The 51,534-nt window shown below is 44.0% G+C and carries 44 protein-coding genes, 1 tRNA gene, 1 rRNA gene and 1 other RNA gene; 32 read left to right on the forward strand and 15 right to left on the reverse strand.

Annotated elements, in window-relative coordinates; all coding sequences use genetic code 11:
* Positions 1-85 precede the first annotated feature (85 nt).
* Both A1QO_RS10115 and rrf read left to right on the forward strand, forming a co-directional pair.
* A tRNA-Thr gene (locus tag A1QO_RS10115) sits at positions 86-162 on the forward strand.
* 39 nt (positions 163-201) lie between these two features.
* Positions 202-317, forward strand: a 5S ribosomal RNA gene (rrf, locus tag A1QO_RS10120).
* A 98-nt stretch (positions 318-415) separates the two neighbouring features.
* Here rrf and A1QO_RS10125 read toward each other — a convergent pair.
* From A1QO_RS10125 to leuA, 5 genes are all read right to left on the reverse strand, one after another.
* Positions 416-1,195: a DUF547 domain-containing protein gene (locus A1QO_RS10125; RefSeq protein WP_017039221.1), complete on the reverse strand. Its 780-nt coding sequence runs from the start codon at positions 1,193-1,195 to the stop codon at positions 416-418.
* A gap of 126 nt (positions 1,196-1,321) precedes the next feature.
* Positions 1,322-1,924, reverse strand: coding sequence for a 3-isopropylmalate dehydratase small subunit (gene leuD, locus A1QO_RS10130; RefSeq protein ID WP_017036545.1), 603 nt, complete (start codon positions 1,922-1,924; stop codon positions 1,322-1,324).
* Positions 1,925-1,936: 12 nt separating this feature from the next.
* Positions 1,937-3,334 carry a 3-isopropylmalate dehydratase large subunit gene (gene leuC, locus A1QO_RS10135; RefSeq protein WP_017038111.1) on the reverse strand — a complete coding sequence of 466 codons (1,398 nt, stop codon included), beginning with the start codon at positions 3,332-3,334 and terminating at the stop codon, positions 1,937-1,939.
* A 105-nt stretch (positions 3,335-3,439) separates the two neighbouring features.
* Entirely contained in the window at positions 3,440-4,531 is a 1,092-nt protein-coding gene (gene leuB, locus A1QO_RS10140) for a 3-isopropylmalate dehydrogenase (protein WP_017039222.1), read from the reverse strand.
* A gap of 86 nt (positions 4,532-4,617) precedes the next feature.
* Positions 4,618-6,165, reverse strand: coding sequence for a 2-isopropylmalate synthase (leuA, locus tag A1QO_RS10145; protein WP_017036548.1), 1,548 nt, complete (start codon positions 6,163-6,165; stop codon positions 4,618-4,620).
* A 431-nt stretch (positions 6,166-6,596) separates the two neighbouring features.
* Here leuA and A1QO_RS10150 point away from each other — a divergent pair, with 431 nt between their 5' ends.
* From A1QO_RS10150 to ilvN, 9 genes are all read left to right on the forward strand, one after another.
* Positions 6,597-7,241: a TetR/AcrR family transcriptional regulator gene (locus tag A1QO_RS10150; protein ID WP_017039223.1), complete on the forward strand. Its 645-nt coding sequence runs from the start codon at positions 6,597-6,599 to the stop codon at positions 7,239-7,241.
* Positions 7,242-7,251: 10 nt separating this feature from the next.
* Positions 7,252-8,580, forward strand: a complete 1,329-nt coding sequence (locus A1QO_RS10155) for an efflux RND transporter periplasmic adaptor subunit (protein ID WP_017036550.1) — start codon at positions 7,252-7,254, stop codon at positions 8,578-8,580.
* The gene (locus A1QO_RS10160; RefSeq protein WP_017038109.1) at positions 8,577-11,684 is read left to right on the forward strand and encodes an efflux RND transporter permease subunit; all 3,108 of its coding nucleotides are present in this window, start codon (positions 8,577-8,579) and stop codon (positions 11,682-11,684) included. Before A1QO_RS10155 ends, A1QO_RS10160 begins: the two co-directional genes overlap by 4 nt.
* A gap of 263 nt (positions 11,685-11,947) precedes the next feature.
* The gene (locus tag A1QO_RS10165) at positions 11,948-12,475 is read left to right on the forward strand and encodes a phosphatase PAP2 family protein (protein ID WP_017036552.1); all 528 of its coding nucleotides are present in this window, start codon (positions 11,948-11,950) and stop codon (positions 12,473-12,475) included.
* A gap of 3 nt (positions 12,476-12,478) precedes the next feature.
* Positions 12,479-13,525, forward strand: a complete 1,047-nt coding sequence (locus tag A1QO_RS10170) for an MJ1255/VC2487 family glycosyltransferase (protein ID WP_017038108.1) — start codon at positions 12,479-12,481, stop codon at positions 13,523-13,525.
* A gap of 352 nt (positions 13,526-13,877) precedes the next feature.
* Positions 13,878-14,837, forward strand: coding sequence for a transcriptional regulator LeuO (leuO, locus tag A1QO_RS10175; RefSeq protein WP_017039224.1), 960 nt, complete (start codon positions 13,878-13,880; stop codon positions 14,835-14,837).
* A 163-nt stretch (positions 14,838-15,000) separates the two neighbouring features.
* Positions 15,001-16,809 (forward strand): AMP-dependent synthetase/ligase, encoded by a 1,809-nt coding sequence (locus A1QO_RS10180; RefSeq protein ID WP_017036555.1) that lies wholly within the window; start codon positions 15,001-15,003, stop codon positions 16,807-16,809.
* A gap of 423 nt (positions 16,810-17,232) precedes the next feature.
* Positions 17,233-18,954 carry an acetolactate synthase 3 large subunit gene (locus tag A1QO_RS10185; RefSeq protein WP_017036556.1) on the forward strand — a complete coding sequence of 574 codons (1,722 nt, stop codon included), beginning with the start codon at positions 17,233-17,235 and terminating at the stop codon, positions 18,952-18,954.
* Between the two features lies 1 nt (position 18,955).
* Entirely contained in the window at positions 18,956-19,450 is a 495-nt protein-coding gene (ilvN, locus tag A1QO_RS10190) for an acetolactate synthase small subunit (protein WP_026026635.1), read from the forward strand.
* Between the two features lie 108 nt (positions 19,451-19,558).
* Here ilvN and serA read toward each other — a convergent pair whose 3' ends face one another.
* From serA to zapA, 5 genes are all read right to left on the reverse strand, one after another.
* Positions 19,559-20,788: a phosphoglycerate dehydrogenase gene (gene serA / locus A1QO_RS10195; RefSeq protein ID WP_017039225.1), complete on the reverse strand. Its 1,230-nt coding sequence runs from the start codon at positions 20,786-20,788 to the stop codon at positions 19,559-19,561.
* A 259-nt stretch (positions 20,789-21,047) separates the two neighbouring features.
* Entirely contained in the window at positions 21,048-21,704 is a 657-nt protein-coding gene (gene rpiA / locus A1QO_RS10200; protein WP_017036559.1) for a ribose-5-phosphate isomerase RpiA, read from the reverse strand.
* A gap of 121 nt (positions 21,705-21,825) precedes the next feature.
* Complete coding sequence (locus A1QO_RS10205) at positions 21,826-22,416, reverse strand: 5-formyltetrahydrofolate cyclo-ligase (RefSeq protein ID WP_017038105.1); 591 nt, start codon at positions 22,414-22,416, stop codon at positions 21,826-21,828.
* A 32-nt stretch (positions 22,417-22,448) separates the two neighbouring features.
* Positions 22,449-22,633: non-coding RNA, 6S RNA (gene ssrS, locus A1QO_RS10210), on the reverse strand.
* 56 nt (positions 22,634-22,689) lie between these two features.
* Positions 22,690-22,998, reverse strand: a complete 309-nt coding sequence (gene zapA, locus A1QO_RS10215) for a cell division protein ZapA (RefSeq protein ID WP_017036561.1) — start codon at positions 22,996-22,998, stop codon at positions 22,690-22,692.
* Between the two features lie 275 nt (positions 22,999-23,273).
* Here zapA and A1QO_RS10225 point away from each other — a divergent pair, with 275 nt between their 5' ends.
* The 3 genes from A1QO_RS10225 (at position 23,274) to A1QO_RS10235 (ending at position 26,415) form a co-directional block, all read left to right on the forward strand.
* Positions 23,274-23,852 carry a YecA family protein gene (locus tag A1QO_RS10225; protein WP_017039226.1) on the forward strand — a complete coding sequence of 193 codons (579 nt, stop codon included), beginning with the start codon at positions 23,274-23,276 and terminating at the stop codon, positions 23,850-23,852.
* A gap of 136 nt (positions 23,853-23,988) precedes the next feature.
* Positions 23,989-25,167, forward strand: coding sequence for a 2-octaprenyl-6-methoxyphenyl hydroxylase (gene ubiH / locus A1QO_RS10230; RefSeq protein WP_017036564.1), 1,179 nt, complete (start codon positions 23,989-23,991; stop codon positions 25,165-25,167).
* Positions 25,168-25,188: 21 nt separating this feature from the next.
* Entirely contained in the window at positions 25,189-26,415 is a 1,227-nt protein-coding gene (locus tag A1QO_RS10235; RefSeq protein ID WP_017036565.1) for an FAD-dependent 2-octaprenylphenol hydroxylase, read from the forward strand.
* Positions 26,416-26,494: 79 nt separating this feature from the next.
* Here A1QO_RS10235 and A1QO_RS10240 read toward each other — a convergent pair whose 3' ends face one another.
* The 3 genes from A1QO_RS10240 to ygfZ all read right to left on the reverse strand — a co-directional run bounded on the left by A1QO_RS10240 (position 26,495) and on the right by ygfZ (position 28,709).
* Positions 26,495-26,701, reverse strand: coding sequence for a DUF1107 domain-containing protein (locus A1QO_RS10240; RefSeq protein ID WP_017036566.1), 207 nt, complete (start codon positions 26,699-26,701; stop codon positions 26,495-26,497).
* Positions 26,702-27,265: 564 nt separating this feature from the next.
* Positions 27,266-27,745, reverse strand: coding sequence for an aminoacyl-tRNA deacylase (locus tag A1QO_RS10245; protein ID WP_017036567.1), 480 nt, complete (start codon positions 27,743-27,745; stop codon positions 27,266-27,268).
* Positions 27,738-28,709: a tRNA-modifying protein YgfZ gene (gene ygfZ / locus A1QO_RS10250; protein WP_017038103.1), complete on the reverse strand. Its 972-nt coding sequence runs from the start codon at positions 28,707-28,709 to the stop codon at positions 27,738-27,740. Before ygfZ ends, A1QO_RS10245 begins: the two co-directional genes overlap by 8 nt.
* 232 nt (positions 28,710-28,941) lie before the next feature.
* On the opposite strand from ygfZ, the gene A1QO_RS10255 reads away from it, so the two are divergent.
* Together A1QO_RS10255 and A1QO_RS10260 are read left to right on the forward strand one after the other, a co-directional pair.
* The gene (locus A1QO_RS10255; RefSeq protein ID WP_017036569.1) at positions 28,942-29,202 is read left to right on the forward strand and encodes a succinate dehydrogenase assembly factor 2; all 261 of its coding nucleotides are present in this window, start codon (positions 28,942-28,944) and stop codon (positions 29,200-29,202) included.
* A gap of 55 nt (positions 29,203-29,257) precedes the next feature.
* Positions 29,258-29,575: a protein YgfX gene (locus A1QO_RS10260; RefSeq protein WP_426570594.1), complete on the forward strand. Its 318-nt coding sequence runs from the start codon at positions 29,258-29,260 to the stop codon at positions 29,573-29,575.
* A gap of 53 nt (positions 29,576-29,628) precedes the next feature.
* On the opposite strand, the gene nadB is transcribed toward A1QO_RS10260, so the two are convergent.
* Positions 29,629-31,248 (reverse strand): L-aspartate oxidase, encoded by a 1,620-nt coding sequence (nadB, locus tag A1QO_RS10265; protein WP_017036571.1) that lies wholly within the window; start codon positions 31,246-31,248, stop codon positions 29,629-29,631.
* Between the two features lie 344 nt (positions 31,249-31,592).
* Here nadB and rpoE point away from each other — a divergent pair, with 344 nt between their 5' ends.
* The 11 genes from rpoE to acpS all read left to right on the forward strand — a co-directional run bounded on the left by rpoE (position 31,593) and on the right by acpS (position 40,733).
* Positions 31,593-32,171: an RNA polymerase sigma factor RpoE gene (rpoE, locus tag A1QO_RS10270; protein WP_017036572.1), complete on the forward strand. Its 579-nt coding sequence runs from the start codon at positions 31,593-31,595 to the stop codon at positions 32,169-32,171.
* A 25-nt stretch (positions 32,172-32,196) separates the two neighbouring features.
* A complete protein-coding gene (locus A1QO_RS10275) occupies positions 32,197-32,802 on the forward strand; it encodes an RseA family anti-sigma factor (RefSeq protein WP_017036573.1) in 606 nt (201 codons plus the stop codon).
* Complete coding sequence (gene rseB / locus A1QO_RS10280; RefSeq protein WP_017036574.1) at positions 32,799-33,764, forward strand: sigma-E factor regulatory protein RseB; 966 nt, start codon at positions 32,799-32,801, stop codon at positions 33,762-33,764. The genes A1QO_RS10275 and rseB overlap by 4 nt, the downstream gene beginning before the upstream one ends.
* A complete protein-coding gene (locus A1QO_RS10285) occupies positions 33,761-34,255 on the forward strand; it encodes a SoxR reducing system RseC family protein (RefSeq protein WP_017038102.1) in 495 nt (164 codons plus the stop codon). Before rseB ends, A1QO_RS10285 begins: the two co-directional genes overlap by 4 nt.
* A 97-nt stretch (positions 34,256-34,352) precedes the next feature.
* Positions 34,353-36,146, forward strand: a complete 1,794-nt coding sequence (gene lepA, locus A1QO_RS10290) for a translation elongation factor 4 (protein WP_017036576.1) — start codon at positions 34,353-34,355, stop codon at positions 36,144-36,146.
* Positions 36,147-36,234: 88 nt separating this feature from the next.
* Positions 36,235-37,131 (forward strand): signal peptidase I, encoded by an 897-nt coding sequence (lepB, locus tag A1QO_RS10295; protein WP_017036577.1) that lies wholly within the window; start codon positions 36,235-36,237, stop codon positions 37,129-37,131.
* Positions 37,132-37,167: 36 nt separating this feature from the next.
* On the forward strand, positions 37,168-37,845 hold the full coding sequence (rnc, locus tag A1QO_RS10300; RefSeq protein WP_017036578.1) for a ribonuclease III: 678 nt from the start codon (positions 37,168-37,170) through the stop codon (positions 37,843-37,845).
* A complete protein-coding gene (gene era / locus A1QO_RS10305) occupies positions 37,838-38,800 on the forward strand; it encodes a GTPase Era (protein ID WP_017036579.1) in 963 nt (320 codons plus the stop codon). Before rnc ends, era begins: the two co-directional genes overlap by 8 nt.
* A 90-nt stretch (positions 38,801-38,890) precedes the next feature.
* Positions 38,891-39,619, forward strand: a complete 729-nt coding sequence (recO, locus tag A1QO_RS10310) for a DNA repair protein RecO (protein WP_017036580.1) — start codon at positions 38,891-38,893, stop codon at positions 39,617-39,619.
* Complete coding sequence (pdxJ, locus tag A1QO_RS10315) at positions 39,616-40,347, forward strand: pyridoxine 5'-phosphate synthase (protein ID WP_017041009.1); 732 nt, start codon at positions 39,616-39,618, stop codon at positions 40,345-40,347. Before recO ends, pdxJ begins: the two co-directional genes overlap by 4 nt.
* A gap of 5 nt (positions 40,348-40,352) precedes the next feature.
* Positions 40,353-40,733: a holo-ACP synthase gene (acpS, locus tag A1QO_RS10320; protein ID WP_017036582.1), complete on the forward strand. Its 381-nt coding sequence runs from the start codon at positions 40,353-40,355 to the stop codon at positions 40,731-40,733.
* On the opposite strand, the gene barA is transcribed toward acpS, so the two are convergent.
* The gene (gene barA / locus A1QO_RS10325) at positions 40,730-43,540 is read right to left on the reverse strand and encodes a two-component sensor histidine kinase BarA (RefSeq protein WP_017041010.1); all 2,811 of its coding nucleotides are present in this window, start codon (positions 43,538-43,540) and stop codon (positions 40,730-40,732) included. The two genes, acpS and barA, sit on opposite strands and share 4 nt — an antisense overlap.
* Before the next feature lie 167 nt (positions 43,541-43,707).
* Here barA and rlmD point away from each other — a divergent pair, with 167 nt between their 5' ends.
* The 5 genes from rlmD to eno form a co-directional block, all read left to right on the forward strand.
* The gene (gene rlmD / locus A1QO_RS10330) at positions 43,708-45,024 is read left to right on the forward strand and encodes a 23S rRNA (uracil(1939)-C(5))-methyltransferase RlmD (protein WP_017041011.1); all 1,317 of its coding nucleotides are present in this window, start codon (positions 43,708-43,710) and stop codon (positions 45,022-45,024) included.
* A gap of 69 nt (positions 45,025-45,093) precedes the next feature.
* Positions 45,094-47,316 (forward strand): GTP diphosphokinase, encoded by a 2,223-nt coding sequence (gene relA, locus A1QO_RS10335; protein WP_017036585.1) that lies wholly within the window; start codon positions 45,094-45,096, stop codon positions 47,314-47,316.
* Positions 47,317-47,495: 179 nt separating this feature from the next.
* On the forward strand, positions 47,496-48,344 hold the full coding sequence (gene mazG, locus A1QO_RS10340; RefSeq protein ID WP_017041012.1) for a nucleoside triphosphate pyrophosphohydrolase: 849 nt from the start codon (positions 47,496-47,498) through the stop codon (positions 48,342-48,344).
* Between the two features lie 207 nt (positions 48,345-48,551).
* Positions 48,552-50,192, forward strand: a complete 1,641-nt coding sequence (locus tag A1QO_RS10345; protein ID WP_017036587.1) for a CTP synthase — start codon at positions 48,552-48,554, stop codon at positions 50,190-50,192.
* A 92-nt stretch (positions 50,193-50,284) separates the two neighbouring features.
* On the forward strand, positions 50,285-51,534 hold a 1,250-nt coding region (eno, locus tag A1QO_RS10350; protein WP_017041013.1), incomplete at its 3' end, for a phosphopyruvate hydratase.

The following is a 51,534-nucleotide window of genomic DNA, read 5'->3' on the forward strand; positions in this document are numbered from 1 at the left end:
TGAGAGTAGGACATCGCCAGGCTTTAATTTATAAAATAGCCCGTTGTAGAGCGGGCTTTTTTAGTCCTATGGACAAAAAGTTTATGCTGATATAGCTCAGCCCGGTAGAGCGCACCCTTGGTAAGGGTGAGGTCCCCAGTTCGAGTCTGGGTATCAGCACCAGACAAAATGCTAATGTAATAACGTTAGTTAACAGTTTTGTTTGGCGACCATAGCATTGTGGACCCACCTGATTCCATGCCGAACTCAGAAGTGAAACGCAATAGCGCCGATGGTAGTGTGGGGCTTCCCCATGTGAGAGTAGGACATCGCCAGACTTTAATTATTCCTCCGCTTTATAAGCGTTGAGATGAAAAATAAACCTCAGCAGAAATGCTGAGGTTTTTCTATTTAGAACACAGAATATTATCGCCGCCTATTTGCTATTTAGCTGCCAATCGTACTCATAAGTAAGCTTCCCTTTATAGTGGGATAGATCGGGGCGATAGTGACCAAGATGTTTAAATAGTTCCTCTTCAGTACCAAAATCACTTTTAAACCAGTCATAAATCGAAGATAACTGTAGCTTATTTGTTGTTAAGTAAGCGCCTTTGTCGCTATTAATAAATTGATAGGCGGCTTGCTCTAGCAGTACATTGGTGTTGTCAGCTGTTAATGCCATTGGCTGTAGGTTTGGGCATCCTAAACTTGCACAATTTAGCACGTAGTGCGTTCTAGGATCTTGCCAAATCGGCCTAAGGATACGGTGTTCAATGTCATTGAGGGTTAGTTTCTTTCCATCGATAGTGATCACTTCCTGCTCCCAAGGACCAAAGCTAAATAAGCCACCTATCTTGGTTATCGATTTTACTGGGTAATGGTCTAAAACTATATTAGCGGTAATCGCGTTATACAGGTTTACCCAATAGGCATATTGTTCATTTTTAGAGTATTGCTGAGGAGTGACAGATGAGAGTTTCTCAAGGTAGGATTCGAGCTTTTCTTTATCTTCTTTTGATATTGTCGAGTACTTAAAGAGATTGTGTTGTCCTTCGGAAACAACGTATGTATTTAGCAAATCATCCCATTCAGTATGTGTGATTGTTTGATTACTATTTTCATTACTCTTGTTCCAATGTGGCCAAAGCTCTGACTTTGGTGCAGCACTTACGCCAAAAGCTAAAGTGAGTGAAAGTAAGGTGATTATTATTTTCATGTTTTACATCCAGTTAGATTTAGTAATAAGACCTCTATTCGATGAGATTCCTTTCATAAAAAAGGCTGGTTCATGACGACCAGCCTTTGACGATATAGATTCAAGATAATTGGAATGAATTTTTCGTTATTTTAAGAAGCTTGGAATATTCGCTTCATAAGCCGAAATTTTATCTTCATGCTGCAGTGTTAAGCCGATATTATCTAAACCGTTCAGCAGGCAGTGACGACGAAATTCGTCAATTTCAAAATCGTATTCTTTTTCGTTAGCTCTGACTTTCATCGCTTCTAAATCAACTTCGACTTGAGCCCCTTCGTTGGCTTCAACAAATTGAAATATTTCATCGACTTCTTGCTCTGTTAAGCGCACGGGAACCATTTGATTATTGATTGAATTACCGTAGAAAATATCGGCAAAGCTTGGAGCAATCATGGCTTGAATTCCATAGTCAGCCAGTGCCCAAGGCGCGTGTTCACGAGATGAACCACAGCCGAAGTTTTCACGAGCTAATAGAATAGAAGCGCCTTGATAGCGTGGTGCATTCATCACAAACTCTGGGTTTGGTTGCTCACCAGCGTCATCCAAGAATCTCCAATCATGGAAAAGGTTTTTACCAAATCCTAGGCGAGAAACTCTTTGCAAAAACTGTTTTGGGATAATGGCATCAGTATCGATGTTTGCCGTATCTAAAGGAACGACTAAACCTGTATGCTGCTTGAAACCTGACATAAAACTTGCCTCCTAAAGTTCGCGAATATCGATAAAGTGACCAGCGACTGCCGCTGCCGCTGCCATCGCTGGGCTAACTAGGTGAGTACGTCCATCACGACCCTGACGGCCCTCAAAATTACGGTTTGATGTTGATGCACAGCGCTCATGTGGACCTAAGCGGTCATTGTTCATTGCTAGGCACATAGAGCACCCAGGTAAACGCCACTCAAAGCCTGCTTCAATGAATATTTTGTCTAGACCTTCAGCTTCAGCTTGCGCTTTAACTTGTTCTGAACCTGGTACGATAAGCGCCTGGACATGTGAAGCGACTTTGCGGCCTTTTGCAACTTCTGCTGCCGCACGCATGTCTTCGATACGAGAGTTTGTGCAAGAGCCAACGAATACTTTATCAACGTTATAATCAGACAGTGCTTTACCTGCTTCCAGTCCCATATAGGCTAGTGCCTTTTCAGCCGAGGCTCTCTCTACAGGATCTGAAAAACTTTCTGGTGAAGGAATTGGAGTGTCTACTGAAATAACTTGTCCAGGGTTTGTGCCCCAAGTAACTTGTGGCTTGATGTCCGCAGCGTCTAATGTCACAACAGCGTCAAACTGTGCATCTGTATCGGTAGTGAGTGTTTTCCAGTACTCAACAGCCGCATCAAACTCGGCACCTTGTGGTGAGAACTTACGTCCTTTAATGTATTCAAACGTGGTGTCATCCGGCGCGATAAGGCCCGCTTTGGCCCCCAATTCGATAGCCATGTTACACACGGTCATTCGACCTTCCATAGAAAGATCGGTGATCGCTTCACCACAGAATTCAACTACATAGCCTGTACCGCCTGCTGCGGTTGTTTTTCCGATGATAGCGAGAACAATATCTTTAGCCGTAATCCCCGCCGCTACTTTGCCTTTTACTTCGATTTTCATCGTTTTAGCACGAGCTTGCTTTAACGTTTGAGTTGCGAGAACGTGCTCTACTTCAGAGGTGCCGATACCAAATGCTAGTGAACCAAATGCGCCGTGAGTAGCAGTATGCGAGTCACCACAAACAATCGTCATGCCAGGTAGAGTAATGCCTAGCTCAGGCCCCATCACGTGCACGATACCTTGGTATTTATGGTTAAGGTCGTAGAGGGTAACACCGAAGTCTTCACAGTTTTTTGATAGCGTTTCCATCTGGATTTGCGCCATTTTCCCTGAGGCAGTGATGTCTTTGGTTGTTGTTGAAACGTTATGATCCATCGTGGCAAACGTCTTGCTGACTTGGCGAACTTTTCGTCCTTTTTCTCGCAAGCCGTCAAACGCTTGCGGGGAAGTCACTTCGTGAACCAGATGGCGGTCAATATAAAGGATAGGGTTTTCGCCTTCCGCTTCGACAGCTACGTGCGCGTCGTAGACTTTTTCATACAGTGTTTTAGACATTGTTGCTTCCTTTCCTTGTCGCCGTTGTCACTGTGTTATGCCCATAAATCAGAAAAGGTTCGAGTCATGGGCGTTAGCGTACTTAATTGACGACAGTCATTATTATTATGAATTTAAAATATATTCAGCGATCTTATCGCCCATTTCTGAGGTAGTCAGTGCTGGATTGTTGCCAGCAAGATCAGCGGTAAGTTCTCCTGCTGATAGTGCTTTAGAAACGGCGCTTTCAATATCTTGAGCCGCTTCTTCTTCGTTTAAGCTATAACGAAGCATTAACGCAGCAGATAAAATCTGAGCCACTGGGTTTGCAATGTTCTTACCAGCGATATCTGGAGCGCTTCCACCTGCAGGTTCATACAGACCAAATTGGCTTTCATTAAGACTAGCGGATGGCAACATGCCCATAGAGCCTGTAATCATTGCACACTCATCAGAAATGATGTCACCGAAAATGTTCGAGCAAAGCATCACGTCGAATTGAGAAGGATCTTTAATTAACTGCATGGTCGCGTTATCAATATAGATATGAGAAAGCTCGACATCTGGATAGTCTTTGGCAATCTCTTCTACCACTTCACGCCACAATATTGAGCTTTGCAGTACATTGGCTTTATCGACAGAGCATACTTTTTTGCCACGTAGGCGAGCCGACTCAAAGGCAATTTTAGCAATGCGTTCGATTTCAAAACGGTGATAGATTTCAGTATCGAATGCTTTTTCGTTAGCGCCTTCGCCTTCACGGCCTTTAGGTTGCCCAAAGTAAATACCGCCAGTTAATTCACGAACCACGACAATATCAAACCCACGCTCAGAAATATCGGCGCGAAGCGGTGAGAAATTTTCTAGGCCCGTATGAATTTGAGCTGGACGTAAATTACAAAACAGTTGGAAGTGCTTACGTAGCGGGAGCAGTGCGCCACGCTCTGGTTGATCATTAGGCGGAAGGTGTTCCCATTTTGGGCCACCGACAGAGCCAAATAATACCGCGTCAGATTCTTCACAGCCTTTGATAGTGGTTTCTGGAAGTGGGCAGCCATGATTGTCAATCGCAATACCGCCGACATCGTATTCTTCACGAGCGAAGCTGATCGCGTGCTTCTTCTGAATAGCATCAAGTACTTTATGCGCTTGCTGCATGACTTCAGGGCCAATGCCATCACCGGGTAAAATTGCGATTTTGTAATTTTTGTCTGTCATGTTAATCCTTTAAATATATGATGTTTTTGGTTCACGCCTAATAAGGAGCTCTTATTCAGGCATGAACGCATTTATTCTGTTTGGGCTTATACCGTCGCGACTTTATTTTGTTTAATTTCAGCGATTTCATCGGCTCTATGAATGCTATTAATTACGTGCAGTAACGCTTGGCCTGATGCTTCGACGATATCAGTAGAAATACCGGTTCCGTGGTATTTCCTGCCTTTATAGTTGGCGATGATGTCAGCTTGACCTAAACCATCTTCCCCTTCACCTTTCGCGGTTAGGTCAAATTTATCTAGCACAATATCATAACCTGTAACTCGATAGATACACTGGTAAAGAGCGTCAACAGGGCCGTTACCAACCGCGGCTTCTGATGTCTCTTTATCGCCACAAAGCATCTTAATACTCGTTGTAGCCATGACACTGCCAGACTGAACACTTAGATAGTTCAACTTGAAGAAGTCGTCTTCTTCACGAAGGTTTGAGAAGTGGACCAATGCTTCCAAATCGTAATCAAAGACTTGGCCTTTGCGATCGGCCAATTTTAAGAAGTCTTCATACAAAGCATCTAGGCTGTATTCTTCGTCTTTATATCCCATAGAGTCCATGTGGTTCTTTACTGCCGCACGGCCACTTCGACTGGTAAGGTTTAATGCCTTGTTCTTCAGACCAATAGACTCAGGGGTCATGATTTCATAAGTGTTCTTATTCTTAATCATACCGTCTTGGTGAATACCTGAGGAGTGACTAAAGGCATTGGCGCCAACAATCGCTTTGTTGTCTTGTATCGGCATATTACAAAGTTGGCTAACCAGTTTGCTGGTGCGGTGAATTTCATCGTGTTTTAGGCCCGTATGAACACCTAGCAATTCCTCGCGAGTCTTGATGATCATGGCTATTTCTTCTAATGAGCAATTACCTGCACGCTCACCGATACCGTTAATGGTTCCCTCAACTTGGCGAGCACCCGCTTGGACAGCTGAAATTGAGTTGGCAACAGACATACCCAAGTCATCATGACAGTGTACCGATATGATTGCTTTATCAATATTAGGTACGCGGTTGAACAGTGTTTGAATAATGCCACCAAATTCATTCGGTACCGTGTAGCCAACCGTATCGGGAATATTAATGGTGTTTGCCCCTGCGTTGATCGCAGCTTCTACCATGCGGCAAAGGTCGTCAATCGGTGTTCGCCCTGCATCTTCACACGAAAACTCGACGTCATCGGTGTATTTACGAGCATGTTTAACCGCTTTTACCCCCATTTCAACGACGTCATCATAGCTACGACGCAATTTATCTTGCACGTGAATCGTCGAGGTTGAAATGAAAGTATGAATACGAAACGCTTCGGCCACTTTCAATGCTTCTGCTGCTGCATCTATGTCTTTTGCAACGGCTCTAGAAAGACCACAGATGCGGCTATTCTTGATGTGACGAGCGATGGTTTGAACAGATTCAAAATCACCCGGAGAGGACACAGGGAAACCAGCTTCTATCACATCAACACCAAGGCGTTCGAGTGCGTAAGCAATTTGCAGTTTCTCTTTAACGGTCAAACTTGCTGACAATGCTTGCTCACCATCACGTAACGTGGTGTCGAATATAATGACCTGATTACTCATATTTGCTTCCTTAGTGATTAGACGTCTTAGCGTCAGTTAATCGTTTACTTCCAGTCCATAACTACAAAAAAACCCGCATCTCAGTGCGGGCTTTTGGAATTCTTGTGTGGCTAATTTTCTTCCATGACCTACCCGCGCGATTGTTTCACGATAAGGAGGAGGTTGAGCAGGATAGAAAATTGCTTTGTCATTGTTAACTGCTTCCTATAGAGAGTTAAAGAAACCACAAAATTAAGTTAACAAATTAGTACCGCACTCCAGTTACAACGTCAACCATTAAGTTGATTTTTTACTCATATCGGATCAGTTAGCCACTGAAATTGCGAAGATCCATAAATTAATCAAATGATGAACTTGTGATTAATTATTAACCTATCGGTTGCGATTTTATCTGCCTATAATTAATCGGTTGATTAATATGTGGGATAACCATGAGCAATAGCGAGAGAAAAGTAGGGCGACCGCGTCAAGACACTGAGTCGAGAGATAAGCTTTTAGCGAGTGCGCAAGAATTATTCACGTTGATGTCTTATGACAAAGTGTCCACTCGAAAAATAGCGGATAAAGCCGGTGTCAATATTGCGATGATTCGCTACTACTTTGGCAATAAAGAAGGACTGTTTGAAGCGATGTTGCGTGATGCTTTATCACCGATGCGTCAGCAAATGAGCAAGCTGGTTAAAGACAGTACTCATAAAAATCTGATTGACCTGATGCGAACCTATTATCAGGTCATGATTAAAACCCCTAAGCTGCCTCGTTTAATCGTCCAAGTCATGAATATGCCCGCCAATGACTCTCAGCGCCAATTAGTCGAAAAAGTGTTTTTAGATATTACTCAACCAATGCAAGTAATTATCTTTGATAAGTTATTGTCTAGCGGGGTTATTCGCTCAGAAATGGATGCTAAACTGTGTCGGTTTTCCTACATCAGTTTAATGGTTTTTCCTTTTCTTGCGCCTCCTGCCATGCTTCGTTTACATGGTGTTGAACTGAATGCTGATTTCTTGTCTCAATTATTTGAGCACAATATAAAACTCATTACTCAGGGATTCCTAACCCCTGACGTTATATAAGGACATAAGAATGGCCGTAAATCGTAAGTTTTTGTTTATTCCTGCTGTCATCATTGGCGTTGTCGTGTTGGTCCTGGCGATTAAAATGAAGCCATCATTACCCGTTAAGCCAGCACAGGATCGTGCACGCTTAGTCGAAACGATACCGCTTCAATTAACGTCCATGGCGCCACTGGCTATAGGGTTTGGTAAAGTGCTGCCAAAAGTGGAATGGTCAGCCATTTCAGAGGTCACGGGTAAGGTTGTGTACCGTCATCCAAACCTTGAAAAAGGACAGATAATCCCAGCAGGGACAGAAGTCTTACGAATCGACCCTCTCGATTATGAATTGAAGCTGGTACAGGCGGAAGCCGATTATAAATCGAGTAAAACGTCACTGACTAAGCTGAATTTAGATGAAAAGAATCTTAAGCAGACGTTAGATATCGAAAAGAATCGTTTGAAGATTGCCAACACCGAACTTCAGCGAAAACTCGACTTGCGTAAAAAAGGCTTAACATCACAGTCGGATGTGGATCAGCAAAAACAGAGTAGTCTATCGCAGCAAAAGCTGGTGCTCGATATAGAACATCAATTGATCACCATGCCTGATGATAGAAGGGTAGCGGAAGCAGCGGTGAAGGTTGCGGCTGCAAAGGTACAAGAAGCTCAGAGGCTATTAGCGAAAACTTCCATTGTATTGCCGCAAAACTTACGCATTGCCGAAGTCGATATTGAACAGCAGCAAGTGGTGAATCAACAACAAACAATGATCATCGCTCACGGTATCGATGTCATGGAAGTAGAAGCACAACTCTCTATACACGACTTGCAAACCTTGGCATCAACATTGGGTGAATTTAGCCGCAATGAATCGGGTATCCCTCAAGCCGACTTGGCTTTTCCAAAAGCCACTATTGAGCTAAATAGTGGCAGTTTGAACGTCACCTGGCCTGCTAAAGTGGCAAGGGTCAGTGAAACGGTCGATTATAATCAAGCGACGGCCGGGGTGATTTTGGAGATTCAACAAAACTACAAAGATCTTACCCCCACTTCAGTTCCTCCTTTAGTCAATGGCATGTTCGTAAAGGCTTCAATAGAAGGGCAGGCTAACCCAAGTTGGGTGATTCCAGAAAGAGCCCTACACGGTAATCGCATCTATCTAAAAGATGATGACAATCGCTTGGTGATCAAAACCATAGAGGTACTTTACCGTCGCGACAACCATGTGATCATCGACGGTGATATTGAGCATGGACAACGATTGATTTTGAACGATTTATTGCCCGCAATCGAAGGAATGCAACTCAAAGAGCTGGAACAAAAATCAGCCCCAAAGATCGAGGAATCTGAACGATGATTCGCTTTTTCTCGCGCCACCCTACGGCCGCTAATCTACTGATGCTTGCGTTACTTATATTGGGTATTTCAAGTCTATCTACCATTAAACGCGAAACATTCCCTGAATTTTCGCCCCCTTATATTATGGCCGCCGTTGTTTACCCTGGCGCTTCCCCTCAAGAAGTGGAAGAGAGTATCTGTGTCCGAATGGAAGACGCTGTGGATGGCTTAGCGAACATTGAAGAAACTCGATGTGAAGCGATAGAAGGATCCGCTCGGTTAATACTCAAGTTGGGCAGTAAAGCCGACATCGGCCGTATGCTGGTGGATGTGCAAACTCAGATCAATGCCATCAATGACTTTCCTGAAGAAATTGAATCACCAATGGTTCAAGAGCTCGATTGGAACGAGCCTGTGGTTGATATCGCTATTTCTGCTAATACCACTTGGCCTGAACTAAAAGACTACGCCGAAAAGTTAAAGCGAACCTTGAAGCTTGATTATGATGTTTCTCTGGTTGAGGTGAGCGGCTTTTCTGATCATCAGTTTCGTGTGGAGTTAGATTTGCAAGCCGTAAGGCAGTTGGGGATCAGCGTAGGGGATATTGCCGATCAAATAAAACGTCAGAATGTGAAATTGCCAAGCGGTAATGTAGAAACCACCGATAAGAACTTTCTGATTCGATTCGATGAAAGACGCATTAGCCCGCTCGAACTAGAAAGCATCGTCGTTGGTTCTGGGCCTAATGGGTCATTAATTCGTTTAAAAGATATTGCCACGATCACCGATCAGTTCGAGTTAGATGAGCAAAAAGTCTATTTTAATGGTCATCCTTCTGCGATGTTAAAGGTGAGTAAGAACAAGGAAGATGATGCCCTTAGAATCAAAGATAGAGTGTCTGAATTTGTTGCGCATCAGCAATTGATTGCTCCCGATGGAGTGACACTCGAGTTGACTAACGATCTGTCATCACTGTTATGGGATCGCCTGACGATGATGACCAGTAATGGCTGGCAAGGGATCGTCTTGGTGTTTGCGACCATGTGGCTATTTTTCAGCTTTCGCTACTCCTTTTGGGTTGCAGCCGGGCTACCCGTTGCGTTTTTAGGTGGGCTATTTTTAATGGCCAACCTCGGTTTATCCATCAATATTATGTCTTTAGTCGGGCTGCTCATGGCCATCGGGATCATGATGGATGACGCTATCGTGATTGCAGAATCGGTGGCATCGCATCTCGACAAAGGTCAAAGCGTTGATGAAGCCGTTATCAATGGCGTAAAAAAGGTGTTTCCCGGGGTGCTTTCCTCTTTTTTAACCACCATTTGTATTTTTGGTAGCTTACTGTTTATTGAAGGAGAGATGGGCGCGGTGTTAAAAGCGGTGCCACAAGTGCTGATCTTAGTGTTGGTATTAAGTTTGGTGGAAGCTTTTCTGATTCTTCCTAATCACCTGTCTCATTCGCTTCATAATCAGAAGAATGAGCGAGAGCCTGCGAAGTTTAAAAAAGCCCTGTTAGAAAAGTTTGAGCAATTTCGTAATAAACAGCTGGTTAATGCCGTCACCAAAGTGGTTGAGTATCGCTACGCGTTTTTGGGAAGCGTTGTCGCATTAATGCTGATCTCTGTCGCAACCATTGCTGGAGGCGCGCTCAAGTTTCAACCCTTCCCGGATTTAGATGGCGATATCGCAGAGGCTCGAGTCATCCTGCCGCCGGGCGCATCGTTGTCTCAAACTGAGCGAGTGGTGGATACTATTGTCGCTTCAGCCGAGCGTCTTAATGCTCAATTGAGCGAGGATGCCGAAAATGGTGAGCCGCTGGTTATCAATATCACGACTCAATTCAACGTCAATGCGGATGCGAATGAATCCGGTCCCCATTTAGCTACCGTTCGGCTTGATCTTCTTAGCGCTGAGATTCGAAATACGCTCATTGACGATTTTATTTCAGCCTGGAGAGAAGATGTCGGAGAGCTCGCCGATCCTGTCTCTCTGGTCTTTAAACAACCGACAATGGGCCCTGGTGGACGAGCCATTGATATTCGAATCAAGCACGATGATCTTGACGAGCTTAAAGCGGCGTCGATTGATATTCAGCAATATCTGAATCAATTTTCTGGTGTATCCGGTGTGTTAGATGACATGCGCATGGGTAAAGAAGAGATACTGGTTAAACTGAGACCCGGTGCTGAGACTTATGGTGTGAATGGCCAAATGATAGCGAGTCAACTGCGTGCGGCCTTCTTTGGTCAAACGGCCGATGAAATTCAAGTCGGGGTTGAAAATATCAGCATTGAGGTTCGCCTTAATAAAGTCGAAGCGGGTGACCTACAACAGCTATCCAATTTCCCCATTTTCTTAGCTGACGGAAACCAAGTGCCACTGGCGACCATCGCAACCCTCGATTTTCAGCGTAACTACGTTCGGATTCAGCGAATCGATGGCTTGCGAACGGTCAGTATCTTTGGTGATATTGATAATAACAAAACCAGTTCATCGGCCATTGTGGCTCAATTTAGACAGGAGATGGCACCCAAATTATTAGAAAAATACCAAGGATTGCGCTTTGATTTTGAAGGTGAAGCCAAAGATGCAGCGAAGACAGGGGCTTCGATGGGGAAAGGGTTCCTACTTGGGCTATTTGGCGTTTTTGCCATCTTAAGTTACCAATTCCGTAGCTATTTAGAGCCTTTCGTTGTGATGCTAGCGATTCCTTTGGCCTTTATCGGCGTTGTCTGGGGGCATTTAATCTTAGGGTATTCGCTCAGTATGCCCAGTCTCATGGGGTTTGTTTCACTGGCTGGCATCGTCGTGAATGACTCTATTTTATTGGTGCAGTATATTCGCCATCACGTCGATGAAGGAGACTCGGTTCATCAGTCTGTTGTTAAAGCGAGTCAAGAGCGCTTTCGTGCGGTGTTTTTAACATCAATGACAACCGCGGCCGGGTTGTTACCCTTGTTGACGGAAACCAGCTTGCAAGCTCAGGTTATTCAACCTTTGGTCGTTTCGATTGTGTTTGGTATTTTTGCTTCAACGCTCTTAGTGCTATTCATGATACCGGCGTCTTATGCTGTGCTGGCGGATTTTGGTTTGGTGCATAAGCATGAATCATTAGACGCTTAAAAGAGATAAAGAGATAAGCAAGTAAAACTGTATCGACAGGGCATTCATTTAATGCCCTGTTTTTTTCCTATTGCATTGTCACGAATAGAATCCTACCTGACCTTCAAATACGGTTGACTACGACAAAGAGCCAATCACAGCAATCTTCATCCTATCTAAAATAAAACGTCACCCAGTTGTCATTTAACTTGCTTAGCTTGGTTTAACACACAGTGTTATCAGCCAAGGTTACCAACCAAGGTTAACCAATAAAGGGAGTCATGATGCGCAGTTTTGAATCGGTTACTAAATTTGATTTGGCTTTTTCTGCTTTCTGCCTTGATCACCGCTTTTCATATCAAGTGGCGAGGATCAGTAAAGCAATATCGCACAGTGGAGACGGTCATCTCTACGTCATTTTCGGTCTCATTGCCTATTTCTATGGGGGCGCCAATGGAGAAATGTTTTTTTGGAGTATCATCTTTGCGTTTGCAATTGAATTGCCGTTGTACTGGATAATGAAAAATAGCGTCAAACGAAAGCGGCCAGATGAGCTCGTGCCATACATTGCCGCTTTCATTACACCTTCTGATCGCTATAGCTTGCCTTCTGGGCACACCGCCGCTGGTTTTTTGATCGCCACACTCATCGGGCATTATTATCCGGAGCTCGTGCCTTTTGCGTTGGCGTGGGCATGTTTAATTGGCGCGTCGCGAGTGTTACTTGGCGTCCACTTCCTAACGGATATTGTTGTTGGTGCGTTGCTGGGAATAGGCAGTGCACAACTCATTCTTACTGTGGCGGGAGTGTAGTTGATGAAAATTTTATACGGCGTACAAGGGACGGGGAACGGTCATATTGCCAGAGCTAGAGCCATGAGCGCGGCACTCAAAGCACGAGGTCTTGATGTTGACTACTTATTTTCAGGTAGGGACAAGAATACATACTTTTCGATGGAAGCATTTGGATCTTATCAAACTCGAAAAGGGTTAACGTTTTCAACTGAAAATGGGCAGGTGAGTTATTTAAAGACAGTTAAGAACAATAATGTGTTGGAGCTTATTGATGAAATCAAACGACTAGACCTGTCAAAGTATGATTTGATTTTGAATGATTTCGAACCCATCACGGCCTGGGCGGCAAAATGGCAGAATAAAACCTGCATCAGCATTAGCCACCAGAATGCTTTTCGCTATAGCGTGCCACTTAAAGGAGCGAGCTGGTTTGATAAACAACTGATTCACCATTTTGCTCCTTCAGATTATGCCATTGGACTCCATTGGTATCACTTTGAGCAGCCGATTCTTCCCCCTATAGTGCATTCAATCCATTGCCCCAGTGAGCAAGGGAACTTCATATTGGTCTATCTGCCATTCGAAAATAGCGATGAAATTTGTAATTTATTGTTTCGTTTTTCGAGTTATCAGTTTGTTTGTTTTCACCCTGACGTTAACAAGGCTGAAACAATTGAGAATGTGGAGTTGCAGCCTTTGTCCCATGAAAGTTTTCAATCGTATCTGCATGGTTGTAATGGTGTCATCGCGAATGGTGGCTTTGAGCTTCCCTCAGAAGCGTTAACTTTGGGTAAAAAGTTGCTCTTAAAGCCATTATCGGGACAATTCGAACAGCAAAGCAATGTTGCTACTCTCGATAGTTTAGGATTGGCGACGAGCATGGAGTTTTTAGATGCGTCTAAGGTACGGGTGTGGCTTGATGAAAAGCCCGGCGAAAAAGTCAACTATCCCGATGTAGCACAAGCAATAGCGGAATGGGTGCATAAAGGACGCTGGGATACTCAAGATTTATTGTGCCGGTCTTTATGGGAGAAAGTGGATTTTCCCAGTTATGTTTCAAATTTATAACTAATTATAACTCTAGTGTATCGTTTTATCTGACCAATGATATGCCGTGCAAATGTAACAGTATATTAACGGGCTCATTGATAGGTCTGGTCAATATTAACTATAAAAACCATAAAACCCCCGTTTTATGGTTTTTTATGTATTGTCTAACATCATGTTTTACAATGTTTTTTATTTATATAAGATAAAATTAACTGATTAATTGTCAATCGAGTTGCTAATCATTGATTAATTCGCAGATAGTAATTGTCAGCTAGGAAGTATCTAAGAAATGAATAATAGCGATGGGGCTTATATTTCTTTTCGTACTAATTATAAATGTTGACGATAACGAGACAAAGAGGCGTGCCCGATGTTAGATAAAAAAGACGCGATGAGTGCAATTGCAAGCTACAGAATGGAAAGTACTTTACGCGGGGTAGATTTGAATCTGCTCACTGTGTTTGATGCCGTAATGCAAGAACAAAACATTACAAGAGCAGCACATAACTTAGGGATGTCTCAACCAGCGGTGAGTAATGCCGTTGCACGTCTAAAAGTGATGTTTAATGATGAGCTATTTATGCGCCAAGGCCGAGGCATTCAGCCAACACAACGTGCTCGTCAACTTTTTGGTCCAATTCGTCAAGCGCTTCAACTTATTCGTAATGAGCTACCTAGCTCTGTGTTTTCACCAGAAACATCAACGCGCCTATTTAAACTCGCGATTTGTAGCCCTTGTGATATGCGCTTTGCTCCTAAGATTATGTCAACCGTTCATGAGCAAGCACCGAATGTTAAGCTTCATTTAGATGCCGAGTTTGACCGCAAGCTTGCTGAGCGTATGCGTTACCAAGAGATTGATTTTGTTATCGATTATGCTCGATTCGACGAGCAGGGTTTCTCTAGTACTGAAATATTCCAAGATGAATTGGTTGTTGTTGCCTCGACAGCTCATGCTCGCATTCAAGGTACAGTTTCTGTTGACGAATTAATGATTGAAAAGCACGCTAAATTGTCGAAAATTCACGGCCAACGTAGTTTCTCTGAGCAAGCGTATCGAGATCTCGACTGCCAACCTTATTATGAAGGCACGAGCTTAAGTAACGTTCTTTACGTTGTCGGCCAATCAGAGTTAGTCACGATTGCTCCTCGTTGGATGGTTGAAAACGCGGCGAACCGAGAGCAGCTTCAAATCATCGATTTCCCGTTTGAGAACGCCAATATCAGCGGCTTCCTTAGCTGGCACGAATCAAGTGAAAAAGACAAAGGCCACATTTGGTTCCGTGACCAACTTATGATGATTTGCGGTGAAGTTGTTGCATTGAAATAATTCAATACAAATTGATAACAAAACCTTGAGCTGATTGAGTCAGTTCAAGGTTTTTTATTATCGAATAATTGATAACTTTGAAGTGAGTCAGTTGCCTTTTTTTAACTGGAATGTACACTTGTCCGCTCAAATAGCTTACATGTGTAAGCCAAAGGTAAAAGACATGGCCAATTTAGATTTTCACATCATCAAATGTATTAGAGAGCAAATTGCAAAAGGCGGCGATCGTATCGCGCTTAAACATAAAGTTAATACCAACTGGAACGGAATTAGCTGGAAGCAATTTGGTCAGCAAATGGATTCATTATCCCTTGCTTTATTGGCTCACGGACTGAGAATTCAAGATAAGGTTGGCATCTTTGCCAACAACATGCCTCAATGGACGATAGCAGATTTTGCCGCACTGCAAATTCGCTCTGTATCGGTGCCTATCTACCCGACCAATACAGCTGCCCAAGCTTCATATATTATTCAAGACGCCGATGTGCGTATTTTGTTTGTCGGTGAACAAGAACAGTTTGATGCAGCCATTGGCTTGTTCGATGACTGCGAACAGCTAGAACTCATCGTGGCTATGTCCGATGATATTAACGTTGGTGAACTTGATTTCGCGATAAGCTGGCATGATTTCCTAGCAAAAGGCAGCGATGCTCACCAAGCAGAACTCAATCAACGTGTTAGTGATATCAGCTTAGATGATTTACTTACCCTAATTTATACCTCCGGGACCACGGGCCAGCCTAAAGGTGTGATGCTCGATTACGCGAACATCGCGGCTCAATTAGAAGGGCATGATGAACGATTGAGTTTAACTCAAGAAGATGTGTCATTGGCTTTCTTACCCTTGTCACACGTGTTTGAGCGCGCTTGGACATTCTATGTATTATACAAGGGCGCCACTAACTGTTACTTGAAAGACACCATGCAAGTAAAAGATGCGTTAGGTGATATTCAGCCAACCGTCATGTGTGCGGTCCCACGTTTCTACGAGAAGATATTCTCCGCCATTCATGAGAAAGTATCCAAAGCGCCCTTTATCCGTAAGGTGTTATTCACCTGGGCGGTAAACATGGGTGCGAAGATGTCACTTTGCCATCAGGAAGGCCGTGAGCCCTCGTTGATGTTGAGAAAATCCCATCAGCTAGCAGACAAACTGGTGCTTTCAAAACTGCGTTTATTGCTGGGTGGTCGAATCAGCTTTATGCCGTGCGGCGGAGCAAAACTGGATGAAACCATAGGCCGATTTTTCCACGCTATTGGTATCAACGTTAAACTTGGTTACGGCATGACAGAAACTACGGCGACGGTTTCATGCTGGGATGATCAGTGTTTCAACCCAGACTCCATTGGTATGTCGATGCCGGGCGCTCAAGTTAAAATTGGTGAGAACAACGAAATTTTAGTTCGCGGTCCAATGGTTATGCGTGGCTACTATAAAATGCCAGAAGAGACCGAGAAAACATTCGATGAACAGGGCTTCTTAAAAACCGGTGATGCGGGCCATATTGATGAGCATGGCAACGTCTTTATTACTGATCGCATTAAAGAACTAATGAAAACCTCTAACGGTAAATACATTGCACCGCAAATGATCGAGGGCACCATAGGTAAAGATCATTATATCGAACAGATTGCAGTGATTGCCGACACGCGTAAATTTGTGTCTGCTTTAATTGTCCCTTGTTTTGATACACTGGAAGAGTATGCCAAAGAGCTGAACATCAAATACCACGATCGTATTGAGTTGGTTAAGCATCATAAAATTGTCGAGATGTTTGAGAGCCGAGTCAGTGGTCTGCAAGATGAGTTAGCGAAATTTGAGCAAGTCAAAAAGTTCAAGTTGTTGCCAAAAGCGTTTTCTATGAACAGCGGAGAGTTAACCCCAACTCAGAAACTGCGTAGAAAAGTGATTAGCGATAAGTACCAAGATGAAATTGAAGAAATGTACACAGAAGTTAAGAAAGATAAGTGATTTCTTAATGAGATAATTTTTGACTTGTTTAAAAAACCTCCATGCGGCAGTAAAAATTGTTGGTGGAGGTTTTTTTATACCATAAGCATTCTTTTATTCTATTTTTATCATCGCAAATAAAGAATTATACGCTTTTATTTCTATAACCTCGGTCACTTAAGCCGTTAAAGTTTTATTTGATGGTTTTTTAAACCTAAATTTTCGCATTATATAGACGATTTCGTTTATCTCGATCTTTATCGCATTAGATCCTTTGCTAATAAAACGTTACAGTTGTTGAGATTCTTGTGCTTGAGTATTACAAGTCAAGACATAGCCAAAAAGTATGACAACTGGAATTAGGCTACAAATAAGCCCTAGACTATGCAAAACCCAGCTAATTGATAGACCAAATCAAGGTAGCGATGGGAAAGGAGAAAGAGTATGGAAAATTTATCTGGTGCTGAGATGGTGGTTCAATCTCTGATCGAAGAAGGTGTCGAGCAGATTTTTGGTTACCCCGGCGGATCGGTGTTAGACATTTATGATGCCTTGCATGCAAAATCCGATGAGATTAGACATGTTTTGGTGCGTCATGAGCAGGCGGCAACCCACATGGCTGATGGCTATACGCGCGCGACAGGGAAGCCTGGTGTTGTGTTGGTGTGTTCAGGCCCTGGAGCCACAAATACGGTGACGGGTATTGCTACTGCCTATATGGATTCCATTCCAATGATTGTTATCTCAGGTAACGTCCCACGTAACTTAATTGGTAACGATGCCTTTCAAGAGTGTGACATTGTTGGCGTTTCTCGCCCAATCGTGAAGCACAGTTTCTTGGTGAAAAATACCGAAGAAATCCCAGAAGTAATGAAGAAGGCCTTCTACATTTCGACAACAGGACGACCAGGCCCTGTGGTTATCGATCTTCCCAAAGATGTGATGAGCCCTCTGAATAAACTGCCTTATGAGTACCCTAAATCAATCAACTTACGTTCTTATAACCCAACAATAACGGGCCATAAAGGCCAGATTAAAAAAGCACTTAAAGCACTATTAGCGGCTAAAAAGCCGGTTATGTATGTGGGTGGTGGTGCGATCATTTCAGAAGCTGATCAACAATTACTCAAGCTATCAGAAGCGTTGAACCTTCCGGTGGTCAGCACTTTGATGGGCTTAGGTGCTTTCCCGGGGACTCACAAGAACGCTCTCGGTATGCTAGGTATGCATGGCCTTTATGAAGCGAATATGGCGATGCATAATGCAGACCTAATTTTTGGTATTGGGGTTCGTTTTGATGATCGAACCACCAATAACCTCGATAAATACTGTCCAAACGCCAAGATCATGCATATTGATATTGATCCATCATCAATATCTAAGAATGTAAAAGTGGATCTGCCGATAGTCGGCTCTGCTGAAAAAGTGCTTGAGAGCATGCTAGCCATCTTAGAAGAGCAGAGTGGCACGAATGACTCGGAAGCGATCGATCGCTGGTGGAGTGAGATTCAGGTATGGCGAGATCGTCAGTGTCTGTCCTATGAGAAACAGCCCGATCGTATTAAGCCTCAGCAAGTGATTGAAACCCTGCATAAATTGACCAATGGCGATGCGTATGTTGCTTCTGATGTAGGCCAACATCAAATGTTTGCAGCTCTCTATTACCCGTTTAACAAGCCGCGTCGTTGGATTAACTCTGGCGGTTTAGGCACGATGGGCTTTGGTTTACCGGCCGGCATGGGGGTGAAATTTGCGAAGCCAGACGAAGAGGTGGTGATTGTTACCGGTGATGGCAGCATTCAAATGAATATTCAAGAGCTTTCAACTGCCCTTCAATACGATATTCCCGTGAAGATCATTAACCTAAACAACCGTTTCTTAGGCATGGTTAAACAGTGGCAAGATATTGTTTACCAAGGTCGTCATTCAAATTCATACATGGATTCTGTGCCTGATTTTGCTGCGATTGCAGAAGCGTATGGTCATGTTGGTATACGTATCACTTCACCAGATGAGCTAGAGTCGGGAATGAAAAAAGCACTGGATATGAAAGATCGCCTAGTGTTTGTTGATATTACCGTGGATGAAACAGAGCATGTTTACCCGATGCAAATTCGTGGAGAGGGTATGGACAATATGTGGCTAAGCAGAACGGAGAGAACATAATATGAGACATATTCTTTCAATATTAATGGAAAACCAAGCGGGTGCTTTATCTCGTGTCGTTGGTTTGTTTTCTCAACGTGGCTATAACATTGAATCGTTGACGGTTTCACCTACTAATGATGAAACTCTGTCGCGCCTTAACATCACAACCGAATCGACCGAGATGCAATTAGAGCAGATTCAAAAGCAACTGCATAAGCTGATTGATGTCTTAAAGGTACAGGAGGTCACGGAGCTTGAGCATATTGAGCGTGAATTAATGATGGTGAAGGTCAAAGCCAGTGGTTTTGCTCGCGCTGAAGTGAAGCGCACCGCGGATATTTTCCGTGGTCAGATCGTGGATGTTACCGCTTCCCAATATACGGTCCAGCTAACAGGAACCAGTGAAAAGTTGGATGCCTTCATCAAGGCGCTTTCTGAAGTCACCGATGTGATTGAAGTAGCTCGAAGTGGCGTGGTGGGTATTGCTCGTGGAGAGCGTGCTTTGAGAGTGTAGCCGTACGTTTTATTTGTTTGATAAACCCAATAAAAGGAAAAGGCCACATTTGAGTGGCCTTTCTGTTTTTTGAATTATATCTCGCTTTTTTAAGGGAGATGGAAGAGCTTAGTGAAGAATACGAGCACGAAGTGTGCCTTCAATGCTTTTCAGTTTTACTAATGCTTCTTCTGAGCGAGCGGTTTCAACATCAATAACGACGTAACCGATATCGGCATCTGTTTGCAGATATTGTGCGGCAATGTTAATGCCTTCGGCAGCAAAGATGGTGTTAATTTGAGTCAGGATACCAGGACGGTTTTCGTGAATGTGCAATAGACGTGAACAATCACCATGCTCTGGTAGAGATACCTCTGGGAAGTTAACACTGGAAAGTGTAGAACCATTATCAGAGTATTTCGCTAGCTTGCCAGCAACCTCAACGCCAATGTTTTCTTGCGCTTCTTGAGTCGAACCACCTACATGCGGCGTCAAGATAACATTATCAAATTGCATTAACGGAGATTCAAATGGGTCTGCGTTTGTTGCCGGTTCTGTTGGGAATACATCCACAGCACCACCTGACAGGTGACCTGATTCTAGAGCGCCACATAATGCTGGAATATCAACCACAGTGCCACGGGCAGCATTGATAAAGATAGAACCAGGCTTCATACGTGCAAACTCTTCTGCTCCCATCATGTTCTTGGTTCCCGCCGTTTCAGGTACGTGCAGGGAAATAACATCACATTTGTTGAGGAGCTCGCTCATTGTGCTGATTTGAGTCGCGTTACCCAATGAGAGTTTATTTTCGATATCGTAGAAGTAGACTCGCATACCCAGGTTTTCAGCAATAATCCCCAGCTGAGTACCAATGTGGCCATAACCAATAATACCTAAACGCTTGCCACGAGCTTCGTATGAACTGTCTGCGCTCTTTTTCCAAATACCACGGTGGGCCAGGGCATTCTTTTCTGGAATGCCACGAAGAAGCAAAAGAATCTGGCCGAGAACCAATTCTGCCACACTTCGAGTGTTTGAAAACGGAGCGTTAAAGACTGGAATTCCGCGCTTTGTCGCTGCCGTTAGATTCACCTGGTTAGTACCAATGCAGAAACAACCGATCGCAACCAGCTTTTCAGCCGCATCAATCACTTCTTGGGATAAATTCGTACGAGAACGGATACCGATAAAATGGGCATCTTTTACCGCATCAAGTAGAGCCTCTTCCGACAAAGAGCCTTTATGATATTCGATGTTGCTGTAGCCAGCGGCTTGAAGAACCTCTACTGAAGAAGGATGCAGCCCTTCCAATAGTAGAATTTTAATCTTGTTTTTTTCCAGTGAAACTTTGGCCATTATTCTCGTCCTTAAAATGGAAAGTTGGGCAAACGCGGCGCACATTGGTCAAAAGCAATGAAAAGGGGGAAATCATCGATTTTGTTGGAAGACAAACGTTTCCTTGTGCGTCTTCTGTTCAATAAAGTAACAAATAATTTTGCTTTTGGGTAAGAAAATTACGGAATAAGCCATAATAATATTGCGATAAACCACAAAAAACGGCACCCAAGGGTACCGTTTGTAATCAAATAACAGAAAGTGCCTTTCTTTTTATCGATTATTCTTCAATTTTTGCGCCGTCAGGCGTACCGGTGATAACCACATCAGCACCACGACGAGCAAATAGGCCATTTGTTACAACACCCACGATCGCATTAATGGTTTCTTCTAACGCTTTTGCGTCAGTAATGCTTAGACCGTGTACATCAAGAATGTCACAGCCATTGTCTGTGAGTACACCTTCGCGGTAAATAGGGTTGCCGCCGAGCTTGGTGAGTTCGCGTGCTACGTGGGCACGTGCCATTGGAATGACTTCAACAGGGAGTGGGAATGTACCCAGTACATCTACCGCTTTTGTTCCATCGACAATACAGACGAATTTTTCAGAAATGGCGGCAACAATCTTTTCACGGGTTAACGCTGCACCGCCGCCTTTGATCATATCGCGGCTTGCGTTGATTTCGTCAGCCCCATCCACGTAGACATCCAGCTTTTCTACATCGTTACAATCAAAGACTTCAATACCAAGTTCGATAAGCTTCGCTGTTGAAGCTTCTGAGCTTGATACTGCACCTTTAATGTCATCTTTAATCGAACCAAGAGCATCGATGAAGTGATTAACTGTAGAGCCTGTACCTACGCCGACAATACTGCCTTTTTCTACAAACTTTAGCGCTGCCCAACCGGCTGCTTTCTTCATTTCATCTTGAGTCATGCTCATCCCCTGCGAGTCGTTAATATGAGTATTGGATACGAATGGTTAATGCGACTGGTTAATGCGAACGTTAATGTCAATAATTAACCGATTTTTGCGGCGCGATTATAACGGTATTAGCCTAAGATTCCCATTGCCATACTTTGCTTGGTGTCACTATTTTTGGTAGTGGCACATCCCATATTTCACTCGGTAGCGTCTCTATATACTGACAATCGTGTGCAAGCCCAATAGGCACCGGCCCTTGTTTGTGCTTAAACCAAGTTTCTAGTGTTCGGTCGTAATAGCCTCCACCCATACCAAGCCGTTGTCCTGTTGAGTCAAAGGCAACCAGTGGTGTGCAGATAAGGTCAAGTTCTGCCACAGGCTTGACTAAGGCTTGATTCAGTTTAGGTTCTACAATTTGGTATCTATTCAGGGCTAAGGGCGTTGTTGGGGTGTAGTGCAAAAAGAGCAGATGCCCTTTTGAAAAGGGGTGCAATACTGGCAAGTAAGTGGATTTTCCTTGTGCCCATAACCATTCAATCAGTGGCGTGGTATTAATTTCACCATCCGTTGAAAGGTAAAGCGCAATATGAGAACTTGCTGAGCACTCTGGTAGGGTCGAGAATTGCTGAATAAGGTCGATTCCAGCTTGATGCTGAGTGTCAGAGTGAAGTTGATTTCGTGCTGTCCGGATTTGTGATCGTATCGCTTGTCGAGATAAGGTCATGCTTCCGCCTATTGTGTAGCAGGTATCGAATAGGATACCCCAGAGTGCCGTTGAGGATTGTGGCCCTTGAACCATTTGGTTCAAGGCGGGTCAGCAAAGGTGGCCGTAGGCTTCTCGGTACGAGCCGAGCTTGCTCAATAGTCATCGAATACTAACCCTAGGGTATTGCTTATCGGCTCAGGGACTTAAATCCTGCTGACAAACACTCCAGGGTAAATATGGTCACAGATTAAACGATAACGTTTATCTGTATGGCAAAGTGTAACAACAAGGTTATTGCTGTTCTTGAGTGACTTTGCTTAACGCCTCATCTAATGATGCTGAGAGAAGTTCCATTCTCTCGGTAAGTTTACTTTGCTGGGATTGGTCGTCTTTATTTTTACTGTGTAGCTCATAGCAAATATTTAGAGCAGCAAAGGTCAGTAGCTGAACTTCATTGGTGACTTTCGTACGCTCTGCAAGCTCACTCAGGCGTTTATCAAGGTCGATAGCAGCGTGTTGCAAAGACTCTTCTTGCCCAGGAGGGCAGTTCACTCGAGTCAATTTGCCTAAAATTTTAACGTCTACCGCTTGATTACTCATTATGCTTCAACTCTACTCTTGCAACGTCATACTTGCAACTTTGGATGGTGCGTAATTAAGGATGATGGCAATCAATGCAATCACCGAGTCGGAAACTATAGAAAAACCGCTCATAACATTCAAGCTTTTCCCGTAACAGGTGTGTAAAACAAGTGCTAAGAACACAGTTATTGGGCAAATCGGGTGAAAGCTAACCATAATGCCGTTATCTCTATTTTCGCCTGTAACGACGAAATGTTAGAATGATAAATACTATTAGAAAAACAGGCCTAATCATGAGCGAAATGACATTACCAGCATACCTTTCAAGTGCAACGGAGTTGCAGTCTGCCACATTGGCCGTTAACCCTTCAGAACTCCACGGTTTATTGACCGGAATGTTATGTGGAGGCTTAGCGGTAACCGATAAAAGCTGGCAACCTCTGATCTTCGATTACACAAATGATGGCATGGGTTGGCCCGATAAAGCGCTACAAATCGCTCAGCAAATTTTTGATGCGACGTCGAAAGAATTAGCCGGTTCTGATTTTGAGTTAACCCTGTTACTGCCAGATCAAGAAGCCAGTGCCACCGTGTTTGATCTTGCCGATGGCGTATCCGATTGGATCAATCACTTTATCTCGGGGCTTGGGTTGGTTGGAACGAAATTAAACAAAGCCCCTTCGGATGTGAAAGAAGTCCTAGCTGACTTGGAAGAAATGGCCAAGCTTGGTATCGATGAAGATGATGATATTGAAGAGCAAGCTCTGTTATTAGAGCAGGTAATAGAGCATGTGAAAGTGTGCGTTCTCACTATTAATGCCGAATATGGTGTTAAAGAGAAAGAAAGTTCAAAAAAACCAACACTGCATTAGAACTGTCAGCCAATTCAAGCTCTAATAGGTAAAAGAAGAGATGTTTATTGTCCATGATAAATAAGCACGCGGTTCGTCATTAACAATCAGTGATAGATACGATGGTGATAAAGATGTTGATAAAAAAGCAGGGCCAATGAAAATGTACGATGTGGTTATCGCTGGTGGAGCGATGGCGGGCGCAACCTTAGCGTTAGCGTTATCTGAGCTGAGTAAACAAACCCTGTCGATTGCAGTTGTTGAGTCGTATCAAACTGATCATCATGCTCATCCTGGTTTTGACTCTCGTTCTATTGCTCTTTCTTCGGGGACGGTGGACATTCTAAAGAGCTATAACCTTTGGGATGGGATAAAACCAGTAGCAACCGCCATTCGTCACATTCATGTGTCTGATCGTACTCACTTAGGCATGACCGACATTCACCAAGCTGATGTGGGTGTTGAGGCGTTGGGGTATGTGGTCGAGCTTGCCGATATTGGACAAATTTACCAGTCCAAAATGTTAACCCGCTCAGATATCGATTTTCTTTGTCCGGACTCTGTGTCTCAGGTTAAGCAAGAAGCTGATTACGTTAAATTAACGCTCTCTAGTGGTACCGAGATTAAAGCTAAGTTGTTGGTTGCCGCCGATGGTGCCATGTCGACATGTTGCCAGCAAGTTGGGCTAGATCTCTATCAATATGATTATCAGCAATCTGCTGTCATTGCCAACGTTGTCAGCCGAGAGGATCATTCAGGACGTGCATTTGAACGCTTTACTCAGCACGGCCCACTAGCTTTGCTGCCAATGAGTAATCATCGGCTGTCGGTAGTATGGTGCTTGTCTCCTGAGCGTGCAGAGGAAGTACTGTCACTGAATAATGAGTCGTTTCTTGAACAGTTACAAAACGAGTTTGGGTGGAGGCTAGGGCCGTTTACTAAAGTCGGAGAGCGGGCGAGTTACCCTCTGGTTCTTCGCCATAGACAGCGAAATGCAACTCACCGCATTGTCGCGGTTGGGAATGCAGCTCAAACGTTACACCCCATTGCAGGGCAAGGTTTTAATCTGGGTATTCGCGATGTCGCCAGCTTGGTTGAAGAAATCATGTTATCCCCATCTGACCCTGGCTGTTATGGGGTGTTGAACGCTTATATGAAGCGTCGACAGATTGACCGTGATACCACCATATCCATGACTTCGGGACTTGTGCATACATTTTCAAATGACTTACTGCCAATGCGCATCGGTCGAAATCTTGCTTTAATGGCGATGGATAATCTCTCCATGCTGAAAGCTCCATTATTACGAAGAACATTAGGTATCGTTAAGCGATAACAAATATAAGGTAATTGAAATATGATGCAAAGTGTCGATATCGCCATCGTTGGTGGAGGCATGGTTGGATTAACTCTTGCTGCTGCGTTTAAAGATACCGCACTAAGAGTGGCGGTGATTGAAGGGCACACTCCGGACCTCTCGTTGCAAGAACTGCCTGATGTAAGAGTCTCTGCTTTAAGCCGTTCCAGTGAAACCATATTGAAAAATGTAGGAGCGTGGGAAGGAATACAACAGCGCCGTTTATCGCCTTATGTGGGCATGGAAGTGTGGGAGCAAGACAGTTTCGCTCGAATAGAATTTGAAGCTCAGCAGCATTCACAACCTAATTTAGGCCATATTGTCGAAAATCGGGTGATTCAGCTAGCACTGTTGGAAAAAGTAAAACAGCAAAGCAACGTGTCATTGTTTATGCCGAATACGTGTTTAAGTATTGCCGTTGGTGAAAGTGAAGCTTGGTTATCGTTAGATAATGGTCAATCGTTAACGGCTAAATTGGTGGTTGGCGCAGACGGAGCGAACTCGTGGGTAAGAAATCAGCTTGATATTCCACTAACGCATTGGGACTACGGGCACAGTGCCATTGTGGCGAATGTGAAAACGGCAGAGCCGCACGCGTCTATTGCTCGTCAGGTGTTTACACCGCTGGGACCATTGGCTTTTTTACCCATGTCTGATCAACACATGAGTTCGATTGTTTGGTCAACGGATCCAAGCCGTGCTGAACAATTAGTGAAAATGTCGGATGAAGAATTTAACAAGTCATTGACTGCAGAGTTTGACCATCGGCTTGGGCTTTGTGAAGTGGTAGGCGAACGCTCAGCATTTCCACTACGAATGCGTTACGCGAGAGATTTTGCTTTAGATAGAGTCGCTCTAGTCGGGGATGCTGCACACACTATTCACCCGTTGGCTGGTCAAGGTGTAAACCTTGGATTGCTGGATGCTGCGAGCTTAGTACAAGAGATCAAAGCTCTTTGGTCGCAAGGAGAAGATATTGGAAGCAAACGCAACTTACGCAGTTATGAGCGTTGGAGAAAGTCAGAAGCGGCAAAAATGATCGCTTCAATGCAGGGTTTCAAAGATCTCTTTGAAGGGGATAATCCAGCGAAAAAACTGATCCGCGGTATCGGGATGAAGTTAACCAGCCATCTTCCTGGAGCAAAAGATGAAATAATGAAGCGAGCGTTAGGTTTAAAAGGGCATTTGCCGGAGTTAGCCAAAGGATCGAGCAAGATCGTGTCGTAGCGGTTTCATCGCTTTATGAAGGTTGCTTTTGAATGAAAAAGGGTTGGCACATGGCCAACCCTTACTAATTTTTTAAGCCTTACGCGTAAGCACAACGTAGTTTTTTGATTTCCCCGTTCACTTCTTTAACCGCTTGAAAATGACGACTATCGGCACGCTCTGGTAAGATGAGCTTTCCGTTATCAAATTCAAACTTCCCTACACCGTAGATGTAGATTTTCCCCTTGAAAAGCCGACTAATGTGTTTAGCAATCATACTTGGCGTATAGCGCTTAAACAGTCTCATAAAATGATATCCTTATTATTCTTCTAGCAGTGCGAATTATATAAATTTCCCTCTCATATTGTTGTGATAAGGCGAGAGGATTATGCATATTCAACTGATATATTTGGATATTTGTGCTGCCTTAGGCAGATATTAAGACAAATACCCGAGTTAGCGTGATGGGCTCCCCAAAGTTAATCAAAGCGATGAACCAAGCCACCTAACTCTGCGACCTATTTAGCCGGAAAATTGTGACATTTTTAAGAATAGCGTGCATTTCATAAAAGAGTGTTAATTTTTTGTAAATAAAAATTAAAAAAATGCCCGCTACAGAATGAACGGGCGAATAGTCACAGATGCATTACACAAAAAGTGGATGTCCTGAAACAATCAGTGGATACACTTTTTTGTTGGAGAAGGCGTTAAGCGAATGAATGTTCGCTTCAACATTTAACCAACAGGTATAGTCTACGGTAAAAATCACCTTGTGACTATTTATGTTTTATTTGTGAATAAAAATTCCAATATTGGTGTTCGTACTTTAGATTGGCATCGCAATAAAATGTAACGTTACATTGTTGCGCTTTAATTATTGCGACAAATTGGCGCAATGGTTGGCTGGCACAGCGCGATCAGTTCATCACTGCGTAATGAAAGGCCTAGCATGGCATGACCGCTGCTGATGGTAATGAGCGTTTGATGCGTCAATTGCACATCAAACACGACGGGTATTGGAGTCTTAAGTAATAAAGGAGAGACGGTACCAGGCTGATAACCCGTAATCAGAGCCACACTGTTTGAATCGACGCAGGTCATGCGTCGGCAATTTAATAGGCTTCGTACTTTTTTAGGGTCGACACTTTGATCACCGGGGACGCAGGCTAAAGTGTATTGATTACCCATATCCCTTAATACAATACTCTTCACCATTTGTTCAGGGCGTACACCACGCTGTTTTGCCGTATCTTCAATCGTTATTGTGGCGTGCTGTTGAGGCAGCAAGCGGTAATCCACTTGCTGCTGATCAAGATAACGAGTGACAGGGGTCGATATGGGTTTATTCATCATCAAGTGAATAAGGAAGTGTTTGTAATGACCACGAATGTTCGGGCTGTTCTTTAAGCCTAAATTGGGTATCTGATTCTAGCTCCTTGGATGCAATGATGAGCCCCATGGCTTGTCCATTTTCAAATTGATAATGGCTGAGCAATTCCCCCGCAGAACGCCAATTTTCTCCAACAGCACGTTCAAGGCTTATTGAATCGAAACGAGAAAGCGGCTCTTCTGTCGTGCCAGTTACCACATACATTGCTCGCTTATTGATGCCTCTATACTTGGCTCTTGCAACGGTTTCTTGCCCGGTGTAACAGCCTTTTGAGAAGCTAATGCCACCCAGAGCATGAAGATTAAGCGCTTGAGGTATGTGGGTGTTTTGAATGGCTTCATCAACATAGGGCAGCGCAGCTTCAATATCAAAACGTGTCCATAGCTCTTCGGTGACTTTTTCGGCATCACTATTATTCACTAGGTCTACAGCGGCTTCTGGTGTGATCAGTAATAACCAGCGTTGCTGATCTATTTTAATGGCTGTTCCACCGTTAATAGGCCTAACATCACCCGTTTCTTGGCTTAATGTGTCTATCCATTCTTGGGCATTGGGCCCCATGATACCCAACGGAATATCTTGAGATTGGTTAATCTCAACTTTAGCAAAAATAGCGTACTTTTTGATCTCTGATAGTTCTGTTTTGATGGCACTGCTGGGTTGAAACATTGCGTAGCCATTGTTGTGATGAAACAAGCGAAAAATACTCCATACTTTTCCCTTTGCATCACAATGGGCACCAAAGGTCGATTGATCTTTCTTTAAACCTACGACGTCACAGGTTACTTGACCTTGTAAGTACGATTTTTTGTCATCACCCATCATGGTTATCGCTCCCCACGAACTTAGGTGGGTTAGCATTAATGATGGTAGCGAGGTTTCAGGTGAGATTGAAAGTGTATTGAATTGTTGCTGCCAGTCCATGTTATCGTCCTAGATACAAGTGTGAGAGGTTTCTTCCTCTATGGTAATCTCAGTTCATGTTTAGGTCCATTCAAGAATCAGAATCAGAATCAGAATCAGAATCAGAGGGCTATGGCGATACAATGTCGATAATCTTTTTTGTTCGAGAGAAAGGACTGTGACTGGGATAATAGTTGTCTGCCGCAGGGATTGGTACACTCGTTGCCAGTGAATACACAGTAGGGAATCATCCATGTACACCACAGAACAAAAAGCACGCGTTAAGTGGGCATGTCGTCGAGGAATGCTAGAACTTGATGTCGTTATTATGCCTTTTTTTGAAGAGTGCTTTGAATCGTTAAACTTTAATGAACAGCAAGACTTTGTTTCTCTGCTTGAATGTGATGATCCAGATCTCTTCACATGGGTTATGGGTCATGGCCGCAGTGAGAACCTAGGCCACGCATCTATTGTGGATAAAATTGTTGCCCATAACCTCTCAAAAGTTCGTTAACGCGACAGCGAAACCTTCTTTTTATGCCCTCGCTATTAATACCATTTTCTTGTTATTGATGGCGTGGCTAGTGATTATTTCTTCCATCCCTCTCGTTCTTACTTTTATTTTATTGTTGTCTCTGATCTTGGTCTTTTGGCATTCAGGCTTTATGCCGCGTTCTATTCGTGGAGAGTTCCGTCTGAGCGAACATGGTGTACTGGAGTATCAACAGAAAAAATACCTAATCAGATACGCTGTTTTAAATGTTGCGTTTGTGGGGGTGGTTCTCCACTTCGCAGACAATCAACGCTTTCTATTATGGAGAGACAGTGTTTCTGATGATGAATATCGCAAACTGCTCGTGGAAATAAGAAAAGCGCACCACGAATAGTTTCAGGGTGCGCTTTTGAGATTGGGAAAGGGAGAGTTCAGACGACTGAAACTCTAAGGTGCATTCTTGGTGTTGGGATCCAGAATGGTTGGACCGCTCTCTTGTGCTAACTCAGGGTAATCCAATGTGTAGTGCAGGCCTCGACTTTCTTTACGTTGCATCGCACAACGAACCATCAATTCCGCTACTTGGAGTAAGTTTCTCAGTTCCAAGAGATTGTTTGACACTCTAAAGTGGCTGTAATACTCATGGGTTTCTTGCTGCAACAATTGAATACGGCGTAGTGCTCGCTCTAAACGCTTGTCGGTACGTACAATGCCCATGTAATCCCACATAAATAGACGCAACTCGTGCCAGTTATGTTGTATAACGACCTCTTCATCTGAATTGCTCACCTGGCTTTCATCCCATGCCGGTAAGGTAGTTGGCATGCTCGCTTGGTCTATTTGATCAACGATATTTTTGGCAGCAGCCCAGGCGTACACCACACATTCAAGCAATGAATTTGACGCCATACGGTTTGCCCCATGAAGGCCTGTATAACTGACTTCACCAATCGCATACAATTGAGAGAGATCCGTTTTTCCCGATTGATCGACAATAACCCCTCCGCAGGTATAGTGTGCGGCTGGGACAATCGGAATGGCTTCCTTAGTCATATCAATACCAAGATCTTGCAAACGCATATGAATGGTCGGGAAGTGTTTTTCGATAAAGTCGGCCGGTTTGTGGCTGATATCGAGATACATACAATCGGCGCCTAGGCGCTTCATTTCAAAATCGATCGCTCGGGCAACGACGTCTCGAGGGGCGAGTTCACCGCGCTCATCAAAATCTTTCATGAAGCGAGTACCATCGGGGCGTAGCAGATAAGCGCCTTCGCCACGAAGTGCTTCCGTTAGTAGGAAGTTTCGCGCTTCTGGGTGAAACAGACAGGTTGGATGAAACTGATTAAACTCTAAGTTCGCGACTCGACAACCGGCTCGCCATGCCATCGCGATACCGTCTCCAGAAGAAACATCAGGGTTGGATGTGTATTGGTAAACCTTAGATGCGCCGCCTGTTGCAAGCACGACGAACTTACTTCTTACTGTCTCAACATGTTCTTCATTTCTATTCCAGATATAAGCACCAACGACTTTATTGGCGTCACCACCAATTTTGTCTTCAGTAATGAGATCTAAAGTGTTGTGGCGCTCTAGGATTTCAATATTAGGATGACGAAGGACGTTTGCCTGCAAAGAGGTTTGCATTGCCATACCGGTTGCATCGGCAGCATGAAGAATTCGACGATGGCTATGGCCGCCTTCTCGAGTGAGGTGATAACGCGGTTTATCGTCAGTATCGTCTTCTACGCGATCAAAGGGCACACCCCCATCGATCAGCCATTGAACGCACTCTTTTGCATTCTCTGCGATAAATCGGACGGTGTCTTCTTCACAAAGCCCAGCGCCAGCCACTTTTGTATCTTGCACGTGAGATTCAATACTGTCTGATTCATCGAAGACAGCGGCGATCCCACCCTGAGCATAATAGGTGGCCCCTTCACTGAGAGGGCCTTTGCTCAATACAATGACTTTTCCATGCTCAGCGACGCGAAGAGCTAAAGACAAGCCAGCAGCGCCACCTCCTACCACTAATACATCACACTGATGTTCACGGTTTGCGTTCATAAGTCTTTTAAAATCCCGAACTGTATAGAGTCATCCAACTCTCTATTTAAATACGCAACAATGCGTCATATTCGATATATCTTATCACTACATTAAGCGCAATACTTTGTAAATCCGATTGCTTTTAATCAATATCAGCTTCAAAATTCCTCCACTGAATAAGTGACGAGCACATCACACTGTAAATTATTATTTGTCATTATTTTAAGAAAGTTTTGAACTTTCCTTTTACTACTGAGTCACAATAGTGCTCATGTAGGCAGTGGTGTCAATACTACAATGTGCATCATGAATACTCATATCTGTGAGGATAAGAGTGAATAACAATAGGAGTACACGCTCGAATGAACGAGCAGCTTACCGATCAGGTCTTGATTGAGCGAGTTCAGAGTGGAGATAAGCAAGCATTCAATTTACTGGTTTTGAGATACCAAAACAAAGTATGCAATCTTATTTCTCGGTATGTTAGCAATTCTGGCGATGTAGCCGATGTGGCCCAAGAGGCTTTCATCAAAGCGTATCGAGCCATTCCCACCTTTCGTGGTGAAAGTGCGTTCTATACCTGGCTATACCGTATTGCTGTTAACACTGCTAAAAATCACATTGTTGCCCAAGGACGAAGGCCTCCTGCAACTGATGTTGATGCTGAAGATGCTGAATACTATGAAACGGGCAGTGCGCTAAAAGAAATATCGAACCCTGAGAACTTAACGTTGTCCAATGAATTGAAACAAGTGGTTTTTAGCGCGATAGAAGCACTGCCAGAAGATTTAAAAACCGCGATGACGCTACGAGAGCTAGATGGCTTAAGTTATGAAGAAATCGCAGAAGTAATGGATTGCCCCGTAGGAACGATACGCTCACGTATCTTCCGTGCTCGTGAAGCGGTGGAAAAGAAAATAAAGCCTCTTTTGCAGCGTTAGTACTAGTAATAAAATGGTGAAAATAATGGCTGACCAAGAAAAACTTTCAGCACTCATGGATGGAGAAGTGGTCGATAAGGCTCTGATTTCAGAGATTCAACTCGATCAAGAATGTCTAGATACCTGGAAAAATTACCATTTGATTGGTGATGTAATGCGTGGTGACACGCCGAAGGTTGCGGAGTGGAACATTGCTGGAAGTGTCGCGTTAGCTCTCGAAGATGAGCCTACGCATAGCTTATTAAATAGCAACGTTTCAGAGTTAGCTACACACAGAGAAACTCAACCAACGCCGAGCCAAGCAAGGCGCTATCTGCCTGACTGGATGCCTCAATTTGGGCAAGTGGCTGTCGCAGCCTGTGTCTCATTAGCGGTCATATTTGGTGTGCAACAGTACTCTGGTGCAGAATCCTCATCGGCAGAACAGTTTCCTGTATTACAAACGATTCCTTTATCAGGCAGTGTTGAGCCTGTGAGTTTGAGTCGAGAATCCGTAGGAAAACAGAATCAAAATGTGAATGTTCAAGAGCAGCGCCGTCGTGTCAACGCAATGCTTCTCGATTATGAGTTACAGCTAAGGCTGAACAGTGAATATTCAGATGGCGACATCATTGAACCGGTAATTGAATGAAAAAAATCCTGATCAGTGCTCTGACGCTGCTCAGTTTGAATGTCAACAACGCCTTTGCAGAATCCTCTTCTGCAGAGGCTTTGTTGCATCAAATGAATGAAGCAAGTCAGCAGTTAAATTACGAACTCTCTTATGTTCTGATCAAAAAGAATAGCATTGAACCTTTGCTGTATCGTCACGCTCGAAGTGAATCCCAGCAGCTTGCCCATCTCGTTTATCTAAGTGGCCCTGTTCGTGAGGTGATACGTCGTGGTGATGAGGTCAGTTACATTGAACCTGGGGTAGAGCCATTTACTATTGAGTCAGGGAAGATGGTCGCACCGACGATTCCATTGCTCAACACAAGCATCGATCATTTGAGTGAACATTATGACTTCATTACCGTTGGTCGGGCGCGAGAAGCGGGAACGGCTTGTCAGGTTTTACGTATCGTCCCCAAAGACGGTTTAAGATATTCCTATGTCTTATGGGTCGATGAGAAAAATAGCCTCCCACTTAGAGCTGATTTGGTTGATCGAGATGGTGAAGTATTAGAGCAATATCGTACGATTTCCTACTCAATTAACGATCAAATTGAAGGCATTCTTAGTGGTTTGAAAGATGCTCAATTACCAGAGGTTATTTCCTTGCCAAAAGGTAATGTAAAACAAACATTCTGGAGTGTTGGTTGGATACCGAGTGGGTTTGAAGCTAAAGAGCTTAATCGTTACCGAATGGCTGTGACTGATCGAATGGTTGAAAGCCAAATGTATTCAGATGGTTTATTTAGCTTTTCAGTCTACGTCTCAGACAGCGATGATCACTCTTTGAAAGGGCAACTCGTTCGTCAAGGGCGAAGAACACTTCATAGCTTTGTTAAAGGGCGCTCTGAAATCTCTGTCGTCGGTGATATTCCCCCGAGTACGGCCAAACGTATTGCTCAATCCATTTCATTTAATGAGACTAAGGCGGCAACGCAATGATGACAGCTTTGGCAACGGTTGCTGCGGTGCATAATAATGACCAAGAATACATTCTTGAGCTGAGCTGTGATCAACAAACAAGTTGTTCTAGCTGTGCATCAAAGCAAAGTTGTGGGACGGGGATTGTGAGTAAAGCTGTAGGGGCTAAGGCGCTTTCTTGGCGTGTCGCTAGCCCTAAACCGGTGAATAAAGGGGATGTTGTTGAAATCGGTTTTCCTGAAAAAACACTGCTGCAATCAGCGGCAACCATTTATCTAATTCCTCTGTTTTCGTTAATACTCGGTGCCATTTTAGGGCAGTTGCTACTGGTTCCTTACTTTCAAGTGGGGGAGCCGGGTGTGATTGCCAGTGCGTTTTTATTTGCCTTTGCTGGGTTTAAGCTAGCAAAGCACAAGGCTCTGAAATTGGAGCAAGCCTCTGAGCAGCAGGTGATTTTACTTCGAACCCTTGGTGGGGCCATTATTCAAACCGCAAATAAGAGTGCGAATTGATTAGAAATTGGGTAGAATCTGCCAACTTGATTGAAATGCAGCCTCAGGCCGCTTTCATATTATTCCTATTTTCAACGAGTTTAGTCACCCCAAGCCTATGAAGCACATTCGTAATTTTTCGATTATCGCCCATATCGACCACGGTAAGTCGACCCTTTCAGACCGTTTAATCCAAGTTTGTGGTGGATTAAGTGAGCGTGAAATGGACGCGCAAGTTTTAGATTCAATGGATTTAGAGCGTGAACGTGGCATCACCATTAAAGCGCAGAGTGTGACACTCGATTATAAAGCGAAAGATGGTGAAACCTATCAACTTAACTTCATCGATACCCCAGGACACGTAGACTTCTCTTACGAAGTGTCTCGCTCTCTAGCGGCGTGTGAAGGTGCATTGTTGGTGGTTGATGCTGGCCAGGGTGTAGAAGCCCAGACCTTAGCGAACTGTTACACCGCGATTGAAATGGATCTGGAAGTCGTGCCCATCTTGAATAAGATTGACTTACCAGCCGCCGACCCTGAACGCGTAGCGGAAGAGATTGAAGAGATTGTTGGTATCGACGCGATGGAAGCCACGCGTTGTTCAGCCAAAACAGGGCTTGGCGTTGACGACGTTCTTGAGACTATTGTTAAGCAGATCCCACCACCCGAGGGTGATCCTGAAGGTCCAACGCAAGCACTGATCATTGATTCGTGGTTTGATAACTACCTTGGTGTGGTTTCATTAGTTCGAATCAAAAATGGTTCACTAAAGAAAAATGACAAGATCCGAGTCATGAGTACCGATCAAGTTTGGGGTATTGACCGTATTGGTATTTTTACACCGAAGCAAGTCGATACTGATGTTCTACGAACCGGTGAAGTTGGCTGGGTAGTTTGTGGTATTAAAGACATCCTAGGTGCGCCTGTTGGTGATACGTTAACACTCGCAAAAGGTGGCTGTGAAGAACGCTTACCAGGCTTCCAAAAAGTGAAACCGCAGGTATACGCAGGCTTGTTCCCTGTCTCTTCTGATGATTATGAAAACTTCCGTGATGCACTAGGCAAACTTAGCCTAAACGATGCGTCGCTGTTTTATGAGCCTGAAAGTTCAGCAGCACTCGGTTTTGGTTTCCGTTGTGGTTTCCTTGGTATGCTGCATATGGAAATCATTCAAGAGCGTCTCGAGCGTGAATACGACTTAGACCTGATCACCACAGCCCCAACGGTAGTTTACGAAGTTGTGCTAAACAAAGGTGAGCTTTTGTATGTAGATAGCCCATCAAAGTTACCTGCAATTAATGATCTTGAAGAGATCCGCGAACCGATTGCCCGTTGTAATATCTTAGTACCTTCTGACTATTTAGGTAACGTTATTAGCTTATGTATCGAAAAGCGTGGCGTTCAAGTGGATATGGTTTACCACGGTAACCAAGTTGCCTTGACTTACGACATTCCAATGTCTGAAGTGGTTCTTGATTTCTTTGACCGTTTGAAATCGACTTCGCGTGGTTATGCGTCACTGGATTACAATTTCCATCGCTATGAAGCGTCAAACATGGTCCGTGTGGATGTACTGATTAATGGCGACAGAGTCGATGCACTTGCCATTATTACTCACCACGATAATGCGCAAAGCCGTGGTCGTTTATTGGTTGAGAAAATGAAAGAGTTCATCCCTCGCCAAATGTTCGATATTGCTATTCAAGCTGCGATTGGGGCGCATATTATTGCTCGTTCAACGGTTAAACAATTACGTAAAAACGTTATTGCAAAATGTTACGGTGGCGATATCAGTCGTAAGAAGAAACTACTGAAGAAGCAAAAAGAAGGTAAGAAACGCATGAAGCAGATTGGTAACGTTGAACTGCCGCAAGAAGCATTCTTAGCCATTCTTCATGTAGGAAAAGATTAACACTTAAAGTAGGTTTACTTTGAAGTGATATTATTAAGTGAAAGGGTTTCGGTCCTTTCACTTTCGTATTTTTAGATAAGGGAAGCTAATGGCAAATACATTTTCACTGATTCTAGTCATCGTAACACTGGTTACCGGTATTGTGTGGGCGCTGGAAAAGTGGGTTTGGGCTAAGCAGCGCCAACAAAAAATAGATAATGCTGAGGCTGAAACCAATGGATTAGACTCTGCTACGGTTGAAAAAATGCGAACTCAGCCTTGGTGGATTGAAAATAGCGTCTCTATCTTCCCTGTGATCGCGTTTGTTTTAGTCTTGCGTTCCTTTATCTATGAACCGTTTCAAATTCCATCTGGATCCATGATGCCAACTTTATTGGTGGGTGACTTCATTCTGGTGGAAAAATTCGCGTACGGAATCAAAGATCCAGTATGGCGTAGCCAGTTGGTGGAAACCGGTAAGCCAGAGCGTGGTGATGTCGCAGTATTCAAGTACCCACCACAACCAAGCATCGATTATATCAAGCGTGTTGTCGGTATGCCGGGTGATACCGTGCGTTATAACGGTAAGAAAGAAATTTGTATTCAGGCCGTCGGTGAGCGTGATTGTAAGCCTGTGCATTTATCGAATGTCGAAGAGAGTGAGTTTTCTCAAAATGGCATTCCGTTAATCCAGCTGGATGAAAAACTAGGCGCAGTCAAACATCAGATTTTAGTGAATCCATTAAGGCAAGACCGCCGCGAAGCGTATCAACCTCGCAGTGGTGTGAGTGAATGGGTTGTTCCACAAGGTCAGTATTTTGTCATGGGTGATAACCGTGACAATAGTGCTGATAGCCGTTACTGGGGTTTTGTTCCTGAAGCCAATTTAGTCGGTAAAGCGGTGGGTATTTGGATTAGCTTTGAATTTGAACGCAGTGACGACAGTGCATTGCCTTCATGGATCCCAACCGGTGTGCGATTTAATCGCATCGGTGGTATTAACTAGTCCAGCATAAGCTGGACCCAAACAAGTCGAGAGAGTATGAATTCTCCTATTGAGAAGCTACAAAAAAAGATCGGTTATCAATTCAATGATACCGATCACCTAGAGTTAGCATTAACGCATAGAAGTGCTCATGGTAAGCACAATGAACGTCTTGAGTTTCTGGGCGATTCAATTTTAAGTTTTGTGATAGCCGATGATTTGTATCATCGTTTTCCTAAGGTGAATGAAGGCGACATGAGTCGTATGCGTGCTACCTTAGTTCGAGGTCACACATTGGCTGAGCTAGGCCGTGAATTTGAACTCGGAGATTACTTAAAATTAGGTCCAGGTGAGTTAAAGAGTGGTGGCTTTCGCCGTGATTCTATTCTCGCTGATGCAGTAGAAGCTATTATCGGAGCCGTGTATTTAGACAGTGATACAGAGCAGGTTCGTCAGGTTATTTTAAGCTGGTACAAAACACGCTTAGATGCCATTGAGCCCGGTGTATCGCAAAAAGATCCTAAAACACGTCTTCAAGAGTTCCTTCAAGGTCGAAGAAAGCCACTCCCTGAGTACATAGTGACTAATATTAAAGGTGAAGCACACAACCAAGAATTTACGGTGTCGTGTGAAGTGGCAGGCCTCGGACAGCCTGTTATTGGAAAAGGTACCAGTCGTCGCAAAGCAGAACAAGCGGCAGCTGGAACAGCATTAGAGCAATTGACCAATGGCTGATAACGAATTTGATATTGATGCGTATTTCGCGTCAAGCAACACACCAAGCACTCCTGAAAATCAACATTGTGGTTTTGTTGCCATTGTTGGTCGCCCAAATGTTGGAAAATCAACACTGTTGAACCACATTTTAGGCCAGAAGATTTCGATTACTTCTCGTAAGCCACAGACCACACGCCATCGTATTATGGGCGTTGAAACTGAAGGTGACTATCAAGCGATTTTTGTTGATACCCCTGGGCTTCATATTGAAGAAAAACGCGCGATCAACCGCTTGATGAACCGCGCTGCGAACAGCTCTTTAAGTGATGTTAACTTGGTGTTTTTCCTCGTCGATGGTACCCATTGGACTGAAGACGATGAAATGGTGTTGAACAAGCTAAGAAAAGCCGATTATCCCGTTGTGTTGTGTATTAACAAAGTTGATAACGTTCAAGATCGCAACGATGTTATGCAGCACATGATGAAAGTATCTTCAAAGATGGATTTCCTCGATGTTGTGCCTATTTCGGCTAAGCTGGGTAAAAATGTGGATGTGCTACGTAAACACGTAAAAAATCATTTACCCAAAGCTAAGCATCACTTCCCTGAAGAGTACGTCACTGATCGATCTCAACGCTTTATGGCGTCTGAAATTATCCGTGAAAAGTTGATGCGTTTTACTGGTGATGAATTACCATATTCAGTCACTGTTGAAATTGAACGTTTTGACTACAACCCGGACAACGATGGTTTTCATATCAATGCTCTAATTTGGGTTGAACGGACCGGTCAGAAAAAAATGGTGATTGGCAAAGCGGGTGAAAAACTCAAAACTATCGGTCGTGAAGCGCGTCTTGATATGGAAGAGTTGTTTGGCCGTAAGGTTTACCTGGAAACTTGGGTCAAAGTGAAATCCGGTTGGGCAGATGATGAGCGAGCTTTACGTTCATTAGGCTACATCGACGATTTATAATACGGCATTAATCGATAACACGATTTGTTTTTGCTAGATAAAAGAGAGAGTATTAACTCTCTCTTTTTGTATCTTTAATAGGGTGGCGGTATGAGTGAAGGACTGCAGCGGTGTTTTGTATTGCACCGTCGCCCTTACAGTGAATCAAGCTTAATCCTCGATGTGTTTAGCGAAGAGTATGGCCGAGTCACTTTGATGTCTAAAGGGGCTCGTAGCAAGCGTTCTAATTTAAAAGGTGCTCTACAACCTTTTACGCCTCTCTTGTTGAAGTGGTCGGGTAATAGTTCAATGAAAACCCTTCGTCAAGCGGAACCCATCAGCCTAGGTCTGCCACTATCTGGTATTAACCTGTATTCTGCGATGTACGTTAATGAGCTTGTTGGGCGGGTTCTTGTTGCCGAAGTTGCCATGCCGTCTTTGTTTCATGACTACCTGCACGCACTGACCGAGTTAGCACAAAGCGATAACCCAGAGCCCGCATTAAGGCGTTTTGAACTCGCCTTGCTCTCAGCTCTCGGATATGGGGTCGATTTTATGCATTGTGCGGGAACAGGAGAGCTTGTTGAACCCACCATGACTTATCGGTATCGTGAACAACAAGGGTTTATTGCCTCGGTGAGAAAAGACCACTTTTCATTTTTAGGTGATGAGCTAATTGCGATCAGTGAACGTCGATTTACCACCAAAGAGCAGCTGAAAGCAGCAAAACGCTTTACACGAATAGCCTTAAAGCCTTATCTTGGCGGCAAACCATTAAAAAGCCGGGAATTGTTCTTACCTCGAGTAGGCATTCCCAAAGCAAGGAGTATTGGAAAATGAGCTCAATTTATCTTGGGGTAAACATCGATCATATTGCTACTTTACGCAACGCACGTGGCACTAAGTACCCCGATCCCGTCCATGCCGCTGAAATTGCTGAGCGCGCAGGAGCCGATGGCATTACCATTCACCTTCGTGAAGATCGCCGTCATATTGTCGATCGTGATGTTCGCCTTTTACGTGAAACGCTGCAAACACGAATGAACCTAGAAATGGCCGTGACTGATGAAATGGTGGATATTGCATTAGAAACAAAACCAGAGTTTGTTTGTCTTGTGCCTGAAAAACGTGAAGAGCTGACAACGGAAGGTGGATTAGATGTCGCAGGTCAGCTAGAGAAAATTAAAGCAGCAACAGAAAAATTGACCAATGCGGGTATTAAGGTTTCTTTGTTCATTGATGCCGATAGAGAACAAATCGACGCAGCAAAAGCGACCGGAGCTCCTTACATCGAATTGCACACCGGTCATTATGCCGAAGCAAAAACCGAAGCTGACCAACAAGATGAATTGAAAAAGATTGCCGCTGCTGCGAGCTACGCCGATGACTTAGGCATTATTGTTAATGCTGGACATGGTTTGACGTATCACAATGTCGCTCCTATTGCGGCTTTGCCTGAGATTTATGAACTGAATATCGGTCACGCCATTATGGGCAGAGCGGTGTTTGATGGTTTATCTAAATCGGTTGCAGACATGAAAGCCATCATGCAAGCAGCTCGAGGTTAAAAGCGATGTCCATTCTTGGTTTAGGAACCGATATTGCCGAGATTGAACGCATTGAAAAAGCCCTCTCCCGTTCAGGAGAGGCTTTTGCACAAAGAATACTGACGAATTCTGAGATGGAATCGTATCGGGGGTTAAAACAGAAAGGGCGCTTTTTAGCCAAGCGTTTTGCCGCTAAAGAAGCAGCATCAAAAGCGCTGGGTACGGGCATTGCTCAAGGCGTATCATTTCAAGATTTCACTATCAGTAACGATCAACTCGGCAAACCGATGTTATCTCTTTCTAACAAAGCTCTCGAACTGTCAGAAAAAATGGGGGTAACCCACATTCACCTGACGATTTCAGATGAACGTCGGTATGCAGTAGCAACGGTTCTGCTAGAATCTTAATCCTCTAAGTGCAATTTAGCCGAGGCTAGTACTTTATCCATTTCATCTTGAAGCTCAAACAGCTCAGGTTCGACCTCTTCGATACTCTTCCCTGAACGAAGTGCTGTTTCAAGAGTGGCACAAACATGTTTAAGTTTAGGGACACCACAATAAGAGCAACTTCCGTGCAACTTATGAATATGATGAATAAGATCGTGTGTCTCTTCTTGGTCGTCTTCTAACGCCGCATTAATGTACCCATTCACTTCAGGAATATAACTCACTAGCATGGTGAGCATCTCTTTTGCTAAATCTTCTTTATTTGCGGCTTGTTTTAACGCGGCTTGCCAGTCAATGATAATAGTTTGGTTACTCGTTGTATCATCCAAACGCTTCGTATCGGTCACCGGCGGCGGGTTAATGTTGTTATCCGACGGGGAAATATCGAGTTTCTCTACGTCACTCTCTGAGGTGTTTGGATTCCAATGAACCAAAACCTGCTGCAATACGTGTTCTTCAATCGGTTTTGTTAAGTAATCATCCATGCCAGCATTAAGTAGACGTTCTCTTTCACCTGCCATTGCGTGGGCCGTGACGGCAACAACAGGTGTGTTGGCGTTGAGCTCAGTTTGTTTGATTTTATGGCATGCCGTTACGCCATCCATATGAGGCATTTGAATATCCATAAGTACGATATCAAAGGCATGATTCTCCGCTTGCTGCACCGCATCTTTACCGTTGGTACAAGCGATGATACTTTCCACACGCTCTTGCAGTAGCGCAGTAATCAGTTTCAAGTTCGCGGGATTATCGTCAACAGCCATGACCTTTAAGGGTAGCGTCTCATGGTAAGTCTGCTCTATGGCCGGTAACAGCGTTGGCGGTTGATTCGCTATCATTGTTTGGAGGAGCTTTTTGCGAGACAAAGGCTTGGTAATACATTGAACATCATGAGTTTGAATAAGATGATCGGCCAGAGCCAATTCGGTACTTGGCGTCCCTACAATTACGTTAGGAGACACGGTCTTGGCTTTTTCTACCCATTCTGCAATGGTGTCCACAGAGGCATTTTTATTCGGTGCTAGGTTGAGAATAACGTAATCATAGCGTTCATTCTCTTCTGGCATCGACGAGCGATAAGTGACAATTAAGCCTTCTTGAATCAGCGTTTGCTGGATCACCGAGGCGGCTTGCATGTTCGGCTCAATGAGCAATAAATGCTGTTGTTCTAAGACCTTAGAATCGATGAGAGCGCTCAATGGCATATCGGTAGCATGAAGTCTCAAGGTAAACCAAAAGGTTGAGCCTTGGTGCAAGCGGCTGGTTAGGCTGATTTCTCCCCCCATCTGACTGACCAGTTTTTGGGTAATAACCAAACCAAGCCCCGTACCGCCATAGCGACGTGAAATACTCGCATCAGCTTGGCTAAAGGCTTGGAATAATTGCGCCTGTTGTCGCTCAGAGATACCTATACCGGTATCTTTGACCATAAACTGCAATTCAACCATGTCATCTTTTTGTGAACGAAGCTCAACACTGATATCGATATTGCCTCGTTCCGTAAATTTAATGGAGTTGCCCACCAGATTGGTCAGTACTTGCTGAATTCGCAGGGGATCGCCCACCAGACCAACGGGGATTTTAGGATCGACTTTGAGCGTCAATTCTAAGCCTTTTTCGTGAGCCGATGTCGCCTGTAGATTAACGACTTCTTCAAGGCTGTCTTGGAATTCAAATGGGATATTTTCGAGTGCCAGTTTTCCAGCTTCCAGTTTAGAAAAATCCAAAATATCATTGATAATGCTCAACAGGTTATTGGCCGATTTTTCAATAGTCTGTAGGTAATCTGTTTGGCTGTTGGTTAACTGAGTTTTGAGCATCTGTCTGGTGAAACCAATCACACCATTTAGCGGTGTTCTCAGTTCGTGGGACATATTGGCAAGAAACTCCGATTTTACTCGCGCCGCTTCTTGAGCCCGTTTCTTCGCAATATCTAACTCTACGTTCTGAATTTCTAACTGCTCAAGTGTTTCTCGAAGATCCGACGTAGCCTGATCAATGCTGTGCTGCATTTCACTGTGGTAGGCCGACAGGGATTCCGCCATGGCATTGATGCCATTTTTCAATGAGTCCAATTCGCCGTGCATCTTACCTTCGATACGCACATCAATGTGTCCGCGACGAATACGCTGAATCATATTTTTCATGTGCTCGATAGGACGCGTCACATCGTGCATCAAGCGCATTGCAAAGATGGCCGAAAGCCCTAGTCCAAGCAGCAGAATTAATACAGAAAGCAGAATCTCTTGATATTGCTGAAGGCGCAAAGAAGAAAGATCCAGCTCGATTGCGATGTAACCGAATGCCTGGCTTTCCCCTTCACCTTCCAATTCTGTCGCGATGGCCAATCGTGATTCAGGCAAAATAGGGGTTCGTAAAATAAGAGAGTTATCATTCAGCAGCGAAGAGCTATGAAGAGGTATTGCCTGCTCTTTAGGGAAAGTCAGCGACTCAAAATTAGGGTGGAAATTTGACGTCACAAACAGTTCATGTTTTGCGTCAAAAACAGCAATACTTCGAACAAACTTGGAATTTTTTCGATGAGAGTAACTAATGAGGCGTCGCACGGCCTCATGGCTTTGGTTGCGCATGCCGTCTTCACTGGCGATCGCCAAAGGTTCTATTATATTTAACCCAGATTGAATGACTTGTGTCTCGAGATCGTGGTAACGATTAAAAGAAAAGAAACTACTGAGTAACAAGCCAATTATTAGGGTTGGCGCGAGAGTAAGAGTAATAACTCGCGCTCGTAAACCATATCTAGTCATTATTATCTAAACATCGCGGGTTGGATATGGGAAAATAACCCGCAAAGCGAATTATTAAGCTAATTTGCTAGCTTAATCAAGTCGACACCATTCGACAATATACCCAGTGAGAAATAGTGATACTGGGGGTAAATTAATCAGCAGTAATGACTTTAGGCACTTAGCGCATGGCACGTTTTTTCCAACCCAAAAAGAAAACTCAAATAGAAACAAAGCATCAGTCAGTATTGGTTGAAAAGCTCGATAACCTCGGCTCGGGAATCGCTTTCCTCAATAAAAAGCCTGTTTTTATCGATCAAGCGTTGCCAAGTGAAAAAGTAGTGGTTCAGCTAACGGAAAGTAAGAGTAAATTTGCTCGAGCCCAATTGATAAAAGTCCTTGAGCCTAGCGATCAGCGTGTGGATCCATTTTGCTCTTACTATAAAGAGTGTGGCGGTTGTAACTTACAGCACTTAGAGCATTCAGCACAACGTGAATATAAACAGCAGTCACTTAGCCAGCTCATGAGTAAGTTCGCAGGACAAGAACTGGCTTTATCTCCCATGCTGTCTGGTGATGACAAAGGGTATCGACGCCGTGCACGAATCAGCGTCTTTGTGGACAAAAAAACGCGAAAGCTTCAGTTTGGTTTTAGAAAAAAACAGAGTAAACAGATCGTAAATATCGACCATTGTGGGGTGCTTGAACCTTCTTTAAGTGCATTGCTGCCAGAACTGAAATCACTCCTTTCTCAGTTTAAAAAGCCAGAAACATTGGGTCATGTCGAATTGGTCAAGGCGGATAATGGTATTGTATTGGTATTGCGCCATCTTCAACTGTTAGCAGAAAAAGATAGCCATGCTTTGACGGAACTGGCACAGCGACATCAGGCGACTCTGTACTTAATGCCAAGCAATGATCAGTTGGATTTAGTCACAGGGGAGCCAGCTTATTACCAGGATGCAGGGGTTAAGATGTCTTTTATGCCTAATCACTTTATTCAGGTAAACCAAGAAGTAAATGCCAAAATGGTTGAGCAAGCGATGGATTGGCTTGATCTTTCCAGCCAAGACCGAGTGCTCGACCTATTCTGCGGTTTGGGGAACTTTAGCTTACCCATAGCCCAGAAAGTGAATGCAGTGGTGGGGGTTGAGGGGGTTGAAGAAATGGTAGCGCAAGCGAGTAAAAACGCCATTGACAATGCGCTGGATAATGCCCGTTTTTATCAAGCAAACTTAGAGCAGGATCTGATCACACAGCCTTGGGCCGAAGAAAAATTCGATAAGGTTCTTCTTGACCCAGCCAGAGCAGGAGCGAGCGGGATCGTAGATCAAATTTCTCAATTTGGCGCGAAAAGCGTGGTTTATGTTTCTTGCAATCCTGCTACCCTTGCAAGGGATAGTCAGAGCTTACTTGAACAGGGCTATCAACTGACCAAATTAGGTATGTTGGATATGTTTCCTCATACCAGTCATTTAGAGTCTATGGCTCTGTTTGAAAAATAGAACCAATCAACAAGAACTAATCACCAAAAGATCAGTCGAAAACATAATAATATTTTCTAGGATGAAAAGATGGTTGCGGTAAGAAGCGCGCATTTAAACCCAAACGAGCAGTTTGATTTAGATAACTGGGTGGCTAGCCTAGGACAAGACAAGAATATTACCAAGCGACTTAAAGAAGTGTATCGCCATTGTGAAAAAGTGGTGGAAGGTCGTGAAGATGCGCAGTTGCTATTATGGCGCGGGCGTGAAATGAACGAAATTTTAGTGACTTTGTCTATGGATAAAGCCACGTTAGTCGCTGCCCAGCTTTTCCCGTTAGTATCGGTTGGTGCCTTTGAACGAGAACTCTTTGAAGAGAGTTACGGCAAAGAGACGATCAAGCTGATTGATGGCGTTGAAGAAATGGCCGCGCTTGGTCAGTTGAACGTGACACTTGAGGGCAGTGCCGCTTCCAATCAGGTTGATAATGTTCGTCGGATGTTATTGGCGATGGTCGACGATTTTCGTTGTGTCGTTATCAAACTGGCTGAGCGAATTTGTAATCTTATTGAAGTAAAAAAGGCCCCAGATGATGTGCGTAGAGCGGCAGCAAAAGAGTGTGCCAACATTTACGCGCCATTGGCGAACCGCTTGGGTATCGGTCAGCTAAAGTGGGAAATTGAAGATTATGCTTTCCGTTACCAGCAGCCCGAAACGTACAAACAAATTGCTAAACAGCTTTCGGAGCGTCGCATTGTCCGTGAGCAGTACATTACTGATTTTGTTGATGACTTAACGTCTGAAATGACGGTGTCTAGTATTAATGCTGAAGTCAGTGGGCGACCTAAACATATTTACAGCATTTGGCGAAAAATGCAGAAAAAGAGCTTAGAGTTTGACGAGCTTTTTGATGTCCGCGCCGTACGAATCATTGCCGATCAATTGCAAGATTGTTACGCCGCATTAGGTGTTGTCCATACGAAATACAAACACCTTCCGAGCGAGTTTGACGACTATGTCGCCAACCCAAAACCCAATGGTTATCAGTCTATCCATACCGTCGTTTTAGGGCCTGAAGGTAAAACCATAGAGATTCAGATCAGAACGAAGCAGATGCATGAAGATTCTGAGCTAGGTGTGGCGGCTCACTGGAAATACAAAGAGGGCGCGTCTACGGTTCGAAGCGGTTACGACGAAAAGATCACCTGGTTGCGTAAACTGATTGACTGGCAAGAAGAGATGTCAGATTCAGGTGAAATGCTGGATGAAGTTCGAAGCCAAGTTTTTGATGACCGCGTTTATGCCTTTACGCCTCGCGGAGATGTGGTTGATTTACCTATGGGGGCGACGCCTCTGGATTTTGCCTACCACATTCACTCAATGGTTGGGCACCGCTGCATTGGTGCCAAAGTTGCGGGTCGTATTGTTCCGTTTACCCACAAACTCACCATGGGTGATCAAGTTGAAATCATTACCCAGAAAGAACCTAACCCTTCTCGTGACTGGCTAAACCCAACCTTAGGTTTTGTTCATTCAGGACGGGCGCGCGCTAAAATCAATGCATGGTTTAGAAAACAAAGCCGAGAGAAAAACCTAGAAGCGGGTAAAGAGATTCTAGAGGCGGAATTAGCAAAGGTTGGTGCAACTCTAAAACATGCACAGGAGTACGCCTTAAAACGGTTTAATGTCAATACAACCGATGAGCTTTACGCGGGGGTTGGCAGTGGTGATTTGCGGATTAATCAGGTGGTTAATCACATTAACGCATTAGTGAATAAGCCCACTGCAGAAGAAGAAGATCAACAAGCTCTGGAACGATTGCAAGAGGCAGAAAATAAACCGGTTGTGCACAGTCGTCCAAAGAAAGATGCGGTCGTTGTTGAGGGCGTTGATAACTTAATGACGCATTTAGCGCGTTGTTGTCAGCCTATTCCTGGTGATGAAATTAAAGGGTATATCACTCAAGGCCGAGGTATTTCCGTTCACCGAGCTGACTGTGAGCAGCTAGCGGAGCTGAACCACCACGCACCAGAGCGTATCATCGATACAGTGTGGGGAAGCGGCTTTGTTGGATCTTACATCTTAACGGTGCGTATTGAGGCGATGGAGCGAAGCGGATTATTGAAAGATATTACCTCGTTGCTCGCGAACGAAAAAATCAAAGTCACCAGCATGAAGAGTCGTAGTGATTATAAGCGACAGCTATCAATCATGGATTTTGATTTAGAGCTGAGTAATATCGAGATTTTGGGCCGAGTCACCCAGCGCGTAGAGCAATTGAAAGATGTGATGAGCGTGAAACGTCTAGGCTAATTTTTTACGTCGTATTTAGCACTCTAACTGCGTTATGCTCGCACCATCACATAGGCGAGCTATGCAAAGGCGCCTCGAAAGTTTAAGCGCTAACGACCAAGTAAAAAACTCAGAGACAATAATGGAATCGAGGTGAGTGGTTTTGGCTGCTCACCTTTTTGTATAGAGGAATAAGAGAAATGAGTCATCCAATTGAACAGTTAGAACAAATAATGGCGAAGCTACGTGATCCTGACAATGGCTGCCCTTGGGACCAAAAGCAAACCTTCGACACCATTATTCCTCACACCATAGAAGAGACCTATGAAGTGGTGGATGCGATTCATAATCGAGACTGGCCAAATTTAAAAGAAGAATTGGGTGATCTTCTGTTTCAAGTGATTTTCTATAGTCAAATCGCAAAGGAACAAGCGCTGTTTGATTTTTTAGATGTGGTAGACACGGTGAATGAAAAGCTCACTCGTCGTCACCCGCATGTATTTTCAGATGTTCAATTTGACAGCGAAGAAGCGATCAATGCCAACTGGGATATTGAAAAAGCGAAAGAGAAAGCGGCTAAAAATCAAGATAGAACGAAGAACCTCGACGATAACGGTGAACTGAAATTGGATAGTATTTTAGACGCTATCCCTAACTCGCTTCCTGCTCTTCCTCGTGCGATCAAAATTCAGAAGAAATGTGCTCAATTTGGTTTTGACTGGGACACGTTAGGGCCTGTTGTGGGAAAGATCCATGAAGAGATTGATGAGGTCATGGAAGAAGCGTTGCAAGCTGAGGTTGATTCAGAACGAGTAGAAAGTGAACTGGGTGATTTGCTCTTTGCAGTTGTGAATCTTTCTCGTCATTTGGGGCAAAACCCAGAGTCGGCATTAAGCAAAGCAAACCTTAAATTTACCCGACGTTTTCAGCAGATTGAAGGGCTGGTGAATCAAAAAAACAAGACGTTAACGGATTTCAATTTGAAGCAACTCGATGCTATGTGGGATGAAGTTAAGCGCTTAGAAAAGTTGAAGAAGAATCTAGAATAAATCGTATTTTCTGTTTACTAGTGGGTGAAAGTTGACTCATTTTGAATATTGACTAACTTAAAAGTGGTTAAACAATTTGATTTGGAGCAAAAAATAAAAAACCACAGTGTGATAGATTTCACGTTGTGGCGATAAGGGGCTTCTGGTATATTTATACCCCGTCCAGAAGTAGTCCATTTCCCTCATTCAACCAATTTCAGGTTAAACATGACGACAAATTACATTTTTGTTACTGGCGGGGTTGTATCCTCTCTAGGTAAAGGTATTGCAGCAGCATCTTTGGCTGCTATTTTAGAAGCTCGTGGCCTCAAAGTGACCATGATGAAGCTTGACCCTTACATCAACGTTGATCCGGGCACGATGAGTCCAACTCAGCATGGTGAAGTGTTCGTTACCGAAGATGGCGCTGAAACTGACCTTGACCTTGGTCACTACGAACGTTTCATTCGTACCAAAATGACTAAGCGAAACAACTTCACAGCCGGTCGTGTTTACGCAGACGTTCTACGCAAAGAGCGCCGCGGTGACTACCTAGGTGCAACGATTCAGGTTATCCCTCATATCACTAACGCCATCAAAGATCGCGTCATCGCTGGTTCTGAAGGCCATGATGTCGCTATCGTTGAAGTGGGTGGTACTGTAGGCGATATCGAATCTCTACCATTTATGGAAGCGATTCGTCAGCTAGCAGTAGAACTTGGCCGCGAACGCGCGATGTTCATGCACCTGACCCTGGTTCCATACCTGGCAGCAGCAGGCGAAGTGAAAACCAAACCAACTCAGCACTCTGTTAAAGAGCTTCTGTCTATCGGTATCCAGCCTGATATTTTGGTTTGTCGTTCTGATCGTGTTATTCCTGCAAACGAACGTAAGAAAATCGCACTTTTCTGTAATGTACAAGAAAAAGCGGTTATCTCAATGAAAGACGTAGATTCTATCTACAAAATCCCACAACTTATCAAAGCACAAGGTCTTGATGACCTAGTATGTGCTCGCTTTGGTATTACGGCACCAGAAGCGAACCTTGCTGAGTGGGAACAGGTTATTTATGAAGAAGCGAACCCAACTGCTGAAGTTACTATCGGTATGGTGGGTAAATACATCGAGCTTCCAGATGCTTACAAGTCAGTAAATGAAGCATTAAAACACGCAGGCTTGAAAAACCGCCTAAGTGTGACCATTAAGTATGTAGACTCACAAGATGTCGAGTCGAAAGGTTTTGAAACTCTAGAAGGTCTCGATGCTATTCTAGTTCCTGGTGGCTTTGGTGACCGTGGTATTGAAGGTAAGATTTTAGCCGCTCAATATGCTCGTGAAAACAAAGTACCATACCTTGGTATCTGTCTTGGTATGCAAGTGGCGCTTATCGAGTACGCACGTAATGTTGCGGGTCTTGAAGGCGCACATTCAACAGAATTTAACAAAGAGACGAAGTACCCTGTAGTAGGATTGATCACTGAATGGGTTGATGGTGAAGGTAAAGTCGAAGAACGTACTGAAACTTCAGATCTAGGTGGTACTATGCGTCTTGGTTCACAGCTTTGTCACCTTGCGAAAGGCACGAAAGCTTATGAGCTTTACGGTAGCGCGACGATCCATGAACGTCACCGTCACCGTTACGAAGTGAACAATAACCTTCGTCCACAAATTGAAAAAGCAGGCCTAAAAGTGTCTGGTTTGTCGGCGGACAAGAAGTTAGTTGAGGTTATCGAGAACCCAGAGCACCCGTGGTTTGTGGCCGCTCAGTTCCACCCAGAGTTCACTTCAACCCCACGAGATGGTCACCCACTATTTGAAGGCTTTGTAAAAGCTGCCGGTGATTATCAACGCGGTGAATTTGAAAAATAAGATTTTGAAGTAAGGAATACAGGCGGTGATATAAGAATTATGTTGCTGTTTTTAATTTGACATTTATATATTCAACGAGAAGGAAACATTCAATGTCTAAGATCGTTAAAGTTCTAGGTCGTGAAATTATTGATTCACGTGGTAACCCAACTGTAGAAGCTGAAGTACACCTAGAAGGCGGTTTCGTAGGTATGGCTGCTGCTCCATCTGGCGCATCTACTGGTTCTCGCGAAGCTCTTGAGCTGCGTGACGGTGACAAATCCCGTTTCCTAGGTAAAGGTGTTCTTAAAGCTATTGAAGCTGTAAACGGCCCAATCGCTGAAGCTCTAGTTGGTAAAGACGCAAAAGCTCAAGCTGACGTTGACCAAGTGATGATCGACCTTGACGGAACTGAGAACAAATCTAAGTTCGGCGCTAACGCTATCCTAGCTGTTTCTCTAGCGAACGCTAAAGCGGCTGCTGCTGCTAAAGGCATGCCTTTATTCGAGCACATTGCTGAGCTAAACGGCACTGCTGGCCAGTTCTCTATGCCTCTACCTATGATGAACATCATCAACGGTGGTGAGCACGCTGATAACAACGTTGACATCCAAGAGTTCATGATCCAACCAGTTGGCGCTAAGACTCTTAAAGAAGGTCTACGTATCGGCGCTGAAGTATTCCACAACCTAGCTAAAGTTCTTAAGTCTAAAGGCTACAGCACTGCAGTTGGTGATGAAGGTGGTTTCGCTCCTAACCTTAAGTCTAACGCTGAAGCTCTAGAAGTTATCGCAGAAGCTGTTGCAGCTGCTGGTTACGAACTAGGTAAAGACGTTACTCTTGCTATGGACTGTGCAGCATCTGAGTTCTTCGACAAAGAAGCTGGCATCTACAACATGAAGGGTGAAGGTAAAACTTTCACTTCTGAAGAGTTCAACCACTACCTAGCTGAGCTAGCGAACAACTTCCCAATCGTTTCTATCGAAGACGGTCTTGACGAGTCTGATTGGGATGGCTTCAAGCACCAAACTGAACTTCTAGGCGACAAGCTTCAAATCGTTGGTGACGATCTGTTCGTTACAAACACGAAGATTCTTGCTGAAGGTATCGAGAAAGGCGTAGCTAACTCTATCCTTATCAAGTTCAACCAAATCGGTTCTCTAACAGAGACTCTAGCTGCTATCAAGATGGCTAAAGACGCTGGCTACACTGCAGTAATCTCTCACCGTTCTGGCGAAACTGAAGATGCAACTATCGCTGATCTAGCGGTAGGTACAGCTGCAGGTCAAATCAAAACTGGTTCTATGAGCCGTTCTGACCGTGTTGCTAAGTACAACCAACTTATCCGTATCGAGGAAGCTCT

It is taken from the genome of Vibrio genomosp. F10 str. ZF-129 (assembly GCF_000287055.2).
Taxonomy (GTDB): domain Bacteria; phylum Pseudomonadota; class Gammaproteobacteria; order Enterobacterales; family Vibrionaceae; genus Vibrio.

Excerpts from the sequence above, each read along its gene's own strand:
- A1QO_RS10125 (WP_017039221.1), bottom strand. The coding sequence starts at position 1,195 with ATGAAAATAATAATCACCTTACTTTCACTCACTTTAGCTTTTGGCGTA.
- leuD (WP_017036545.1), bottom strand. The coding sequence starts at position 1,924 with ATGTCAGGTTTCAAGCAGCATACAGGTTTAGTCGTTCCTTTAGATACG.
- leuC (WP_017038111.1), bottom strand. The coding sequence starts at position 3,334 with ATGTCTAAAACACTGTATGAAAAAGTCTACGACGCGCACGTAGCTGTC.
- leuB (WP_017039222.1), bottom strand. The coding sequence starts at position 4,531 with ATGACAGACAAAAATTACAAAATCGCAATTTTACCCGGTGATGGCATT.
- leuA (WP_017036548.1), bottom strand. The coding sequence starts at position 6,165 with ATGAGTAATCAGGTCATTATATTCGACACCACGTTACGTGATGGTGAG.
- A1QO_RS10150 (WP_017039223.1), top strand. The coding sequence starts at position 6,597 with ATGAGCAATAGCGAGAGAAAAGTAGGGCGACCGCGTCAAGACACTGAG.
- A1QO_RS10155 (WP_017036550.1), top strand. The coding sequence starts at position 7,252 with ATGGCCGTAAATCGTAAGTTTTTGTTTATTCCTGCTGTCATCATTGGC.
- A1QO_RS10160 (WP_017038109.1), top strand. The coding sequence starts at position 8,577 with ATGATTCGCTTTTTCTCGCGCCACCCTACGGCCGCTAATCTACTGATG.
- A1QO_RS10165 (WP_017036552.1), top strand. The coding sequence starts at position 11,948 with ATGCGCAGTTTTGAATCGGTTACTAAATTTGATTTGGCTTTTTCTGCT.
- A1QO_RS10170 (WP_017038108.1), top strand. The coding sequence starts at position 12,479 with ATGAAAATTTTATACGGCGTACAAGGGACGGGGAACGGTCATATTGCC.
- leuO (WP_017039224.1), top strand. The coding sequence starts at position 13,878 with ATGTTAGATAAAAAAGACGCGATGAGTGCAATTGCAAGCTACAGAATG.
- A1QO_RS10180 (WP_017036555.1), top strand. The coding sequence starts at position 15,001 with ATGGCCAATTTAGATTTTCACATCATCAAATGTATTAGAGAGCAAATT.
- A1QO_RS10185 (WP_017036556.1), top strand. The coding sequence starts at position 17,233 with ATGGAAAATTTATCTGGTGCTGAGATGGTGGTTCAATCTCTGATCGAA.
- ilvN (WP_026026635.1), top strand. The coding sequence starts at position 18,956 with ATGAGACATATTCTTTCAATATTAATGGAAAACCAAGCGGGTGCTTTA.
- serA (WP_017039225.1), bottom strand. The coding sequence starts at position 20,788 with ATGGCCAAAGTTTCACTGGAAAAAAACAAGATTAAAATTCTACTATTG.
- rpiA (WP_017036559.1), bottom strand. The coding sequence starts at position 21,704 with ATGACTCAAGATGAAATGAAGAAAGCAGCCGGTTGGGCAGCGCTAAAG.
- A1QO_RS10205 (WP_017038105.1), bottom strand. The coding sequence starts at position 22,416 with ATGACCTTATCTCGACAAGCGATACGATCACAAATCCGGACAGCACGA.
- zapA (WP_017036561.1), bottom strand. The coding sequence starts at position 22,998 with ATGAGTAATCAAGCGGTAGACGTTAAAATTTTAGGCAAATTGACTCGA.
- A1QO_RS10225 (WP_017039226.1), top strand. The coding sequence starts at position 23,274 with ATGAGCGAAATGACATTACCAGCATACCTTTCAAGTGCAACGGAGTTG.
- ubiH (WP_017036564.1), top strand. The coding sequence starts at position 23,989 with ATGAAAATGTACGATGTGGTTATCGCTGGTGGAGCGATGGCGGGCGCA.
- A1QO_RS10235 (WP_017036565.1), top strand. The coding sequence starts at position 25,189 with ATGATGCAAAGTGTCGATATCGCCATCGTTGGTGGAGGCATGGTTGGA.
- A1QO_RS10240 (WP_017036566.1), bottom strand. The coding sequence starts at position 26,701 with ATGAGACTGTTTAAGCGCTATACGCCAAGTATGATTGCTAAACACATT.
- A1QO_RS10245 (WP_017036567.1), bottom strand. The coding sequence starts at position 27,745 with ATGAATAAACCCATATCGACCCCTGTCACTCGTTATCTTGATCAGCAG.
- ygfZ (WP_017038103.1), bottom strand. The coding sequence starts at position 28,709 with ATGGACTGGCAGCAACAATTCAATACACTTTCAATCTCACCTGAAACC.
- A1QO_RS10255 (WP_017036569.1), top strand. The coding sequence starts at position 28,942 with ATGTACACCACAGAACAAAAAGCACGCGTTAAGTGGGCATGTCGTCGA.
- nadB (WP_017036571.1), bottom strand. The coding sequence starts at position 31,248 with ATGAACGCAAACCGTGAACATCAGTGTGATGTATTAGTGGTAGGAGGT.
- rpoE (WP_017036572.1), top strand. The coding sequence starts at position 31,593 with ATGAACGAGCAGCTTACCGATCAGGTCTTGATTGAGCGAGTTCAGAGT.
- A1QO_RS10275 (WP_017036573.1), top strand. The coding sequence starts at position 32,197 with ATGGCTGACCAAGAAAAACTTTCAGCACTCATGGATGGAGAAGTGGTC.
- rseB (WP_017036574.1), top strand. The coding sequence starts at position 32,799 with ATGAAAAAAATCCTGATCAGTGCTCTGACGCTGCTCAGTTTGAATGTC.
- A1QO_RS10285 (WP_017038102.1), top strand. The coding sequence starts at position 33,761 with ATGATGACAGCTTTGGCAACGGTTGCTGCGGTGCATAATAATGACCAA.
- lepA (WP_017036576.1), top strand. The coding sequence starts at position 34,353 with ATGAAGCACATTCGTAATTTTTCGATTATCGCCCATATCGACCACGGT.
- lepB (WP_017036577.1), top strand. The coding sequence starts at position 36,235 with ATGGCAAATACATTTTCACTGATTCTAGTCATCGTAACACTGGTTACC.
- rnc (WP_017036578.1), top strand. The coding sequence starts at position 37,168 with ATGAATTCTCCTATTGAGAAGCTACAAAAAAAGATCGGTTATCAATTC.
- era (WP_017036579.1), top strand. The coding sequence starts at position 37,838 with ATGGCTGATAACGAATTTGATATTGATGCGTATTTCGCGTCAAGCAAC.
- recO (WP_017036580.1), top strand. The coding sequence starts at position 38,891 with ATGAGTGAAGGACTGCAGCGGTGTTTTGTATTGCACCGTCGCCCTTAC.
- pdxJ (WP_017041009.1), top strand. The coding sequence starts at position 39,616 with ATGAGCTCAATTTATCTTGGGGTAAACATCGATCATATTGCTACTTTA.
- acpS (WP_017036582.1), top strand. The coding sequence starts at position 40,353 with ATGTCCATTCTTGGTTTAGGAACCGATATTGCCGAGATTGAACGCATT.
- barA (WP_017041010.1), bottom strand. The coding sequence starts at position 43,540 with ATGACTAGATATGGTTTACGAGCGCGAGTTATTACTCTTACTCTCGCG.
- rlmD (WP_017041011.1), top strand. The coding sequence starts at position 43,708 with ATGGCACGTTTTTTCCAACCCAAAAAGAAAACTCAAATAGAAACAAAG.
- relA (WP_017036585.1), top strand. The coding sequence starts at position 45,094 with ATGGTTGCGGTAAGAAGCGCGCATTTAAACCCAAACGAGCAGTTTGAT.
- mazG (WP_017041012.1), top strand. The coding sequence starts at position 47,496 with ATGAGTCATCCAATTGAACAGTTAGAACAAATAATGGCGAAGCTACGT.
- A1QO_RS10345 (WP_017036587.1), top strand. The coding sequence starts at position 48,552 with ATGACGACAAATTACATTTTTGTTACTGGCGGGGTTGTATCCTCTCTA.